Raw genomic sequence first — 40,422 nt, 5'->3', positions numbered from 1 at the left:
GTCGCCCCCACGTGAGTGGCAAAGTGTGCTCGCGCACGCTTCGCCACTCACGTGTCAGGCCGGGGTGATCCTGCGCATCACTACACTGCGAGGGTCAACGTCGAACTCGTCGGACAGGGGCTGGAAAGCACGTGGGGCAGCATCGCGGCGAATCGCGCGCCAGGGGTATCAGCAGGGGGCCTTTGATCGTGCTCGGTCTCGTCGTCGTGCTCGTGCTGGGCGTGGTGGGCTGGTTCCAGTTGCGTGACCGGATCAACGATCAGGGAGTAGCTGCCGCGGGCGCCTGCGTCGAAGGCGAATCCGGACTCGCGGTCGCGGCGGATCCCGATATCGCACCCCAGCTGCAGACTCTTGCCGACCATTTCATGGAGACGGCGCCGGTGATACGCGACCAGTGTGTGTCGGTGACGGTCACTGCCGTCGCGTCCGACACCGTGCGCGACGCCTTGTCCGCGGGGCCGGACGGCCCGTGGGACGCAGCCGCACTCGGTCCTCGGCCCGCTCTGTGGATTCCGTCGAGCTCGCATTCCGTCAAGCAGGTGTCGGCAACCGGCGTCATCAGCGGCGAAGCGCGTCCCGTGGCGACCAGCCCGGTGGTGCTCGCGGTCCGGACGGCGTTCGCGAATGCGCCGGGCACGCCGGCGATCGACTGGAAGGACTTGCCGTCGCTGCAGACCGGCCGCAATTCCCTCGCGGCTCTCGGTCTGCCGGGCTGGGGCAGTCTGGGCATGGCGCTCCCCGTCGGCCCCGGCGCCGAGAGTACGGAGATGGCAGTCGAGGCGGTCGCGGCCGCGGTGACGGGAAGCAGCACGGGTCCGGTGACGGAGGAGCAGGCTCGTTCCGCTCCGGTCACGTCGGCACTCACCGGTCTGGCGCTCGGCTACGAGGCGGCGTCGTCGGGGCCGAAGCCCGCGACGACGCGGGAGGCACTCACCGCGCTGGCCGAGCAGGGCGATCCTGCGACCTCCGACATCCACGCGGTCGCGGCTACCGAACAGCAGGTCTACCAGGCCCTGCGCGACGCACCCGGAGCCGACATCACCACATCGATGCCGAAAGGCCCGACACCCGTGGCGGATCATCCGGCGGCTGTCCTGGCCGGCCCGTCCGTCGACGAGACGCAGAGCCGCGCCGCCGCGCAGTTCGCGGAGTTCGTCCGTCGACCCGAACAGGCGCAGGTCCTGGCCGACGCCGGATTCCGGGTCGAGGGACTGGCCCGCCCCGACGACACCACGCTGGCCTTTCCCGGTTTCGAATCCACCCTGGTTCCCGCGGATGCGGCGGCTGCGGCCGAGCTGATGCACGTGATCCGGAATCCGATCACGCCCCGCACCTCCACCGTCCTGCTCGATGTTTCCAGCTCGATGGGTGAGCGCGAGGGAACGGCGACGCGCCTGGCGAACACGACGGCAGCGCTCGCAGCCCACGTCGACCGTGCTCCGGACTCGTCGAACCTCGGACTGTGGGAGTACAGCACGACGCTCGACGGGTCACGGCCGTACACGACCGTGGTCGCGACCGGTCCGCTCTCGGCGGGCGGTTTCACCGAGGGCACCCGCAGGCAAGCCCTCGACGCCCGGCTCGCCAAGGCAACACCCGCCACCGGAACCTCGACGTACACCTCGCTCGAAGCTGCCTACAAGAGTGCGGTCGACGGATACACGCCGGGCCTCACCAATTCGGTGCTGCTCGTCACCGACGGCGCCAACGACGACTCCGTCGCGCGCGCGGATCTGCTGGCGGCCATCGCCGCGGCGTCGAGCACGTCGAAGCCGGTGCGCATCGACGTGGTGACGATCGGCGAGAATTCCGACCTCAACACGTTGCAGGCGTTGGCCGATCGCACCGGCGGGTCGCTGGAGAAGGTCGCGTCCTCGGACGGAGCGGCCTTGCCGACCGCGATCAGCAAGCTGCTGTCGTGACGAGGCTCCTGGTCTTCGCGGTCTTCCTCGCACTCGTCAGCTGGTGGCTCCACCGGCGACTCGTCCGAGCCACCGGGCTGGGCCGTCCCTGGTCGGTGGTCGTCGACGTGACCCTCGTGGTCCTGTGGGTTCTCGCGGTCGTCGGCGTCGGCAGCGGCGAAGCCTTCGACCCGGGATGGGCGCGTCCCCCGGGGTGGGTGGGCTGGGTGTGGCTCGGCGCGATGTTCTATCTGGTGCTGGGACTTCTCCTGGTCGCACTGGTGTCACTGCTGACGCGGCTGTTCGCCCGCCTGCGCGGTACCGGGAACGACGAACAGGTCGATCTGTCGCGGCGGCGCGGCCTGCGCATCGCCACCGCCGTCGTCGTGGTGGGTGCCGTCGGCGCCGCCGGTTACGGGGTGTCGGAGGCCGCGCGGCCGCGGATCGTGCGGGTTCGGGTGCCGCTGAAACGTCTCCCCGCCGAGTTCGACGGTGTGCGTGTGGCGCTCGTGTCCGACCTCCACGTCGGCCCGGCGCGAGGAGTGGATTTCACCCGGCGTGTCGTCGACCTGGTGAACGCGGAGCAGCCGGATCTCGTCGCGATCGCGGGCGATCTGGTCGACGGGACCGTCGCGAAGGTATCGCCCGATCTGCAACCACTCGGCGACCTCGAGGCCCCGCTCGGGGTGTTCGGTGTCAGCGGCAATCACGAGTTCTACGCCGACGACGGTGGCCGATGGCTGGACGTGTGGGACCGACTGGGCATCCGGACGCTACGCAACGAGCGCGCGACGATCACCCGAGGCGGCGTCGCCATCGACATCGCGGGCATCCACGACTACTCCTCGCCGGCCCCGTACGAACCCGATCTTCCTGCCGCGCTCGCCGGACGCGATCCGTCGACGTTCGTCGTGCTGCTCGCGCACGAACCGCGGCAGGCACTGGAAGCGTCAGACCTCGGTGTCGACCTGCAACTGTCGGGGCACACGCACGGCGGGCAGATGTGGCCGCTGCGGTATCTGGTGCCGCTGCAGCAGCCGTCGGTGATGGGGCTGGACCGCATCGGGAACACCGTCCTATACACCACTCGCGGTGTGGGCACGTGGGGTCCGCCCGTGCGCGTGGCCGCCCCGCCGGAGATCACGGTCCTCGAGCTGGTGCGCGAGGACTGAGCGAGCGATGCCCGCCCCGCGTGAGCGGGACGGGCATCGTCGGTGTCAGGCGCCTTCGAACGCGGAGATCGGCGGGCAGGAGCACACGAGGTTGCGGTCGCCGTGCGCGCCGTCGATGCGCCGGACCGCCGGCCACACCTTCGGCCGTGCCTTGCCGCGGGGGAACACCGCCGTCTCACGGGTGTAGGGGTGGTTCCATTCCGCTACCAGGCAACCGGCCGTGTGCGGGGCACCGCGCAACGGGTTGTCGTCCACCGGCCACTCCCCCGCACCCACGCGGTCGATCTCGGCGCGGATCGCGATCATCGCCTCGCAGAAGGCGTCGATCTCTTCGAGGTTCTCGCTCTCGGTGGGCTCCACCATCAGGGTGCCCGCCACCGGGAAGCTCATCGTCGGTGCGTGGAAACCGTAGTCGGCGAGGCGCTTTGCTACGTCGTCCACGGTCACACCGGTGTCCTTGGTGATCGGCCGGAGGTCGAGGATGCACTCGTGGGCCACCATTCCGCCCTCGCCGGTGTAGAGGACGGGGAAGTACTCGTCCAGGCGGCGCGCGATGTAATTGGCCGAGGCGATGGCGGTCAGGCTTGCGCGACGCAGCCCGACGGCACCCATCATCCGGATGTACGCCCAGGTGATCGGCAGGATCGACGCACTGCCGTAAGGGGCCGCCGAGATCGGTCCGGCGGTGCCGAGTTCGGGTGCGAGCGGATGTCCGGGCAGGAACGGCGTGAGGTGGGACCGCACACCGATCGGACCGACACCGGGGCCACCGCCGCCGTGCGGGATGCAGAACGTCTTGTGCAGGTTGAGGTGGCTCACGTCGCCGCCGAACCGGCCGGGGCGGGCCAGGCCGACCAGGGCGTTGAGGTTGGCGCCGTCGACGTACACCTGTCCGCCGGCGTCGTGGACGGCGGCGCAGATGTCGGCGATCTCGTGCTCGTACACACCGTGTGTGGACGGGTAGGTGATCATGATCGCCGCGAGGCGCTCGGCATGGTCGGCGATCTTCGCCCGCAGGTCGTCCAGGTCCACGTCACCGTTCGGGCGGCACGCGACGACCTCGACGCGCATCCCGGCCATGACCGCGGATGCGGCGTTGGTGCCGTGGGCGCTCGACGGGATGAGGCAGGTGTCGCGGTGGTCGTCTCCGCGGCTGAGGTGGTAGTTGCGGATCGCGAGCAGCCCTGCGTACTCGCCCTGGCTACCGGCATTCGGCTGCAGGCTGACCGCGTCGTAGCCGGTGACGGCGACGAGCCAGTTCTCGAGGTCCTTGATGATGCGGAGGATTCCCGGGGTGTCCCCTGTCGGCGCGAACGGGTGCAGTCCGGCGAACGCGGGCCAGGTGATCGCTTCCATCTCGGCGGTGGCATTGAGCTTCATCGTGCAGGAACCGAGCGGGATCATGCTGCGGTCGAGTGCGATGTCCTTGTCGGACAACGCCCGCAGGTAGCGCAGCATCGCCGTCTCGGTGCGGTACCGGGTGAACGCTTCGTGCTGCAGGTAGTCGGATCCGCGGAGCTGCGAGTCGGGGACGGACGTGCCCGCTTCCTCGGTCACGGCGCCTTCGCCGCCGAACGCCGCGAGCACGTGGGCGACGTCGTCGTCGGTGGTGGCTTCGTCGCACGCGATGGCGACGTGATCGGCGTCGACGAGCCGCAGGTTGATGCCGGCGTCCTTCGCCTTCGCCACCACGTCCGCTGCCCGGCCGTCGACTCGCACGAGAATCGTGTCGAAGAAGTGCTCGTGGACGACGACCGCCCCGGTCTTGCGGAGCGCGGCAGCCAGGGAGTGCGCCGTGTTCGCGACGCGCAGGGCGATCGCCTTCAGGCCCTCGGCGCCGTGGTAGCTGGCGTACATGGCCGCCAGAATCGCCAGCAGCACCTGTGCGGTGCAGATGTTCGACGTCGCCTTCTCGCGGCGAATGTGCTGCTCCCGGGTCTGCAGCGCCAGCCGGTACGCCTTGTCACCGTCGGCATCGACGGAGACGCCCACCAGACGGCCGGGGAGTTGACGTGCGTGCTTGGTGTGCACGGCGAGGTAGCCGGCGTGCGGGCCACCGAAGCCCATGGGGACACCGAACCGCTGGGTGGTGCCGAAGCAGGCGTCGGCCCCGATCTCGCCGGGCGGGGTGAGGAGGGTGAGCGCCAGCAGATCCGCCCCGACCGCGACCAGTGCGCCGCGCTCGTGGGCGGCGGCGATCACGTCGGTGTAGTCGACGATGCGGCCGGACCCGCCGGGCATCTGCGCGAGGACGCCGAAGAAGTCACCGTCCGGCAGGCCGGCGGACAGGTCGGCCACCACGATCTCGATGCCGAGCGGCTCGGCCCGGGTCTCGACGACGGCCAGCGTCTGCGGGAACAGGTCGGCATCGACGACGAACCGCGGGGACTTGCTCTTGCTCGCCCGGCGCAGCAGTGTCATCGCCTCGGCGGCGGCGGTGGCCTCGTCGAGCATCGACGAGTTGGCGACCTCCATGCCGGTCAGGTCGGCGACCATCGTCTGGAAGTTGAGGAGGGCTTCGAGTCGGCCCTGGCTGATCTCGGGCTGGTACGGGGTGTAGGCCGTGTACCAGGCCGGGTTCTCGATGATGTTCCGGATCAGGACCGGCGGGGTGAGGGTGTCGTAGTAGCCGAGACCGATCATGGACGTCGCCACGGTGTTCTGCGCGGCGAGTGCGGACAGTTCCGCGAGCGCTTCGTGCTCGGACACCGGTGCGGGCAGTGAGTCGAGGCCGTCGGCGATGCCGCCCGTGACCCCGTCCAGGATGACGGCGGGGACAGCCTTCGACGCGAGGTCGTCGAGCGAATCGGCTCCGACCAGCTCGAGGATGTGCGCGAGTTCCGCAGCGTTCGGGCCGACATGACGATCGGCGAATGTACGGCTTCCAGCGTCGATCACGACAACTCCCAAGCAGTTCGGAGGATCAGGACACGCCCCGCGTAGCGGAACGTCCCTCCCCCTCTGTCGCCTGCTCGAGTCGAGCGCCTGAGAGATTCGGTACCGTCGTTCACGTGTGAAGACGGCCCTTTCCCCGTGGGCGGGTGGGTGCTCCCACCGCTTTCCAGAGACGTCGGAGCCCGCACGGTCCTGTCTGCCTGAGAGATTGACGGGGAGGTGTTGCTCCTTCGGCGCCCGAACTCCCGCACACACGATGTTTCTGTGTTTGCAGTGCCCGGAACTCTCCCGCACGGCGTCGACGCACCGCCAGTCTATGTCACGGCTGCAGATGGCGGCGCAGGCAGCGCCGCGCTCCGATGGATGCGGGCTAGCCCGTCTTGCGGCTCGCGCGGTTCTTGCGCCGCGACGCCAGTTCGTCCTCGGGGCTCTGCTCGCTCGCGCCGCCGTCGGCGCGCTCGGCCGGGAAATCGGCGATGGTGCCGGTCAGTTCGCGCATTGCACCGCTCACCGCGATACCGAAGACGCCCTGCCCGCCCTGGAGCAGATCGACGACCTCTTCGGGCGACGTGCACTCGTAGACCGTGGTCCCGTCCGAGAAAAGTGTGATCTTGGCCAAGTCCCGCACTCCGCGCTTACGGAGGTGGTCGACGGCCACGCGGATGTTCTGCAAGGATATTCCGGTGTCGAGCAGACGCTTGACGATCTTGAGGACGAGGATGTCTTTGAACGAGTACAGCCGTTGGCTGCCCGAACCTGCTGCGCCACGAATGGACGGCACGACGAGGGATGTGCGAGCCCAGTAATCGAGCTGGCGGTAGGTGATTCCCGCGATCTGGCAGGCGATGGGGACGCGGTATCCGACCAGGTCGTCGGGCACGGAATCGTCCGGGAAGAGGCCCGGTTGGATCTCCTCGGAGCTGAATTCGGACTCGGCAACGTTGTCGCCGGGCGCAAGATTCAGCGCATTCTCCTGCGGCCGATCTCCCACTGACTACTCCCTCTCGCATGTTGCACTGAACCCGACGATCAGTGCGCCTGTGACGCGCGTCGCCAGTGTCCGCGGCACAGCCGCAGCACATCGAGCGGCGCAAGCGCCACCAGTGACATCGAGCAAGTCCGTACCCTGAACCTACTCAGCGTACGCCCGATACAATCTGCAGGGCAGAAAATCACTGCACCGAACGCTATGACTCCGAAGAGACGGGGTCAACGCAACGCGCCGCAAGAACCTCAACCGTTACTCCGCGCCCGAGGCTCTTCCGCAGGTGCAATCTAGCCGTCAGTGGCCTTGAAATCGTCCGGCGACACGGACTCGAGGAATTCTTTGAACTTCTCGACCTCGTCCTCACGCTCGTCGGGCATGACCAGACCGGCCTCCGTGAGCACCGCCTCCTCGGCGAAGATCGGCACCCCGATCCGCAGTGCGATGGCGATTGAGTCGGACGGGCGGGCCGAGACGCGGGTGTTCTGGTCGAACACGAGGTCGGCGTAGAACGTGCCCTCGCGCAGGTCCACGATGCGAACTTCCTTCAGGGTGCGACCGAAGGCTTCGATCAGGTTCTTGATCAGGTCGTGGGTCAACGGACGCGCCGGCTCGACACCCTGCTGTTCGAGTGCGATCGCGGTGGCCTCGGTCTGGCCGATCCAGATGGGCAGGTACCGCTCGCCGTCGGTTTCACGCAACAGCAGAACCGGTTGATTTTGGGGCTGGTCGACACGAACTCCGATCACGTGCATTTCGCTCATCGCGTCTGCCTCCACCCTGCAATGGTCCGTCCGCGGCACACAATGCCGTACCAGGATTCTATTCGATTCGTGTCTGCTCTTCGACCGTACAACCGTTCGAGCGCAGCGTCGTTGGGAAGTTGGAACGGTCGGCGAGCTCACCTCACCGATCGAGCGCACCCCGGACTGCCGACTTCACCAGGCAGGTGTGCAACGTCAGAGACAGGGCGGCCAGTTCGCGCACCATCTCCTCGGCGCGATCACGTGCGCCGGCGTCACGGCCCTTGGCGACGGGTCCGGCGATCTGCGCGACCAACCCGGCCTCGCGGTCGGCTGCCAGTTTGAACGCCCTCAGGTGCCGCACCTCGAGTCCGAATTCGGACATCGCCCTCGCGGTGCGCGCCAGTGTCACCGCGTCCTCGTCGAAGAACCCCGCCGGCCCGGGAACGACCAGGCCTCCGCGGGTCAGTTCGCCGAGGAACTTCTCGTCGATTCCCGCCCGGGAGATCAGGTCGTCGCGACTGATCCGCACCTCGCGGTCGGTGAGGAACTCCTCCGGGGAGACCTCGCCCGGGGCCACGGTGAGCGCACGCGGCCGGCGCGGCGAAGAATCGCCCGCGCCGACCGTGGCCACACCTCTGTCGATGGCCTCGAGCTGCTCCTTGATGACCTTCAGCGGCAGATACTGATCGCGCTGCGCAGTGAGAACGTAGCGCAGTCGTTCACAGTCGGCGATCGAGAATCGCCGATACCCCGAGGGTGTGCGCTGGGGGCTGATGAGACCCTCGGCTTCGAGGAATCGGATCTTCGAGATCGTCACATCAGGAAAATCGGGGCGCAGTCGATCCAGCACGGAGCCGATCGACATCCCTGATTGCGCCTGCTGCTGCCGCACCGCGGTCATTGGCTACCCGCACCAGCTGACGTCTCACCGATCTGCGAGCCACCGGCAGTGGTCCGGGGTCCGGTCAGGAAGACCAGTCGGAACTTGCCGATCTGGACCTCGTCACCGTTCGCCAGCACAGCCGAGTCGACCGGCTCGCGGTTGACGTAGGTGCCGTTGAGGCTGCCGACGTCGACCACCTGGAACTCGTCGTCCTCCTGGCGGAACTCCGCATGACGACGGCTGACGGTCACGTCGTCGAGGAAGATGTCGCTGTCGGGGTGTCGTCCCGCGGACGTCGTCGGCTGGTCGAGCAGGAAGCGCGACCCTGCGTTCGGTCCACGCTTGACGACGAGCAGAGCAGAGCCCGCGGGCAGTCCCTCCACACCCGACACCGGGGCTTCCGGAGCCTGGGTTGCCGAGGAGCTGTCGAGCTCATTGAGAAAGTCCGCGCGGAAGACCGACGTGGTTTCCGCCGGCGTCTCCCCATAGACCGCGTCGTTGCCGTTCTCGCTCACCGTTTCTCCTCCTAGTTCGATCATCCAGCAAGATTCGCTGGACTACGCAATGCCACTCGGTACTACATAATTCGGTTCCCGTGCACATTAACTTCTGTGCAAACTCCCACGATCACATTCAAACTACGGACCTGCGCCCCGACACGGCACATGCGTTCAACATCGACCGTACCCTGCGCACGCCGGTGCGTGTAGTGAGACAGGCCGCCAGCACATTACGAACCGGTATTCCGACAGCGGATTTCTCCGGCAACCCCGTTTTCCGGGCTGTCGGCATCTTCCGAAACTATCCGATTACCGCTTCGCGTGTTGTCGGGAAATTATCCTGCCGTGATGTCTGCATAGCCGGCGGCGTCCAGCATTTCGGCCAGTGCCGCGTCGAGGGCTGCCTCGTCGTCGACGCCGAGGTCCACCAGCCACCCCTGCCCGTAGGGCGCGGAGTTCACGAGTTCCGGGTTGCCGTCCAGATCAGCGTTGGCGGCAACGACTTTCGCCGTCAGCGGGGCGAAGATGTCGGAGACGCTCTTGGTGGATTCCACCTCGCCGAACGATTCGCCCGCCGTCACGGCCGCGTCGACCGCCGGAAGCTGGACGAACACGACGTCGCCGAGCTGGGACTGCGCGAAATCGGTGATGCCGACGCGTACCGTCGTGGGCCCCGTCCGCTCGACCCACTCGTGTTCGGCGGTGTACCGACGATCGGCGGGGATTTCGAGCTCACTCACAGTGGCTTCCTTTCGATGGCAATCCGCGGGCGGATGCGAAGATCAATTTCCGGGCTGAGCGTATTGGCGAGGTTTCGCCTCTCGCAAGGCGGAGATCGTGACCTGCTGCGATTGTTCGATCGTCAGCTGTCCGCCGCTGCGCGCGACCGTGTCGACCACCCCGCCGGGAATGTTCAGGGCCGCCGCCAGAGTCGGCGGATCGCCGATGGCGACCACCCCGTAGGGGGCGTTCACCTTCCGGCCGTCCACCGACACACCGCCGGCCGAACCGGATACCCAGGAGTCGACGCCGATCCGGACGGGCGGACCGTCCGCCCCCTGGATCTGGACGGCTTCGGCACCCGCGGCACGCAATTCCTGCACGAGGTCGAGCAGAACCTCGGAGCCGACCCCCTTGTTGGGGTCGGTGATGCGCATCGTCACCCCGGGGCCGGTGGCGGGTGCGCTGCCGACCTGGATCGACAGCGCCGTCAAGCGGGCCTGCGCCTCGTCGAGCGCCGCCCCGGAGCTGCCGCTCTGTTGCAACGTTGCCAAGGTCTGTTCCAGCGATGCGATCTCCTGCCGCAGGGCCGCCTCCCGTTGGTTCAGCGTGTCCAGGACGACCAGCAGATCCGCCGGGCTCGCCGAGTCGAGAGTGTCGCCGGACCCGGTGTTCTTCACCTGCGTCACGATCGCGATTCCCAGCCCACCGAGCAGAAGCGCGGCGAGCAGCGCGAAGACGACGTGCGATCGCTGCGACGTCGCCGGTTCGTTCCCGTGCAGTTCGTGTCTGCCCTCGTGCCCGCTCACGTCGCGATCACGCCCCGAACAGACGTCGCCGGAGCGCGGCCGCGTTGCCGAAGATGCGGATACCCAGTACGACGACGATCGCGGTGGACAGCTGGGTTCCGACACCGAGTTGGTCACCGAGCCACACGATCAGGGCCGCCACCAGGACGTTGAACACGAACGAGACGACGAACACCTTCGAGTCGAAGATCTCGTCGAGGTACGCGCGCAGTCCGCCGAACACCGCGTCGAGCGCGGCGACGACGGCGATGGGCAGGTAGGGCTGCACGGCGTCGGGCACTTGCGGGCTGAACACCACGCCCAGCACGATGCCCACGATCAGGGCGAGCACCCCGTAGATCGCGGATCCGCCCTTCACTGCTGCCTTCATTCGTGTGACGCCTCCATTCGACTCCGCCGTTGTCATCGTGTTCCCACTTCCCGGGCTGCCCGCACTTCCCGCGCCGGGGCGGCAGGCAAGTGGAGATCGTCGGACTCCGCCACCGCGAAGCCGATGCCGTACAACTGCGCCACGCTGGACATCCTGAGATAGGCGTCGCTCACCACGAATCCGGTCTGCATCGGCCCCTGCGGGCCGATCGCCGAGACCACGTACGGCGAGAACACCGGCTGATTGTCCACGAGCATCGCGCCACCCGCCTGGCGGATCGTCACCGACGGGCCGATCCGCACGTCGCCGACCGCGATGGCCTCGGCGCCGCTCGCCCACAGCGAATTGACCACCGACTGGAGGTCGCGGTCGAGCACCACAGCCTTCCCCCCGACACTGCGCTGGGACGAGTCGGACAGGTTGGGCTTGGCCGCGGGGTCCGTCAACGTCACGGTCAGGCCGGGACCGTGCACAGCCTCGATTCCGGCATCTCCCTCGAGTCCGCGAAGCTGGTCGAGCAGTGCCGCACCCCGGGCGTCGCCGGCCAGCGCGGTGGCGCGCGCGTCGTCGGTCTGTGTCGACAGCGTGTCCCGGGTGGCGGCGAGGGCGCCCGCCCGATCCTCGGCGTCTTGCACCTTGCTCAGGAGTTCGGACCGCACCTGCTCGGTGCCGGGGATGCGTTCGGTGGCCTGCCGGTAGGCGACCGACAGCACAAGCCCCACGAGCAGCGCGCCGATCGCGATCCACACCTGCTGACCGACCCGCGTCTGTCGTGAATGTCCCTGCTCGCGATCCTCGGCCGCACCCTCGTACCCGGGGTCCAGATGATCGTTCATCAGAGACCGCAGCAGGGACGGGACCGGATTCCTGCGAATGCCGGAATCTGTCGGTTTCATCAATGGACCTCGCGTTCCTCGCCGCCCGGTCGTCGCACGGGAACGGTGCGCGCGACGGTCAGCGCGTTCACGGTGTAGAGCAGCCCGGTCCACACGTACAGCACCGTGCCCCAGATCAGGAGCGCAGCGCCGAGCGGCTGCGCCACGGTCGCGATGCTCCAGTCACCGTGCGCCGCGAGGGTCATCGGCAGCGCGAACATCAGCAGGAACGTGGCGCCCTTGCCGAGGTACATCACGTCGGGGGGTGGCAGACCGCGCCGTCGGTAGATCAACAGCGTGAGCGCGAGAACGACGTCGCGGCCGATCAGGACGGCCGCCACCCACCACGGGATGAATCCGCGCAGGACGAACGTCACCAGCGTCGTGACGACGTAGAGGCGATCGACGAAGGGGTCGAGCAGCGCGCCCAGCTTCGACGACTGGTCGAGGATCCGCGCCAGCTTGCCGTCGAGCCAGTCGGTGAAGCCGCTGATCATGAGGATCGCGAGCGCCCACCCGTCGGAGTGGGTGACGAGCAGAAGGTATACGAACAGCGGCACGCCGAGGAGTCGAACCACGCTCAGGAGGTTCGGGACGGTCACGATCCGGTCCGACCGCGCTGTGTCCCGGTCCACCGAATTCACCAAAATCTCCCCAGCGTCGAGTGCGGACCTGTCTTCGGGCGCTCGTCGCACCGCTCTCGCCACTCTTCCACAAGCGGGATCGTGTTCAGTCGATCGTCCGTCCGTCCGGCCGTGTCACTCGCCCGGCACGAGCCCAGGTCCGGGTGGGGCCGGTACGCGCGCGACGGCGTCCGAGGTCAGACTTCCCAGGTACAGCCACCCGTCGTGCTCCCGCACACCTGTGACGGGGGAATAGCTGCCCTTGCCTCCGCGCAGGCTGTGCACGATCTCGCCGCGGTGATCGAGGGCGATCACCCAGCCGGCGTGCTCCGGATTCGGTTGCACCGCCTCTGGCAGGTTCGCCGCGACGATGCGCAGCGTGGGGTAGGGCGCGAGCAGGTCGAGCAACCGCATCCGCGGACTGTAGAGCGCCACCCAGAACAGGCCGTCCCGTGTCTGGGACGTCATATTGTCCGGTATGCCGGGCAGATTCGCGGCCCATACCGACGTCCTGCCCTGCGACGGGCCGGTCAGGTCGACGCGGGAGACCTGATACGAGCCGGTCTCGGCGACGAGGACGAACGATTCGTCCGAGGCCAGTCCCACGCCGTTGGCGAACTGCAGTCCGTCGGCGAGGAGGTCGGTCTCCCCCGTCCGCGGGTCCAGACGCAGCAGTCGGCCGGTCCCGCGGTGCTCGAGAAGGTCGTAGCGGTGGTCGGCGATCGTGAAGTGCGCCGAGGAGTCGGTGAAGTACACGATGCCGTCCCGGCCGACCGCCGAGTTGTTGCACGCCATGAGCGGGCGCCCGGCCGCGGCGCCGGCGAGCACGTCGACGCGTCCCTTTTCGTCGACACGCAGCACACCGCGCTCGGCATCGCAGATCAGGAATCGGCCGTCGTCGAGTATCTCGACCCCGAGGGGCCGCCCGTGAGTGTTCGCGAGTTCGGTGGCGTGTCCGCGGCTGTCGAACCGCCAGATCCGGCCGTCGTTGCCTCCGGTGACCACCCGGCCGTCGTGATCGACTGCAACGTCCTCCGGGCCTTCCCCGGTGGGAAGCGTCCAGCGATGCGCGTCGTCGAGCATCCCGTTGGGCGCGAGCACTCCCGTCTGTGGTGGTGGCGGCGGGGCGTGCCAGACGACGGGGTCGACACCGGTGCGGTCGAGCTTGCGGGCGAGAGACTCGAAGAAGGTCACGAACTGTGAGATTAGTCGTGCCCGCCGGTCGATATGGTCTCGCTAACGCCAGGCGAAGACCGGCTGGTCGAAACCGTCGATCCGGGTGTGCCTGCCGTGCAGCGCGACCTCCCGGAACTGGTACACGACCGCGCCTGTCGGGGCGTGCACGAGGTGACGCCGGAACGGCCATTGGATCACCGGTTTCGACGATTCGGGGATCTCGACGAACCGCGGCTCCGCGTCGATCTCGGGAACGCCCACCGAGAACACTTCCGCCACTTCCTCCCGATTGGGGACGAGCGACGTGATCGGCTGGTCCGACCACACGACGAACGGTGTGATGACGTACCCGGAGCGGGTGACGTAGTCGTCGAGCCTGCCGAGCACCGCGGACGGCTCGACGTCGAGGCCGAGTTCCTCGTGCAGCTCACGCCGGGCGGCGTCCTCCCCGGTCTCCCCCGGATCCACTCCGCCGCCGGGCAACGCGAACTGCCCCGGATGCGCACGCATCTTGCTCGGGCGCATGGTCAGCGGAACTGCCTGACCGTCGGCGCCGTCGTTCATCACGGCGATCACGACCGCCGCGGACCGCCGATTCGTCGGGTCCACGATCCGTGGTTCGAAGCGTGCCAGCGCGTCGGCGAGCCGTTCCCTGCTCAGTGCGTGCCCATTCACCATCACCCGACAGTATCGCCAGTCGCGGCGAAACCCACGCTCCGATCCCCCGCGTTTCCAACCCCGCGCGGCCGTCAGCCGAGCAGCTGCTGCCTGATCTCGTTCTTGAGGACCTTCCCCAGTTTGGAACGGGGCAGATCGGGCCAGACCAGGATGTCCTTCGGGGTCTTCACGCTGCCGATGCGCGCTTTCACGAACGCCGTGAGTGCGTCGGTCTCGATCGGTGTTCCGGCTCGGGACTGGACGACGGCGACGACACGTTCGCCCCATTTCTCGTCAGGGAGCCCGATCACCCCGCAGTCCTGGATTCCGGGGTACGCCATGAGCGCCTGTTCCACTTCGACGGAATAGACGTTGAATCCGCCGGTGATGATCATGTCCTTGGCCCGGTCGACGATGTACAGGAAATTGTCGTCGTCGAGGTACCCGATGTCGCCCGTGTGATGCCAGCCGTGCGCCGACGCCTCCTGCGTAGCAACGGGATTCTTGTAGTACCCCGTCATGACGAGCGAACTGCGCACGACCACTTCGCCTCGCTCACCGGAAGGCAGCAGCGTCCCCTGCCCGTCCATGATCGCGACGGTGACCAGCGGGGAGGGCCTGCCCGCGGAGCTCAGCCGGGCGGTCGCGACCGAGCCGTCCGCACGGAAATGGTCTTTCGGCGCCATCGTCGCGATCATCATCGGCGCCTCGCTCTGCCCGAACAGCTGGGCCATCACCGGCCCGATGCGGGTCAGCGCTTCTTCGAGCCGGGTCGGCGAGATCGGCGCCGCGCCGTACCAGAAGCATTGCAGCGAACTCAGGTCCGTCGTCTCCAGGTCTGCGTGCTCCAGCAGCATGTAGATCAGGGTCGGCGGAAGGAAGGTGTGGGTGACCCGGTCCCGGTCGATGTGCGCGAGGAACTGCCCCAGGTCGGGCGCGGGCATGATGACCACCCGCCCGCCGAGGGTGAGGATCGGGAAACACAGGACACCGGCCGCGTGCGTCAACGGCGCGAGGGCGAGGTAGACCGGTCTGCCGTCGAACGGGTAGCTCATCAGGGTCAGCGCAGACATCGTCTCGATGTTCCGGCCGGTGAGCATCACCCCCTTCGGCTTCCCCGTCGTCCCGCCGGTGCCGACGATCAGCGCGAGGTCGTCGACGGGCTCGGCGTCGAGACGTTCGGTACCCAGCCAGTCGTCGAACGGGTGGGCGTACTCCTCGTCGCCGTCGAGACACACGAGGGTCGTCAGCAGCGGCAACTGCTGCCGGATCCGATCGACCAAGGGCGCGAACGCCTCCTGGAAGATCAGGCAGCGACAGTCGAAGAGGTCGAGCAGGTCCCGATTCTCCGCCGCCTCGTTCCGCGGGTTGATCGGGCACCACACCGCACCCGCCCGGCTGATCCCGAACACGCAGGAGAACGCCGTGGGGTCGTTGCCGGACAGGACGGCCACCTTGTCGCCCGCGGCGATCCCCGACCGTGCCAGCGCGGCCGCGACGCGCCGGCTCAGGTCCTGGACATCGGCGTACGTCAGTGTCCGGTCGCCCATCGTCAGGCACGGCGACGACGGTCCGAGCGAGGCACCCTTGTCGAGGTAGTCGGTCAATCGCATGGTGCGGTCCTCCTCGAAGTCGCGGCCGGGACGGTCAGCTCTGCACGGTGAGAACCGGCTCCATCACGAGACCGAAGCTGCGCAGGATTCCCAGGAGTTCGCGGTGCCCGAACGCCTGGCACGCCGACGCGAGACCGGTTCGCTTCGGGGGTTGCTGCAACAGGGAGTACGCGGCGTACGCCTGCAGGAGCCCCGTCTGCTTGTAGTTGCAGTTTCCGTGGATGACGCAGTGCGCCCGACCCAGCGGGCCCGACGCGTACACGGAGTCGAGCGACGTGTTGACGCGCGGGTTCTCCCTCGGCGGCATGCCCGCCTGCACGGAGCCGGCGATCTCCGCGAGCGCCGCGTCCTGCTCGTCCGCGGGAAGGGTCTTGATCTGCTCCTCGACCATCTTCTGCGTCGCGACGACACCCTCCATCACGGAACGGTCGAACACGCCGCCTGCTGCCTTTACGTTCGCGACCCGCGGATCGTCCTTGAACCACACGGGATGACAGGTGCCGCCCCACGGCAGCGCGAGGGCCATCTGGTGCTGTCCCGGCACCACGACCTCGAATGTGGTACCGGGGCACCACTTCTCGTACCGGTTCTGTTCGAGGTAGTACCAGTCGGCCTTGAGGATCGTGAAGATCGTCTGCGTCGAGGCGTAGGTGGGAAAACCCTTCCACAACACCAGGATGTCGAGAGTGTCCAACCCCGGCGTCTCCAGCGCGATGTTCGCGGCGATCTCACCGGTGGTGTACATCTGCGCGACGCCCGGAGACAGCAGCAGCCCCTTCTCCGCGAACTTGTCGCCGAACTTCGCCTGCACGTCCAGAACCCAGTCCTGCTCACCGGTCGTGTCGGTGTAGTGACAACCCGCGGCGAGAGCCGCCTCGACGACGACGGCGCCGTGCTTGATGAACGGGCCGACCATATTGCTGACAACCCGTGCGCCGCTGAACAGTTCGGTCAGAGCCGGGACGGTGTGCTCCACCTCGACCACCTCGTGGTCGACGGTGTCCAGCCCGGGAATGCGGTCGAGCACTTCCTGGATCCGCTTCTTGTCCCGCCCCGCAGCGATGAACGGAATGTTGAACTCGCGCAGGTATTCACACACGAGCCGCCCGGTGTAACCGGAGACTCCGTAGACGATGACGGGCTTCTTGTCGGTCATGACGTGCCTTTCAGAATGGGAGAAAAGTCCGGGGGGATCGGTTACATGCCCATGCCACCGTCGACCGGCAGGCCGATTCCGGTGACGAAACGAGCGGCGTCGGAGGCCAGGAAGACGACGGTGTCGGCGATGTCCGCGACCTCGCCGAGTCGCCCGAGCGGCGTCAGGCCGATCACGTCGGCGACCGCGGCGTCGGCGCTGGGCCACAGCCCGAGCCTCTCCATGTCGGCCGCCAGCCCGAGTCCCATCTCCGTGGCGACCAGCCCGGGGTACACGCAGTTCACGCGGACGCCGTACCCGAGCTTGCCTGCCTCCTGGGCCGCGACCCGGGTCAGCCGGTCGACAGCCGACTTGGTGGCGGAGTACCCGGCGATGCCCGGGAACGGGATCGTCGCGGCCACCGAGGAGACGTTGACGATCGCCCCGCCCGCCCCCGCCGCGCCTCCGGGACGCATGGCGCGCAGACCGTGTTTCAGACCGAGCGCGACACCGAGAATGTTGACGTCGCACATCCGGCGGATGTCGGCGGGATCGATGTCGACCACGAGTGACGAGATCTCGATGCCCGCGTTGTTGACGAGGAGGTCGAATCCGCCGAGTTGCTCCACGGTGGCAGCGACGGCGCGCTCCCAGTTGCCGTCGTCGGTGACGTCGAGTTTCACGAATCCGGTGGTGACACCGGACTTCCCGACGGAGTCGGCAGTCGCGCGCCCTTCCTCCTCGAGGACGTCGCCGATCACGACCGCCGCACCGGCGTCGGCGAGGGCGGCAGCCATACCGGCACCCAACCCCTTCGCACCACCGGTGACCAGCGCTTTCCGTCCTGCAAGATCACTCACGCTCATTCCGACCTGCCTTCGTACGAGACGATTCGCGGAAACCACGTCACGAGATCGAGTCCGCAATGTGGTGTGGATCACAGAGTATTCGACTTTGGACGACTGTCAAGAATTCTCTTGACGACTGTCAAGTTTTTGTTACACAGTCGTCAAGGAATGCGGGCTAGACTGATGCACACCGTGCTGGATCATGTGAGCCGAACAGGAAGAATGCCGTGACACCCGTCGCCGAGAAGAACGCCGACCGGGTCTCGCGCCGCCAGGTCGACAAGTTCGCCGAGCGCCGGGATCAGCTCGCCGAGGCCGCGTTGCAGACTCTCTCGGAACTCGGCTACGCCCGCACCAGCCTCCGGGAGATCGCCCAGAACTCCGAGTTCTCCCACGGCGTCCTGCACTACTACTTCAGCGACAAGGTCGATCTGATCACGCACTGCGTGCGGCACTACAAGGCCCGGTGCGTCACGCGATACGACGGCGTGGTCGCCACAGCGCAGACTCCCGAGGAGTTGAAGGCGGGATTCGGCCGGGTGCTGGTGGATTCGCTCCGCGACGAGGCCACCATGCATCGCCTCTGGTACGACCTCCGCTCGCAGTCGCTGTTCGAGGAGTCGTTCCGAGCAGACGTCGCCGCGATCGACAAGAGTCTCGAAAACATGATCTGGCGCATCGTGTCCCGGTACGCGGAATTGGCGGGGCGCACGATCACCATCGCCCCGGCCACCATGTACGCGGTCTTCGACGGACTGTTCCAGCAGAGCCTCGCACGGTATCTGTCGGGCGACGACACCGCGGCGGACAGCCTCGCGGACAACGTCGATCAGGTGCTGGCGCTCGTCATTCCGGCACCGTAGGGCCGGTCACTTCTCCGCGGCGGCCTTGATCCGCTGCGCGAAATCGGGTGCGTCCTTCCGGGCCGCCCGAAGGGCGAGAGGTGCGATCAGCTTTCCGATTCCGTGACCCTCCAGCACGTTGAAGATCGTCACCTTGGTGCCTGCACCCGAGGGTTCGAGGTCGTAACCACCCTCTTTCGCGGTGATGGAATTCTTCGAACGCTCCGCCCAGCGAATCTTCCGTGGCACCTCGAATTCGGTGATCTCGAACTCCCGTTTCGTGGTCATCCCGGCGTCCTTGACGGTGCTGACGAAGATGGTGCCGACGCCCGGCGGACCGTCCGTCTTCTTCACGATCTCCTGCACCCGGGGACTGAAGTCCCGGTCGTTGACCCCGGCGGCGAGGTACTCGAACACTTCCTCGATGGGGCGATTGACCACAACAGTGCCTTCGAACCGTCCAGCCATGCCAGCCTCCCGTTTCCGTGACCTGCCGGGTTCCGACAGTACTCGCGACGCAGTCGCGGCGCGGTCACATCGCCACCGGGCCGACGGTCATAGAAGTGACGGCGCGCAACGCGGCGTCTCCCCGCAAGGACCAGGAAGGCTTCGACATGGACATCTCGGTCAGCGACACCTCCCGGGCCGGGCGATCGACCCCGGCACGCCCGTTTCTCTCCACCGCCCGCGGCACACTCACGCTGACGCTGTTGTGCGCCGTGGCATTTCTCGACTTCGTCGACGCATCCATCGTCAACATCGCCCTGCCCGACATGCGCAGCGACCTGGACATCTCGGTTCAGGAACTGCAATGGGTACCGAGCGCGTACCTCCTCACCTACGGCGGATTCATGCTGCTCGGCGGCCGCCTGGCCGACCTGCTCGGTCGCCGTCGCGTGCTCGTCACCGGCACCGTCGTGATCGGGTTGTCGTCGCTGATCGGCGGGTTCGCCGGAAGCGCGGAAGTCCTGATCGGGGCGCGACTCGCGCAGGGTGTCGGTGCGGCACTGATGCTTCCGGCCGCGCTGTCGATTCTGACGACGACGTTCGAGGAGGGCCCCGAGCGGCATACCGCGCTCGGCGTCTGGGCCGGGGTGGGCGGTCTCGCTTCCGCCGTCGGTGTTTTTCTCGGCGGCGTGCTCACCGAGGGGCCGGGCTGGCGATGGGTGCTGTTCGTCAACCCGGTCGCGTGCGCGCTCGTGCTTCCGGCGGTCTTCGCGCTCATTCCCGGCGACCGGCGCCGCGCCCGGTTCGCGAACTTCGACGTCGCGGGCAGTGTGCTCGGCACCGGCGGGATGCTGTTGCTCGTCTACGCCCTGGTGACGGCACCCGACCAGGGCTGGGGCAGCGCCCGCACGATCGCCGGGTTCGCCGGTGCATTCGTGCTGATCGTGGCGTTCGTGATCAACGAGCAGCGCAGCCCGCACCCCCTGCTGCCGCTGTCGATCTTCCGCGTCAAGGGTCTGGCAGCCGCGAATGTCACGGGGCTGATCGCCTTTGCGGGTCTCATCGCGATGTTCTTCTTCCTGACTCTCTACATGCAGAACGTTCTCGGCTACTCCCCCATCCAGACCGGTGCGGCCTACCTCCCGCTCTGCCTGGGCGTCGGTGTCGCCGCCGGGATTTCGTCCCAGGTGCTCACCCGGACCGGAACCCGTCCCGTCGTCGTCGCGGGAGCGCTGGTGGCCTCGGCCGGCCTCTACCTGCTGTCCCGGATCCCCGTCGACGGCTCCTATCTCAGCGATCTGCTGCCCGGACTGATGATCGTGTCGTTCGGTCTCGGCGCCGTCTTCGTCGGCGTCACGACCGCAGCCAACGCCGGTGTGCCTGCCGGCGAGGCAGGGCTCGCGGCAGCGTTGCTGAACGCCTCACAGCAAGTCGGCAGCGCACTCGGTCTCGCGATCTTCGCCGCGATCGCCACGTCACATTCACAGCATCTGCTCGCAGCGAATTCGCCTGTGCCCGAGGCACTCACCCTCGGCTTCCAGCGGGCGCTGCTGACCGGCAGCATCTTCCTCGTCGCCGCGGCCCTGATCGGCCTGCGCACCGGCAACGCACACGGAGACGCCGAGCACCGCACGAACTGACCCCGGTGGGCTCGTCAGTCGAGGTTCTCGACGACGAGCCCGGCGAGGCGCGCGCGGTCGGCGAGGATGTCGATCTCGACGATCTTCCCGCGCCGGATCGTGACGCCCATGACCGACAGCAGCTGCCCGTCGGAGATCGCGACCACTCCGGCGGCACCGTTGACGAGCGCCGGATGCGCGAACCGAGCCAGCCGGGCGAACCCGAGGACCCGGCCCGCGACCGTCTCCGAGCCGCGCACCATCGTGGAGGCTCCCGCCGGCAACGCTCCGGTATCGGCGCGGAGCACGACATCCGGATCGAGCACGGCCACGAGCGCGTCGAAGTCGCCGCTCCTCGCGGCCGCCAGGAACGCGTCGACGACCGCACGCTGGCGGACCGGATCGGTGTCGGGAACGGGGGCTCCCTGCAGACGCCGGCGTGCGCGGCTGGCCAGTTGCCGGGCGGCCGCCGGGGTTCGCTCCACGATCGGAGCGATGTCCTCGAAGGGCACCGCGAACATGTCGTGCAGCACGAATGCCAGTCGCTCCGCAGGAGTGAGCGTGCCGAGGACCACGAGCAGCGCGAGACCGACCGAATCGGCGAGCACCGCCTCATGTTCGGGGTCACTGCCGTCCGCCCGGGTCACGATCGGGTCGGGCACTGCCGCATCCAGGGGATCTTCCCGCCGTGACCTGCGGGACTGCAGCATGTTCAGGCACACCCGTGCCACTACCGTCGTCAGCCAGCCGCCCAGGTTCTCGACGGTGCCGGCGTCGGTGCGGCTCAGTCGCAGCCAGGATTCCTGCACGGCGTCCTCGGCCTCGCCGATCGAGCCGAGCATCCGGTAGGCCACCGCCCGCAGGTGTGTGCGATGCGCCTCGAACTGCTGCGCCAGCATGTCGTTGTCGTTCATCGGTCACGTCCTTCCGTCGCGGTCTGTCAACTGTGTGACCGGCGAAACGCGGCCGATGTGACGGCGGATGCCTCGTCCGTGGCCCGTGATGCGCGTAATGCATCCAGTTTCCCTGGTTCCGCTGTCCGATATCGCCGTGGTTAACTGAAATGACGCTCACAGTCTCTGAAGGGCTGGACGGCATGTGGAAAGCACAGCAGGTCGGACGTCTGTTTCTCGTCTCGGTGCTCGCGGCTCTGGCCGTGTGCGGAGTGAGTGCCACCGCGTCGGCGCATTCCCCGGCAGTCACCGGGAAGGTCGTGGCGCCGACACTCTCCCCCGCGAGCGGGCAGGTCGTCGGCATCGCGCATCCTGTCGTCGTCCGGTTCGCGTCACCGGTGTCCGATCGCGCGCTCGCCGAGCGTGGTGTCCAGATCACCCCCTCGAAACCCGTGCCCGGCCAGTTCTCCTGGATCGACGACCGCACCGTGCAGTGGACCCCGGACCACTTCTGGCCGGCCGACACCCGGGTGACCGTCGAGGCGGCGGGCGCGAGGTCGCAGTTCCAGGTGGGTGACGCACTCGTCGCCGTCGCGAACACGACGACCCACCAGTTCACCGTCAGCATCAACGACCAGGTCGTGCAGACCATGCCGGCGTCGATGGGCAAACCCGGATACGAGACACCGCTCGGGACGTTCCCCGTCATCGAGCAGTTCCGCGACATGATCATGGATTCGTCGACGTACGGCGTCCCGATCGATGACGAGGAGGGCTACCGTCTCTACGTCGAGTACGCCACCCGCATCACCTGGGGCGGGATCTTCGTGCACGCCGCACCGTGGTCGGTGAACTCGCAGGGCTTCGAGAACGTCAGCCACGGCTGCATCAATCTCAGCACCGAGAACGCACGGTGGTTCTACGACAACGCCAAGATCGGCGACCCGGTCATCGTCACGGATTGAGTCCCGCATGGTGTCGGAGACCCGGAATGCGCGGGGCCGGAGACACAGAAAAGGCGGTTTCCCGTTTCCGGGAAACCGCCTTCGCTGATCATCTGGTCGGGCTGACAGGATTTGAACCTGCGACCACTTGACCCCCAGTCAAGTGCGCTACCAAGCTGCGCCACAGCCCGTCCACACCCTCGTTCAGGTGCTCGATGAGATTACATCAGGGGCAGTCCGTAACGCTAATCGCCTGGTCAGAGCGCATTCTGTCGGATCAACGATTTCGCCGCTCACGCTTTTCCCGCACCCGCACCGAGATGCGGACGGGGCTGCCGTCGAAATTGAACTCCTCGCGCAGACGCCGCTCCAGGAACCGGCGGTAGCCCGCCTCCAGGAACCCCGTCGTGAACAGCACGAACGTCGGCGGACGTGTTCCGGCCTGCGTGGCGAACATCACGCGAGGCAGCCGGCCACCGCGCATCGGCGGCGGCGTCGCGGCGACGACTTCCTTGAGCCAGGTGTTGAGCCGGCCCGTGGGAATCCGCTTGTCCCAGGACTCCAGTGCGGTGTCCAGGGCGGGGACGAGCTTCTGCACCGCGCGCCCCGTCTGCGCCGAGATGTTGACGCGCTGCGCCCACGGCACCCGCACCAGGTCCCGATCGACTTCCCGGTCGAGCTGGAGGCGCCGGTCCTCGTCGACGAGATCCCACTTGTTGAACGCGATGACGAGGGCCCGGCCGGCGTCGGCCACCATGCTCAGCACGCGCAGGTCCTGCTCCGAGATCGGCTCGGATGCGTCGATCAGCAGAATCGCGACCTCGGCGGCCTCGATGGCGCTCTTCGTCCGCAGCGACGCGTAGAACTCGGCGCCGCTGGCGTGGCTGACCCGCTTGCGCAGACCGGCGGTGTCGACGAAACGCCACGGCCTGCCGCCGAGCTCCACGATCGAGTCGACCGGATCGACGGTGGTGCCCGCGACGTTGTGGACCACCGAACGCTCGTCGCCCGACAGCTTGTTCAGCAGGCTCGACTTCCCGACGTTCGGCTTCCCGACCAGAGCCACGCGTCGCGGCCCGCCGCCGGGGATGCCTTCACGCGGGGTCTCCGGGAGTGCGGCGAGCACCTCGTCGAGGAGATCGCCGGTGCCGCGGCCGTGCGTGGCGCTCACCGAGTGCGGCTGTCCGAGACCGAGCGACCACAGTGCGGCCACCTCGGATTCGGTGCGGCCGTCGTCCACCTTGTTGGCGACCAGCAGAACCGGGGTCTTGGACCGGCGCAGCACCTTGGCCACGGCCTCGTCCGTTGCGGTGGCGCCGACGACGGCGTCGACGACGAGGAGGATCGCGTCCGCGGTCTGCATCGCCAGTTCCGCCTGCCGGGCCACCGATTGCTGCAGACCCTTGGCGTCGGGTTCCCAGCCGCCGGTGTCCTGCACCATGAAGCGGCGGCCGCTCCAGTTCGCCTCGTAGGAGACGCGGTCACGGGTCACACCGGGAATGTCCTCGACCACGGCTTCGCGGCGGCCGATGATCCGGTTGACGAGCGTCGACTTGCCGACGTTCGGGCGCCCGACCACTGCGAGGGTGGGAACCGGGACGTGGGACTCTCCGTCGCCGCCGTCTTCGAGGTCCAGGACCTCCCAGTCGGATTCCTCACTCCAGGTGCCGTCGCCTGCAAACTCGGTGGTGAATTGTTCGGTCACTGCCCTGCTCCAGTTCTTTCGCTTACCACCAGCAGCAACCTGCCGATCACGTCGTCGATTCCGAGTTCGCTGGTGTCGACCAGCACGGAATCGTCGGCCGGCCGCAGCGGCGACACGGCGCGCGTGGAGTCGAGGTGGTCACGACGCTGCACGTCGGCCAGCACGGCCGCGTAGTCGTCGCCTCGTCCTTCCGCGAGATTCTGCGCATTCCTGCGCTGTGCCCGGGCTTCCGCCGAGGCGGTGAGGTAGATCTTCACGTCGGCGTCCGGGATCACGACGGTGCCGATGTCCCGGCCCTCGACGACGATCCGTTCGGCCTCGCCCGCGAGACGACGCTGCGCCGCGACGAGCAGTTCACGCACGGCGGGAACGGCGGAGACCGCCGAGACGGCCTTGGTCACCGCGTCGCCGCGGATCTCCTCCCCCACGTCCTCCCCGTCGAGCAAAACCTGCTCGCCCGACGGGTCGGTGCCGATCGACCACGGCAGACCCGCGGTCGCGTCGGCGATCGCTGCGGGATCGGTGAGGTCCACGCCCTTGCGCAGCGCATGCAGCGTCGCGATCCGGTACATGGCGCCGGTGTCGAGGTATCGGGCATCGAGCCGCTGCGCGAGCATCCGCGAGACGCTCGACTTCCCGGTTCCGGACGGGCCGTCCATCGCGACGACCAGCGACGACGTACTCACAGGCCCACCGCCCCGTAGAGACCGCCGACCTCGCCTCGACCGAGTACGCGGAGCGTGCCGGGACGCTGGTCGCCGAGAGCGACCGCGCCGATGTCCGTCCGGACGAGCCGGATGACGGGGTGTCCCACGGCCTCGAACAGGCGGCGCACGATGTGCTTGCGGCCTTCGTGCAGGGTGACGCGGACGAGCGACTTGCCCTCGTTGATGTCGAGGAGCGTGAACGTGTCGACCTTCGCCGGTCCGTCGTCCAGCTCGACACCCTCCTTGAGCTTCTTTCCGACGCCGCGTTCGAGGGCACCCGACACGGTCGCCAGGTACGTCTTCGACACCTCGAAGGACGGGTGCATCAGCCGGTGCGCCAGGTCACCGTCGTTGGTGAGCAGCAGCAGTCCCTCGGTGTCGGCGTCCAGTCGACCGACGTGGAACAACCGCTGACCTGCGGCGACCCGCTCGGAGACGATGTCGCCGACGCACGGGCGCCCGAGGTCGTCCGACATCGTCGACTGCCAGCCGCGGGGCTTGTTCAGCGCGAGGTGAACCAGGTCCTTCTGCACGACGACGCGGACGCCGTCCACACGCACGACCGCGTTCTCGGGGTCGATGCGCAGTCCCTGTTCGATGACGATGCGGCCGTCGACCTCGACGCGACCCTGCGAGATCAGTTCCTCGGCCGCACGGCGCGACGCGACGCCGGCCTGGGCGAGAACCTTCTGCAGTCGCATGCCGTCGCCCTGCGGCGGGCCGGCGGGCCGATCGGCGGCGTCGGCGTACTGGTGCCGGGCAGGCTTGGCGTTGCTGATCTTGGGCGCCTGGGCCTGGGCGCGCTGCGGCTTGGCCGACTTGGGCTTGCCGCGTTTGTTCTTCGCGGCCGCGGCGTCGGGCCTGCCCGACTTGCCCTTGACGGAGTCCGACCTGGTCGGACGCCGATCGGTCTCGGAGCGGCTCGGTCGCCCTCCGGCTTCCGACCTGTCCGAGCGACCCCCGGTCTCCGACCTGGTGGGGCGCTGCTTCTTGTTGTTGTTGTTGTTGCGATCCGGTGTGCCATCTCGGCGAGCGGGTTTCTTCACTTTTGTACTATCCCTGTCAGTCTTCGGTGTCCAGCCCGGTGTCCAACTCTTCTGTGGAAGCCGTAGCTTTATTCATTCTCGCAAATCGTGGGTCAGATTCCAGACTGTCACTGATGTCATCTATCAGATCCACGTCCGGCAACAGCGGGGCCAAGGCGGGAAGATCGGCGAGAGACGCCAAGCCGAGCCGTTCCAGGAAGAGCTCCGTCGTCGAATACTGCGTGGCGTTGGTATCGGGATCGACGCCGGCTTCGGCGATCAATCCGCGAGCGAGAAGTGTGCGCACCACCCCATCCACGTTGACGCCGCGCACCGCACTGATCCGTGCGCGGGTCAACGGTTGACGGTATGCCACCACGGCCAGAGTTTCCAACGCCGCCCTCGTCAGTTTGGACCGGGCACCGTCGAGCAGGAGTCGTTCCACGTAGGGCGCGTACGCGGTGCGCGTGTAGAGACGCCAACCGTCACCGGCATATCGGAGGTCCATCCCGCTCCCACGGGCGGTGAGCTCGGCGGACATGCGGTTCAGCACGTCCGTGATGCGATTCACAGAAGCGCCGGTCGCGGAGGAGAGCTGTTCGGCACCGGCGGGAGAGTCGACGATCAGCAGCAGCGACTCGAGGACAGCTTCGAGTTCGGTGTCCGACAGCTCGGGTTCTGCGTCGACGGCGCCCTGGTCGTCCGACTCGTCGAACGGGGCCGAACTCATCCGTAATCCTCCTCGGTCACCGGGGCGTGTGTGCCCTCCCCGGTCCAGCTCACCAGCAATTCCCCGAGCGGCTCGGGCTGTTCGAACAACACCGACTGCTCGCGATACAGCTCGAGCAGCGCGAGGAATCTTGCCACGATCAGGGCCGTCACCTCGCACTCCGAGACCAGGTCGCCGAAGGTCGCCCACTCCCCGGCCCCTCGTTCGCGGAGCAGTTCCAGCATCCTCGCCGCCTGTTCCGGCACCGACACCGCGTGCATGTCGTGCAGATGGTCCAGTCCCACGGTGGGCTTCGGGCGGGGTGTGAACACGGTTGCGGCGATCTCCGCGAACCGCTGCGGGTCGACACCGAGCAACACTTCCGGCAGCAACTGGGTGAACTGGTCCTCCAGTGCCGCCGACCGCGGGTACCGGCGCAGCGCGGCCGCCTCGAGCTCACCGAACAGTTGCGCCACCTGCTTGTACGCGCGGTACTGCAGCAGCCGGGCGAACAGCAGGTCGCGCGCCTCGAGGAGCGCGAGATCCTCTGCGTCCTCCACCTGCCCCGCGGGAAGCAGACGGGCCGCTTTCAGATCGAGCAGTGTCGCGGCGACCACCAGGAATTCGGTGGTCTGATCGAGACCCATCTCCGCGCCCAGCGTGCGGGTGTAGGCGATGAAGTCGTCCGTCACCTGGTGAAGCGCGACTTCCGTGACGTCCAGCTGTCGCTGGTTGATCAGGGTGAGGAGCAGGTCGAACGGCCCCTCGAAATTCCGCAGCGTCACCCGGAAGCCGGGCTTGACCACGGGCGCCTGCTGATCCTCGGCCTGCGATACCGGGGTCTGCGAGCCCTCGGTCTGCGGTGGAGCCGAAATGTCTTGCGTATTCACCACTTACCGGCCGGACCGGTGAATGACCTCGCGTGCCAGGGCACGGTACGCCTCGGCGCCGGTCGATTTCGGCGCCCAGGTGGTGATCGGCTCCCCGGCGACCGAGGTCTCGGGGAAGCGGACGGTGCGGTTGATCACGGTGTCGTAGACGAGATCCCCGAACACCTCCACCACACGGGCCATCACCTCACGCGCGTGCAGGGTCCGCGAGTCGAACATCGTCACGACGATGCCGGCGAGTTCGAGCCGCGGGTTGAGCCGGTCGTGAACCTTCTCGACCGTGTCGTTGAGCAGCGCCAGGCCGCGCAGGCTGAAGTACTCGCACTCCATCGGGATGATCACCGAGTCCGCGCAGGCCAGCGCGTTCACCGTGAGCAGACCGAGGGAAGGCTGGCAGTCGATCAGTACGTAGTCGTACCGGTCGAGCACCGGGTGCAGCACACGTCCGAGCGTCTGTTCCCGGCCGACCTCGGTGACGAGCTGGATCTCCGCCGCCGACAGGTCGATGTTGCTCGGCAGGAGGTCGAGGCCCTCGACGCGTGTCCGCATCAGGACATCGTCGATCGCGACACGGGGTTCGACGAGCAGATTGTGGACGGTCAGGTCGAGGTCGTGATGCGCGACGCCGAGCCCCGCGGACAGCGCCCCCTGGGGATCGAGGTCGACGAGCAGGACACGTCGGCCGAATTCGGCCAGCGACGCTCCCAGGTTGATCGTCGACGTCGTCTTGCCGACGCCACCCTTCTGGTTGCACATCGCGATGATCCTGGCCGGGCCGTGCGAGGGCAACGGGGCCGGTTCCGGCACCTCGCGCGTCGGCCGCCCCGTGGGGCCGAGCTCTTCCTCCACGACCACGGCAGCGTCCTCGAACAAGGCTGCGGGTTCGGTCTGCCGCACGTCGAACATGTCGCCCTCCTGTTGCGAGTGCTCTGACTCCGCCGCTGGCGGCTGCGGTGTCACCACGGTCCGATGATCCCCTGTTCTCTCGATGATCGCTGCCGATCCCACATCGTTATACGAACGCTACCGCCTCGTACCGTGAATTTTCCCCTCGACACGCTTTCCGTCACCTTGCCCGGGGGTGCGCTCCGGCCCACACCTCGCGCAGCGCACCCACTGTCACCAGCGTATATATCTGGGTGGTCGTCACCGAGGCATGTCCCAGCAGCTCCTGGACGACCCTGACGTCGGCGCCGCCGTCGAGCAGGTGGGTCGCGAACGAGTGACGGAGTGTGTGCGGCGACACCGCCGACGAGATGCCCGCCGCGTCCGCCGCGGTCTGCAGCACCTTCCACGCGCTCTGGCGGGACAGCCGTCCGCCGCGGACATTGAGGAACAGCGCGGGTGTTCCGCGTGAAGCCAGTGCCGGCCGGCCCCGGATCAGGTAGGCGTCGAGGGATTCGACGGCGGGCCGGCCCACCGGGACCACCCGCTGCTTGCCCCCCTTGCCCCGCAGCAGCACCGACCGGGTCTCGGTGTCGACGTCGTCGACGTCCAGGCCGACGGCTTCGGAGATGCGGGCGCCCGTCGAATACAGCAGCTCGAGCAGCGCGCGGTCGCGGACCGCCCGCGGTCCGTCTGCGGGTCCGCTGCCTCCGACCGCCTCCAGCAGCGCCAGCACCTCGTTGACCGGCAGCGATTTGGGGAGCCGTTTCGCCGGCGACGGCGGCCGCACGTCCCGGGCGACGTCGACGGCGGTCATCGCCTCGGCCGCGGCGAACCGGTGGAATCCGCGCACCGCGATCAGGGCGCGGGCCGCCGAGCTCGCGGCCAGCGGCGGCAGTTCGCGAGCCTGGTCGCCGGCTCGCAGAGCGATCACGAAGTCACTGACATCCTGTTCGCGGATGCGCCCGATGTCGGTGACCTCCCGGTCGGCGAGGAACTGTGTGTACCGCTCGAGGTCGCGGCGGTACGAACCGAGGGTGTTGCGGGCAGCTCCGCGCTCGACGGCCAGGTGGTCGAGGTACGAATCCACCTGCCGCGCAATCACCATGTCATGCCCGCGCGGCCTCGTCCCCGGCGGCGCGCGAGCGTTTTCTCTCGCTGAACCTGTCGGGGCGATCGACCCAGGGCGCGGTCACGTCGCGGAGTTCGCCGAGACCGCCCGGCCGGGACCGGGCAGCGGCGAGGGCCATCACACCGGCTACGGCCGTGGCGTTCACGATTGTCCCGTTCAGCACCATCGACACGACCTCGTCGAGTGGAATCCGCTCGATCTCGAGGTCGGCTTCCTCGTCCTCCGGATCGGGCCGGTCCACGTCGTACAGGTCCTCGGCGAGGAACACGCGCACCGACTCGTCCGTGAACCCGGGCGAGAGAACGACGTCCACGAGAACGGACCAGCGACGGGCTCCGAGTCCGGTCTCCTCCGCCAGCTCGCGCCCGGCGGCGTCGACGGGGTCCTCCCCCGGCTCGTCCAGCAGGCCCGCCGGGATCTCCCACAACCGGCGCCCCACCGGGTGCCGGTACTGGTGGATCAGGACGACCCGGTCCTCGTCGTCGAGCACCACGACGGCGACGGCGCCGTGGTGCTCGACCACCTCACGTTCGGCGGTCCGGCCGTCCGGCATCGCGACGTGATCCACCCGCAGGGCGAGGATCGCGCCGCTGTAGACGGCGCGCGAGTCGAGAGTCTCGAATTCGTGCCGGCCGGTGTCCGTCATGGTCGGTCTCGCCCTATCCCGCGCTGTCGACGGACGCGACCTCGTCGCGGTCGGCGGAGTCGGCGAGTTCGTCATCGGTGGCGACGGCGGCGGCCCGCTCCTCGCCGTGCACGTCGACGGGAAGCCGCTCTTCGAGCTTGTGCTTCAGCGCCGCGTCGACGAACGCCGCGAACAGCGGGTGTGGACGCGTCGGACGGCTCTTCAGTTCGGGGTGCGCCTGCGTCGCGACGAAGAACGGGTGCTGGTCGGCCGGGTATTCGACGAACTCGACGAGGTGACCGTCGGGCGAGGTTCCGCTGAACCGGAGTCCGCTCTTCGCGATCCGGTCGCGGTACGCGTTGTTGACCTCGTAGCGGTGACGGTGGCGCTCCGACACCTCTTCGCTGCCGTACGCGCGGGCGACGACGGACCCCTTCGTCAGGACGGCGGGGTACGCGCCGAGGCGCATCGTGCCGCCGAGGTCCGCCTCGCCGGCGATGACGTCTTCCTGGTCGGCCATCGTGGAGATCACGGGGTGCGTGGTCTCGGGCTCGAACTCGGCGGAGTTGGCGTCGTCGAGACCCACGCTGCGCGCGGCCTCGATCACGACGCACTGCAGGCCGAGACACAGTCCGAGCAGCGGGATCTTCCGGTGGCGCGCGTACCGGATCGCGCCGAGCTTGCCCTCGATACCGCGGATTCCGAAGCCACCGGGAATCAGCACGCCGTCGACGTCGCCCAGGGCGGCCTGCGCGCCCGCCTCCGTCTCACACGCGTCGGACGGCACCCAGGAGATTTCCACCTTCGAGCGGTTCGCGAACCCACCGGCACGCAGCGCCTCGGTGACGGACAGGTAGGCGTCCGGCAGGTCGACGTACTTTCCGACCAGGGCGATCCGCACGGTTTCGCGCGGCTGGTGGACGCGCTCGAGCAGGTTGCCCCACACCGTCCAGTCCACGTCACGGAACGGCAGACCCAGCTGACGCACCACGTACGCGTCGAGGCCCTCGCTGTGCAGCACCTTCGGGATGTCGTAGATCGAGGGCGCGTCGGGGGTCGAGATGCAGCCGTCGACGTCGACGTCGCACATGAGCGCGATCTTGTTCTTCAGCGCCGGGGGAACCTCGCGGTCGCAGCGCAGGATCAGCGCGTCGGGCTGGATACCGATGTTCCGCAGGGCCGCGACCGAGTGCTGGGTGGGCTTCGTCTTGAGCTCACCCGACGGCGCCAGGTACGGCACCAGAGAGACGTGGAGGAAGAAGACGTTGTCCCGACCGACGTCGTGGCGCACCTGACGGGCGGCCTCGAGGAACGGCTGCGACTCGATGTCACCGACGGTGCCACCGATCTCCGTGATGACGACGTCGGGCTGGTGTCCCTGGAGGTCCGGTCCGCTCATGGCGAGGATCCGGCTCTTGATCTCGTCCGTGATGTGCGGGATGACCTGGACGGTGTCGCCGAGGTATTCGCCGCGCCGCTCCTTGGCGATGACCGTCGAATACACCTGGCCGGTGGTCACATTCGCCTGACCGGACAGGTCGCGGTCGAGGAAGCGCTCGTAATGACCGACGTCGAGGTCGGTCTCGGCGCCGTCCTCGGTGACGAAGACCTCACCGTGCTGGAAGGGGTTCATCGTGCCCGGATCGACGTTGAGATACGGATCCAGTTTCTGCATGGTCACGCGCATTCCCCGCGCGGTGAGCAATTGCCCGAGGCTCGAGGCTGTGAGGCCCTTGCCGAGTGAGGAGGCGACGCCGCCGCTCACGAAGATGTGCTTGGTAGCGGTACGCGAATGAGTGCGTGACTGTGGCAAAGGGGCTCCCGTGACGACTGTGCAGGGCTTGGTCTGTTCGAGCAATGCTGGGGCCTGCCGACCCACGGGACTTCACGGTAACACCTTGTCGTACGTCCCGGAAACAACGCGCCGCGATTGCCAGCCCCGATGTGACGCGCGCTACGCCGGGGTGGCCCCCACGGTGACTCCGGTGGTGCCGGGCCCGGTGCCGTACCGGCCGGCGCTGCCGTTCAGTTGCTCCTGCAGTGCGAGCGGAACGGTGATCTTGCCCGCTTCCCGGTCGATGTTGTCGATCGTGGTCAGCGTCGCGGAGAGGGCAGCGTCGGCCCGCGCCACGGCGACCGCACCGTTGCCCTGCGCCGAGGCCGGGCGCCCGGCGAGAACCGCCCCGGCACCGCGCGAATCCAGCGCACCCGCGAACCGGGCCACCACCGCACCGCGGTTGCCGCTGACACCGTCCTCCACGTCGCGATCTCCGGTCAGCACCACCGCGACCTGTGCCGGTTGGACCGCACCGTCGTCGTAGCTGACGAATCCCGCCCCGCGGAGGGTCTCGAGGGCGAGCGCCATCTCCTGCGCGGAACTCTGCGGCTGGCCCGTCTCCTTGCCGAGCATGAGGACCGAGCCCAGCAGGTCGCCGGCGAGACTGCCCTGGTCGACGGCCCCGGTCTTCAACGTGACACCCGCAGGGATCACGTTGTTGACCACTGTCCGCAGCCGGTCACCGCCCGTGGCGTCCACGAACGAATCGGTCAACGACACCCGGCCGGTCACCGACCCACCGGCCTGCGCGATCATGCGGTTGACCCCGTCGAGGTCGGCGGGGTCGGCATCCGGGGTCGTCACGACCATCACGGTGCGTTGCGCGAGAGAGTCGGCCACCACGCGGCCGCCGACCGCGGAATCGAAGCCGTCCGCCGAGTTCAACTGCTCGGTCAGCTGGTTGTTGCGTTCGTTCGCCTTCTCCACGTCGGTCTGCAGGTCGGCCTTGTCGTCGCGCAGCCCCGAGACGAGACCGCTCGACAACAGGCCGGAACCCATCACCACGCCGATTGCCAGAGCCAGGAAGATCGCCGCTATGGAAATGGCATGTTGACGCAGAGAAATCACTTGAAGAACCCCTGGACCCACAACGCGAAGCTGTTCCATGTCGCGACGGCCCAGTCCAGTGCCTCACCACCGATGTTCGACACCACCAGGGCCACGATCACCGCGACCAGTGCGGCCAGTACGAGCAGCGCGATCGCACCGCCCGACACCCGGCTCCGGTACAGGGTCGCCACAGCCTTCGCGTCCACCAGTTTCGGCCCGACCTTCAGGCGAGTCATGAATGCCGACGGGTTGCTGTCGCGGCGGCCGCGGTCGAAGAATTCGTCGAGGGAGACGGTGCTCCCGACCGTGACGATCAGCGACGCACCGTGATGATCGGCCAGCAGCAGCGCCAGGTCGGACGGGGATCCGGAGGCGGGGAACGTCATCGCTCCGATGCCGAGGTCCTGGATCCGTGACAGACCGGGTGCGTGACCGTCCTGGTCGGCGGGAAGAACCACCTCGGCGCCCGACTTGAGCGTCGCGCTCGTGATGTCCTCGGGGTCGCCGACGATGAGATCCGGGCGGTAGCCCGCCGACTTCAGGACGTCGGCGCCTGCCCCGACACCGATGAGGATCGGCGAGTACTCCTTGATGAACGGCTTGAGGTTCTTCAGATCGGAGGCGTGGTCCGGGCCGTCGGACACGATCACGACGTGCCGTTCCTTCATGTCGACGTCGACGTCTGGGACTCCGACGCCGTCGATCAGCAGCGGACTCTCGGTGCGGATGAACTCGATGGTGTTGCCGGAGAACGCCTCGAGGTGGTCGACCAGACCGGTCTTCGCCTCGATCATCCGGTCGGAGATCTCCGCCTCGGTCTGTTCGTCGCCCTTGGCGATGCGCCGTTCCCCGGAGTAGACACCTCCCCCGTTCACCCGGACCTTGCTGCCGTCCTTGATGCTCTTGAAGATCTCGGCGCCGGCCGAATCCACCAGGAGGATCCCGTTGGCGACGATCACCTCCGGACCGAGGTTGGGATAGCGCCCCGAGATCGAGGGCGACGCGTTGATCACTGCGAGAACGCCTGCCTTCACCAGGGCGTCCGCGGTCCCGCGATCGAGGTCGAGCTCGTCGAGAACGACGATGTCACCGGGTCCGACGCGTCGCAGCAACTTGGCCGTGTTGCGATCCACCCTGGCGATGCCGCTGACCCCAGGCAAAGTTTCGGTGTTACGTGACAGCAGTGCCGGCATCTTCATGAGTTCGATGATGGACCGGAAGCAGGACCGACCTGTGGAGGCGCGCCGAACCGTTTACCACATCAGTCACACCATTACCACGGGTGCGGCCGATGGTCCGCCGACGGGTCAGACGGAACGCTCGGCGTTGGCGGTGGCCAACAGTTCCTCCGCGTGGGCCCGACCGGTCTCCGTGTCGTCGAGTCCGGCGAGCATGCGCGCCAGTTCCACCACCCGTTCGTCGTCGGTGAGTGTGTGCACACCACTGCTGACGACCCCGTCCGTGTCGTCGACCTTGTCGACCACCAGGTGGGTGTCCGCGAACGCCGCGACCTGCGGCAGGTGCGTCACGACGATGACCTGGTGTGTCCGGGCGAGCCGGGCCAGTCGCCGGCCGATCTCGACCGCGGCCCGACCGCCGACGCCGGCGTCGACCTCGTCGAACACCATCGTCGCGCCCGAATCGGACCCGGCGAGCACCACCTCGAGGGCCAGCATCACGCGCGAGAGTTCACCACCCGACGCACTCTTGCTGATGGGCAGCGACTGAGCGCCGCTGTGCGCCGACAGCCGGAATTCCACTTCGTCGACGCCGGACGATCCCGCGTGCAGTTCCGTCCCGTCGACGGTGAGCGGGGCGGTGTCCTGCGGTCCGGCGATCCGGGGCCGGACCGACACCTCGAGAGCGGCCCGGCCCATCGCCAGACCTGCGAGTTCGGAACTGACGGCCTTGGCGAGCTTGGCCGCCGCCTTGACGCGGGCCGCGGTCAGTTTCGACGCGGCCTCCGCGGTGGACGTCGCCGACTCCTCGACCTGCTTCGTCAACGCCGCCAAGGCATCGGAGGACACGTCGATCTTCTCGAGCCTCGCACGGGCGTTGTCTGCCCATTCCAGTACGCCGTCGACGTCGGCGGCGTACTTGCGGGTGAGGTTCTTCAGTTCCGCCTGCCGCGACAGCAAGGAGTCCAGCGCCCCCGGATCCGCGGGAAGCCCGGCGAGATACGTGGTCAGGTCGGCGGAGACGTCGGTGACCACCGCGATCGCGTCGGCGAGACGCGGTCCGAGCCCGTCGAGTTCGGGGTCGGTGGCCGATTCGATCCGGGCCCGCGCCTCGGACAACAGATCCAGCGCGGGTGCGCCCACACCGTCGCCGTCCATGTCGTCGCCGCCGGCGAGCGCGGCGTGCGCTTCCTCGGCCGCCGAGCGCAGCGAGTCGAGTTCACTGAGCCTGCGCACCTCCGACACGATCGACTCGTCCTCGCCCGGGGTGGGCGCGATGCCGTCGATCTCGTTGAGGGCGAACGTCAGTTGGTCGGCTTCCTGCGCGAGTTCCCGGGTACGCCCGGTGCGTTCGATCAGTTCGGACCGTGCGGTCACCCATTCGTCGCGGTGCTTGCGGTACCGCGCCAGCAGCGGGCCGACCGTCTTGTCCGCGAACCTGTCCAGGGCGGCGCACTGCTGGTCGGGCCGGAGGAGCCGCAGCTGATCGTTCTGACCGTGAACGGTGAGCAGTGGATCGGTGAACTCGGACAGCACGCCCGCCGGAACGCTGCGCCCACCCAGGTGGGCGCGGGACCGTCCGTCGCTGCCGACGGTCCGCACCGCGATGATGGTGCCGTCCTCGTCCCGCTCGGCGCCGGTCGATTCGAGCAGCCGGGACACGGCACGTTCGACGTGCTCCGAGCCGTCGTCCGTCATGAACCGGCCCTCGACCACGGCACGGGGCGCGCCGAGACGCACCCGGCCCGCGTCCGCTCGCGCACCGCTGAGCAGGTGCAGGCTCGTCACCACCATCGTCTTGCCCGCACCGGTCTCACCGGTGAGCACGGTCAAACCTTCATGGAATTGCGCCGACGCCTCGGAGATCACACCGAGGTTGTCGATCCTGATCTCTGCCAGCACGTCTAGGGCTTCCTTCCTCGCCACCCGGTGACGGGCAGCTCGAACTTTCGCACCATCCGGTCCGCGAACGGCGCCGAATCCAGTCGTATCCAACGAACGGGTTCCTTGCCACGCACCACTTCGACGCGGGCGCCCGCGGGCAGCTCGAGGGTCCGGCGACCGTCGCAGAACACCAGGCCGTCGTGGCTGCCTGCCACCGTCTCGACCGCGATCAGCGAATTCGGGCTCGTCACGAGGGGGCGCGCGAACAGCGCGTGCGCATTGCTCGGGACCACCAGCAGGGCCTCCAGTTCCGGCCACACCACGGGACCGCCTGCCGAGAACGCGTATGCCGTCGACCCGGTCGGGGTGGAGATGAGGACGCCGTCGCAGCCGAAGGCCGACACGGGGCGGCCGTCCACCTCGAGCACTACCTCGAGGACACCGAGCCGGGACCGGTTCTCGATGCTCGCCTCGTTGAGCGCCCAGCCGCGTTCGATGATCTCGTCGTCCACACGGACCAGCACGTCCAGCGTCATACGGTGTTCGATGCGGTATTCACGACGCACCACCTGGGCGAGCGCCTCGTCGAGGTGCTCGGCCTCCGTTTCCGCGAGGAACCCGATGCGGCCCAGGTTGATACCCAGTACCGGAATGGACGCGGCCTGGGCGAGTTCCGCTGCCCGGAGGAACGTCCCGTCTCCGCCGAGGACGAGCACCATCTCGCAACCGAGGGCGGCGTCGGGGCCGGCCTGCACGATGGTGACTTCCAGCCCGGGAACCAGGAATTCGTCGGCCGCCATGCCGTCCATCGGTTCGATGCGGGTGCTGTCGACCTCGTCGACGAGGACGCGCAGTCCGATCCCGGCCCGCTCGAAGATCTTGCCGACGCGCCGCGCGGTCTCCGTGATCTCGGCGCGGCCCGGGTGCGCGACGAGCAGGATCTCCCGCTCGCGTTGCTGGGCGCCGCTGCTTCCCCCGCTCACTGTGGTCCCTCCTGCACCGCGGTGCGGATCAACTCTTCAACCGACTCGACCGGTACATCATCCGTCCCGGGTGTGACATCCGCGCGGAGCCACAGGAAGTACTCGACGTTCCCCGACGGTCCCGGCAGCGGACTGGCCACTGCACCGACGGTACGCAGTCCCAGCGATGCTGCCGTCTTCGCGACATCCAGTACCGCGGCGACGCGCAGCTCCGGGTCACGCACCACACCACCGGAGCCCACTTGGTCCTTGCCGACCTCGAACTGCGGCTTCACCATCGGAATCAGATCTGCGCCGTCGGCCACGCAGGCGACGAACGCCGGGAGGACGAGCTTCAGGGAGATGAACGAGAGGTCCGCGACCACCAGATCGACCGGGCCGCCGATCTGCTCGGCGTCGATGGATCGCACGTTGGTCCGGTCGACGACGTGGACGCGGTCGTCGGACTGCAGCCGCCACACCAGCTGGCCGTATCCGACGTCCACCGCCACGACCTCTCGCGCGCCGTGGTGAAGCAGCACGTCGGTGAAGCCGCCGGTGGACGCGCCGGCGTCCAGGCAGCGCTTGGCCTCGACCTCGAGTCCGCGGGGGCCGAACGCCTCGAGCGCACCGAGGAGTTTGTGCGCCCCGCGCGATGCCCAGGACACTTCGTTGTCGAGCTCGACCACCCGCAGCGGAGTTCCCGCTTCGATTGCGGTGGCCGGTTTGGTCGCTGCCGCTCCCGAGATCAGTACTCGGCCGGAGGCGATGAGTTCTTGCGCGTGCTCTCGGGACCGGGCCAGTCCCCTCCGAACGAGTTCGGCATCCACCCGTGCTCGACGGGCCACGTCAGATCTTGTCCACGGTGGCCAGCGCCTCCACCAGCACGTCGTGCGCCTTCTCGAGAAGATGGGCTTTGCGTGGGATGACCCCGACGCCGTGCTCGTCGTCAGGATCAGGTTCGACGGCTCCGAGCCGCGACAACAATCCGTCGACCTCCGTGTGGATCTTCTCGGGGTCGACACTCTGAGGAGGCCCAGGTAGATGGGCTCCCGGGCGCGGTATTGGCGTGCTCATCGGGCACAACGCTAGTCCATCGCGTTCCGATACGCATACAGCGAATCGCGTGACGGACAACGCGGGTCTGCCGGGTTTCAGGCACCCCAGCCGGAGACGACCGCACTCACCGCGGGCGTCGTCGACGTGATCCGCGAGAAGTCGGGGAACTTCCAGGCGCCGGCGGTCACGGCCCGCAGCAGCGCAGCCGAATCCACCGGCGCGGCGGAATCGCTTGTCGGTTCGATCACCAGGTCGCTGCCGTCGAACTCGACGGACCACCGGTTGTCCTCACCGATGAGGGATTCCTCGGCGGGCCGGTTGAGCGCGTCCAGTTCGGACGCCAGGTAGGTGGGCCGTTGCTCCGGAGCGGCGCGCAGCACGTCGACCGCGGTGCTCACGCCGGTGAGCACCAGCAGGGAATCGAGGCCGACGTTGTTGGCGCCTTCGATGTCGGTGTCCAGCCTGTCGCCCACGACGAGCGGGCGCACACACTTGCTGCGGCGCATCGCGTCTTCCATCAGCGGCGCGGCCGGTTTACCCGCCACGAGTGGTTCGCGGGACGTCGCCGTGCGGAGCGCTGCGACCATCGATCCGTTGCCGAGGACGAGTCCGCGTTCGGTGGGGAGGGTCGAGTCCAGGTTCGCCGCCACCCAGACCGCGCCTGCCCGGATCGCGAGGGTCGCCTCGGCGAGTATCGCCCATCCCGTCGTCGGCGAATGTCCTTGGACGACAGCCGCGGGCGCGTCCTCGAACGACCGCACCGGACGCAGTCCGACGTTCCGGACTTCGTCGGCGAGCGCTTCGGTGCCCACGATGAGCACCGGCGAATCGGGGGCGACGTTCTCCGCGAGCAGCCTGGCCGCGGTCTGTGAACTCGTCACCACCGTCGACTCGTCGGCATCGAAACCGAGTTCCGTCAGGTGTTCCGCGACCTCACCCGGCCGGCGACTGGCGTTGTTGGTCACGTAATAGCAGGACTGCTGCCCGGCCGCCAAAGCCTCTCGCGCACCGGGGATTTCCTGCGGCCCTTGGTACAGGGTGCCGTCGAGGTCGAGCAGCAGTGCGTCGTAACCGTCGCGCAGAGCCGTCACTGATCGTCTCCGGTCAGCTCGGCCACACGCTCCTCCGCGTCGGTGTCACCCTCGAGATCCGCCGCGGCGGAATTGAGGAACCACTTGAGTCCGTCTTCGATGCGACCGGCGGCCACCAAGGCATCGGCGTACGCGTAGAACAGGCGAGCGGCACCGGGACCGGTCCGGGAGGCGTCGAGATCGGGGGTCTGCAGCGTGACCACGGCCTGGTCGAACTGACCGAGGTCCATGCGCGCTCCGGCGACCACCATGCGCAGTTCGGCTGCCTCGTCACCGGACAGCGCAGCAGCTTCCTCGCTCCGCCCGAGTTCGATTGCCCGTTCCGGGCGGCCCAGACCGCGTTCGCAGTCAGCCATCACCGCGAGCAGTCCGGGACCACCGGCCATGCGACGAGCGGCGCGCAACTCCGACAGCGCCTCCGCCCATTCGCCGGCGTGGTACGCGGTGATACCCGCGGCCTCACGGACGATGGCGATTCGGCCCGCACGCTGGCGCGCGGCGCGAGCATGCGCGAGCGCAAGTCGCGGATCGTCGTCGACGAGCTTGCCGGCCATCACCAGGTGACGCGCAACCGTGTTCGCATTCGTCTTGTCCAGGCTCAGCAGGTCGCGGCGTACCGCGGGATCGAGCTCGCCGGCCTCGACGTTCTCGGGCAGATCCGGTTCGTCCGGACGGGCCTGCTGCCGCTGCGGACGGTCACCTTCACGTCCGCGAGGCGCGAAGCCGCCCTCGCCACCACGACGGGGTCCGCCACCGCGACGATCGCCACCGGCACCGCCACGGTTGTCGCGCGAATCGCGACGGGGACCACCGGTCGAGCCACCACGACCCGAACCGCCGGCGCCGCCACGATCGCCGCTGGACGCACCGCCACGATTGCTGTTGGAGGCGCTGCCACGATCGCTGTTGGAGGCGCCGCCTCCGCGGAAGGACCGACGTCCGTCGTCACTCTCCGACACAGTCATTCCTTTCACACAAACCACGAAAGGGGACCCAGTATATTGGGTCCCCTTTCGGTAACGGATGTTCG

General features: G+C 68.0%; 38 protein-coding genes, 1 tRNA gene, 1 pseudogene and 1 riboswitch. Of the genes and pseudogenes, 5 read left to right on the top strand and 35 right to left on the bottom strand.

Annotated features, from left to right (window positions below; translation table 11 throughout):
* Positions 1-131 precede the first annotated feature (131 nt).
* Both AZG88_RS28685 and AZG88_RS28680 read left to right on the top strand, forming a co-directional pair.
* Positions 132-1,922 (top strand): substrate-binding domain-containing protein, encoded by a 1,791-nt coding sequence (locus tag AZG88_RS28685; RefSeq protein ID WP_061699835.1) that lies wholly within the window; start codon positions 132-134, stop codon positions 1,920-1,922.
* A complete protein-coding gene (locus AZG88_RS28680) occupies positions 1,919-3,073 on the top strand; it encodes a metallophosphoesterase (protein WP_061699834.1) in 1,155 nt (384 codons plus the stop codon). The genes AZG88_RS28685 and AZG88_RS28680 overlap by 4 nt, the downstream gene beginning before the upstream one ends.
* A 45-nt stretch (positions 3,074-3,118) precedes the next feature.
* On the opposite strand, the gene gcvP is transcribed toward AZG88_RS28680, so the two are convergent.
* The 15 genes from gcvP to AZG88_RS28605 all read right to left on the bottom strand — a co-directional run bounded on the left by gcvP (position 3,119) and on the right by AZG88_RS28605 (position 17,926).
* Complete coding sequence (gene gcvP / locus AZG88_RS28675) at positions 3,119-5,971, bottom strand: aminomethyl-transferring glycine dehydrogenase (RefSeq protein WP_061699833.1); 2,853 nt, start codon at positions 5,969-5,971, stop codon at positions 3,119-3,121.
* Positions 5,972-6,145: 174 nt separating this feature from the next.
* Positions 6,146-6,269, bottom strand: a riboswitch (glycine riboswitch).
* Between the two features lie 69 nt (positions 6,270-6,338).
* Positions 6,339-6,959, bottom strand: coding sequence for a MerR family transcriptional regulator (locus tag AZG88_RS28670; protein WP_005243116.1), 621 nt, complete (start codon positions 6,957-6,959; stop codon positions 6,339-6,341).
* Positions 6,960-7,243: 284 nt separating this feature from the next.
* Positions 7,244-7,717, bottom strand: coding sequence for a bifunctional nuclease family protein (locus AZG88_RS28665; protein WP_005243119.1), 474 nt, complete (start codon positions 7,715-7,717; stop codon positions 7,244-7,246).
* 142 nt (positions 7,718-7,859) lie between these two features.
* Entirely contained in the window at positions 7,860-8,600 is a 741-nt protein-coding gene (gene ftsR, locus AZG88_RS28660) for a transcriptional regulator FtsR (RefSeq protein WP_005243120.1), read from the bottom strand.
* Positions 8,597-9,121: an oxoglutarate dehydrogenase inhibitor Odhl gene (odhI, locus tag AZG88_RS28655; RefSeq protein WP_206032940.1), complete on the bottom strand. Its 525-nt coding sequence runs from the start codon at positions 9,119-9,121 to the stop codon at positions 8,597-8,599. Before odhI ends, ftsR begins: the two co-directional genes overlap by 4 nt.
* A 296-nt stretch (positions 9,122-9,417) precedes the next feature.
* The gene (gcvH, locus tag AZG88_RS28650; protein ID WP_060968994.1) at positions 9,418-9,822 is read right to left on the bottom strand and encodes a glycine cleavage system protein GcvH; all 405 of its coding nucleotides are present in this window, start codon (positions 9,820-9,822) and stop codon (positions 9,418-9,420) included.
* A gap of 42 nt (positions 9,823-9,864) precedes the next feature.
* A complete protein-coding gene (locus AZG88_RS28645) occupies positions 9,865-10,611 on the bottom strand; it encodes a DUF881 domain-containing protein (RefSeq protein WP_005243126.1) in 747 nt (248 codons plus the stop codon).
* Between the two features lie 7 nt (positions 10,612-10,618).
* A complete protein-coding gene (locus AZG88_RS28640) occupies positions 10,619-10,981 on the bottom strand; it encodes a small basic family protein (RefSeq protein WP_037179674.1) in 363 nt (120 codons plus the stop codon).
* 32 nt (positions 10,982-11,013) lie between these two features.
* Entirely contained in the window at positions 11,014-11,877 is an 864-nt protein-coding gene (locus tag AZG88_RS28635) for a DUF881 domain-containing protein (RefSeq protein WP_005243130.1), read from the bottom strand.
* Positions 11,877-12,500 carry a CDP-alcohol phosphatidyltransferase family protein gene (locus AZG88_RS28630; protein ID WP_025432827.1) on the bottom strand — a complete coding sequence of 208 codons (624 nt, stop codon included), beginning with the start codon at positions 12,498-12,500 and terminating at the stop codon, positions 11,877-11,879. The genes AZG88_RS28635 and AZG88_RS28630 overlap by 1 nt, the downstream gene beginning before the upstream one ends.
* A gap of 114 nt (positions 12,501-12,614) precedes the next feature.
* The gene (locus AZG88_RS28625; protein ID WP_005243134.1) at positions 12,615-13,673 is read right to left on the bottom strand and encodes an SMP-30/gluconolactonase/LRE family protein; all 1,059 of its coding nucleotides are present in this window, start codon (positions 13,671-13,673) and stop codon (positions 12,615-12,617) included.
* Between the two features lie 42 nt (positions 13,674-13,715).
* Positions 13,716-14,333 (bottom strand): NUDIX hydrolase, encoded by a 618-nt coding sequence (locus AZG88_RS28620; RefSeq protein ID WP_025432828.1) that lies wholly within the window; start codon positions 14,331-14,333, stop codon positions 13,716-13,718.
* A gap of 71 nt (positions 14,334-14,404) precedes the next feature.
* Positions 14,405-15,925 carry an acyl-CoA synthetase gene (locus AZG88_RS28615; RefSeq protein ID WP_061699832.1) on the bottom strand — a complete coding sequence of 507 codons (1,521 nt, stop codon included), beginning with the start codon at positions 15,923-15,925 and terminating at the stop codon, positions 14,405-14,407.
* A 34-nt stretch (positions 15,926-15,959) separates the two neighbouring features.
* Positions 15,960-17,081 (bottom strand): DUF5938 domain-containing protein, encoded by a 1,122-nt coding sequence (locus AZG88_RS28610; protein WP_061699831.1) that lies wholly within the window; start codon positions 17,079-17,081, stop codon positions 15,960-15,962.
* Positions 17,082-17,122: 41 nt separating this feature from the next.
* Positions 17,123-17,926: an SDR family NAD(P)-dependent oxidoreductase gene (locus tag AZG88_RS28605; RefSeq protein WP_005243144.1), complete on the bottom strand. Its 804-nt coding sequence runs from the start codon at positions 17,924-17,926 to the stop codon at positions 17,123-17,125.
* 209 nt (positions 17,927-18,135) lie between these two features.
* On the opposite strand from AZG88_RS28605, the gene AZG88_RS28600 reads away from it, so the two are divergent.
* Positions 18,136-18,771: a TetR/AcrR family transcriptional regulator gene (locus AZG88_RS28600; protein WP_005243146.1), complete on the top strand. Its 636-nt coding sequence runs from the start codon at positions 18,136-18,138 to the stop codon at positions 18,769-18,771.
* Between the two features lie 6 nt (positions 18,772-18,777).
* On the opposite strand, the gene AZG88_RS28595 is transcribed toward AZG88_RS28600, so the two are convergent.
* Positions 18,778-19,218 carry an SRPBCC family protein gene (locus AZG88_RS28595; RefSeq protein WP_005243149.1) on the bottom strand — a complete coding sequence of 147 codons (441 nt, stop codon included), beginning with the start codon at positions 19,216-19,218 and terminating at the stop codon, positions 18,778-18,780.
* Positions 19,219-19,364: 146 nt separating this feature from the next.
* On the opposite strand from AZG88_RS28595, the pseudogene AZG88_RS28590 reads away from it, so the two are divergent.
* Positions 19,365-20,633 (top strand): annotated as a pseudogene (locus AZG88_RS28590) (MFS transporter); the annotation flags it as partial.
* Positions 20,634-20,851: 218 nt separating this feature from the next.
* Here the strand turns inward: AZG88_RS28590 and AZG88_RS28585 are convergent.
* On the bottom strand, positions 20,852-21,730 hold the full coding sequence (locus AZG88_RS28585) for a sigma-70 family RNA polymerase sigma factor (protein WP_060968998.1): 879 nt from the start codon (positions 21,728-21,730) through the stop codon (positions 20,852-20,854).
* A gap of 149 nt (positions 21,731-21,879) precedes the next feature.
* On the opposite strand from AZG88_RS28585, the gene AZG88_RS28580 reads away from it, so the two are divergent.
* Complete coding sequence (locus AZG88_RS28580; RefSeq protein ID WP_005243155.1) at positions 21,880-22,674, top strand: L,D-transpeptidase; 795 nt, start codon at positions 21,880-21,882, stop codon at positions 22,672-22,674.
* Between the two features lie 93 nt (positions 22,675-22,767).
* On the opposite strand, the gene AZG88_RS28575 is transcribed toward AZG88_RS28580, so the two are convergent.
* The 18 genes from AZG88_RS28575 to AZG88_RS50715 all read right to left on the bottom strand — a co-directional run bounded on the left by AZG88_RS28575 (position 22,768) and on the right by AZG88_RS50715 (position 40,357).
* A tRNA-Pro gene (locus tag AZG88_RS28575) sits at positions 22,768-22,844 on the bottom strand.
* Positions 22,845-22,930: 86 nt separating this feature from the next.
* Complete coding sequence (gene der, locus AZG88_RS28570) at positions 22,931-24,358, bottom strand: ribosome biogenesis GTPase Der (RefSeq protein ID WP_005243157.1); 1,428 nt, start codon at positions 24,356-24,358, stop codon at positions 22,931-22,933.
* Positions 24,355-25,044: a (d)CMP kinase gene (cmk, locus tag AZG88_RS28565; protein ID WP_005562874.1), complete on the bottom strand. Its 690-nt coding sequence runs from the start codon at positions 25,042-25,044 to the stop codon at positions 24,355-24,357. The genes der and cmk overlap by 4 nt, the downstream gene beginning before the upstream one ends.
* A complete protein-coding gene (locus tag AZG88_RS28560; RefSeq protein WP_082764321.1) occupies positions 25,041-26,111 on the bottom strand; it encodes a pseudouridine synthase in 1,071 nt (356 codons plus the stop codon). The genes cmk and AZG88_RS28560 overlap by 4 nt, the downstream gene beginning before the upstream one ends.
* Before the next feature lie 16 nt (positions 26,112-26,127).
* Complete coding sequence (gene scpB / locus AZG88_RS28555) at positions 26,128-26,820, bottom strand: SMC-Scp complex subunit ScpB (RefSeq protein ID WP_005243162.1); 693 nt, start codon at positions 26,818-26,820, stop codon at positions 26,128-26,130.
* Positions 26,817-27,692, bottom strand: a complete 876-nt coding sequence (locus AZG88_RS28550; RefSeq protein ID WP_061040480.1) for a segregation and condensation protein A — start codon at positions 27,690-27,692, stop codon at positions 26,817-26,819. The genes scpB and AZG88_RS28550 overlap by 4 nt, the downstream gene beginning before the upstream one ends.
* A complete protein-coding gene (locus AZG88_RS28545) occupies positions 27,693-28,697 on the bottom strand; it encodes a ParA family protein (protein WP_005243170.1) in 1,005 nt (334 codons plus the stop codon).
* A gap of 58 nt (positions 28,698-28,755) precedes the next feature.
* Positions 28,756-29,682: a site-specific tyrosine recombinase XerD gene (gene xerD / locus AZG88_RS28540; protein WP_061040481.1), complete on the bottom strand. Its 927-nt coding sequence runs from the start codon at positions 29,680-29,682 to the stop codon at positions 28,756-28,758.
* 1 nt (position 29,683) lies between these two features.
* Positions 29,684-30,352, bottom strand: coding sequence for an NUDIX domain-containing protein (locus AZG88_RS28535; protein WP_005243172.1), 669 nt, complete (start codon positions 30,350-30,352; stop codon positions 29,684-29,686).
* A 13-nt stretch (positions 30,353-30,365) separates the two neighbouring features.
* Positions 30,366-32,144, bottom strand: a complete 1,779-nt coding sequence (locus AZG88_RS28530) for a CTP synthase (RefSeq protein WP_025432832.1) — start codon at positions 32,142-32,144, stop codon at positions 30,366-30,368.
* 141 nt (positions 32,145-32,285) lie between these two features.
* Positions 32,286-33,236: a copper transporter gene (locus AZG88_RS28525; RefSeq protein WP_025432833.1), complete on the bottom strand. Its 951-nt coding sequence runs from the start codon at positions 33,234-33,236 to the stop codon at positions 32,286-32,288.
* Positions 33,233-34,417: a putative cytokinetic ring protein SteA gene (gene steA / locus AZG88_RS28520; protein ID WP_005243185.1), complete on the bottom strand. Its 1,185-nt coding sequence runs from the start codon at positions 34,415-34,417 to the stop codon at positions 33,233-33,235. Before steA ends, AZG88_RS28525 begins: the two co-directional genes overlap by 4 nt.
* A 108-nt stretch (positions 34,418-34,525) precedes the next feature.
* The gene (gene recN, locus AZG88_RS28515; protein ID WP_005243187.1) at positions 34,526-36,298 is read right to left on the bottom strand and encodes a DNA repair protein RecN; all 1,773 of its coding nucleotides are present in this window, start codon (positions 36,296-36,298) and stop codon (positions 34,526-34,528) included.
* Between the two features lie 2 nt (positions 36,299-36,300).
* Positions 36,301-37,263: an NAD kinase gene (locus AZG88_RS28510; protein WP_005243189.1), complete on the bottom strand. Its 963-nt coding sequence runs from the start codon at positions 37,261-37,263 to the stop codon at positions 36,301-36,303.
* Positions 37,260-38,090, bottom strand: a complete 831-nt coding sequence (locus tag AZG88_RS28505) for a TlyA family RNA methyltransferase (protein ID WP_061040483.1) — start codon at positions 38,088-38,090, stop codon at positions 37,260-37,262. The genes AZG88_RS28510 and AZG88_RS28505 overlap by 4 nt, the downstream gene beginning before the upstream one ends.
* A 1-nt stretch (position 38,091) precedes the next feature.
* Positions 38,092-38,319 (bottom strand): hypothetical protein, encoded by a 228-nt coding sequence (locus AZG88_RS52075; protein WP_043943807.1) that lies wholly within the window; start codon positions 38,317-38,319, stop codon positions 38,092-38,094.
* A gap of 77 nt (positions 38,320-38,396) precedes the next feature.
* Entirely contained in the window at positions 38,397-39,392 is a 996-nt protein-coding gene (locus AZG88_RS28495; protein ID WP_005243203.1) for an HAD-IIA family hydrolase, read from the bottom strand.
* Positions 39,389-40,357, bottom strand: a complete 969-nt coding sequence (locus AZG88_RS50715; RefSeq protein WP_082764322.1) for a tetratricopeptide repeat protein — start codon at positions 40,355-40,357, stop codon at positions 39,389-39,391. The genes AZG88_RS28495 and AZG88_RS50715 overlap by 4 nt, the downstream gene beginning before the upstream one ends.
* Positions 40,358-40,422 lie beyond the last annotated feature (65 nt).

This window comes from Rhodococcus sp. LB1, from assembly GCF_001583455.1.
In the GTDB taxonomy this organism is placed as follows: domain Bacteria; phylum Actinomycetota; class Actinomycetes; order Mycobacteriales; family Mycobacteriaceae; genus Rhodococcus_F; species Rhodococcus_F opacus.
Note: the sequence above shows the minus strand (reverse complement) of the source record. Positions and strands in the feature narration are given on the sequence as shown.

What these genes read in the sequence shown, in the direction of transcription:
- ftsR (WP_005243120.1), bottom strand. Translation starts at nt 8,600, where the DNA reads ATGACCGCGGTGCGGCAGCAGCAGGCGCAATCAGGGATGTCGATCGGC.
- AZG88_RS28580 (WP_005243155.1), top strand. Translation starts at nt 21,880, where the DNA reads ATGACGCTCACAGTCTCTGAAGGGCTGGACGGCATGTGGAAAGCACAG.
- AZG88_RS28535 (WP_005243172.1), bottom strand. Translation starts at nt 30,352, where the DNA reads ATGACGGACACCGGCCGGCACGAATTCGAGACTCTCGACTCGCGCGCC.
- AZG88_RS50715 (WP_082764322.1), bottom strand. Translation starts at nt 40,357, where the DNA reads ATGACTGTGTCGGAGAGTGACGACGGACGTCGGTCCTTCCGCGGAGGC.
- xerD (WP_061040481.1), bottom strand. Translation starts at nt 29,682, where the DNA reads ATGGTGATTGCGCGGCAGGTGGATTCGTACCTCGACCACCTGGCCGTC.
- AZG88_RS28585 (WP_060968998.1), bottom strand. Translation starts at nt 21,730, where the DNA reads ATGAACGACAACGACATGCTGGCGCAGCAGTTCGAGGCGCATCGCACA.
- AZG88_RS28640 (WP_037179674.1), bottom strand. Translation starts at nt 10,981, where the DNA reads ATGAAGGCAGCAGTGAAGGGCGGATCCGCGATCTACGGGGTGCTCGCC.
- AZG88_RS28665 (WP_005243119.1), bottom strand. Translation starts at nt 7,717, where the DNA reads ATGAGCGAAATGCACGTGATCGGAGTTCGTGTCGACCAGCCCCAAAAT.
- odhI (WP_206032940.1), bottom strand. Translation starts at nt 9,121, where the DNA reads ATGATCGAACTAGGAGGAGAAACGGTGAGCGAGAACGGCAACGACGCG.
- AZG88_RS28635 (WP_005243130.1), bottom strand. Translation starts at nt 11,877, where the DNA reads ATGAAACCGACAGATTCCGGCATTCGCAGGAATCCGGTCCCGTCCCTG.
- steA (WP_005243185.1), bottom strand. Translation starts at nt 34,417, where the DNA reads ATGAAGATGCCGGCACTGCTGTCACGTAACACCGAAACTTTGCCTGGG.
- AZG88_RS28595 (WP_005243149.1), bottom strand. Translation starts at nt 19,218, where the DNA reads ATGGCTGGACGGTTCGAAGGCACTGTTGTGGTCAATCGCCCCATCGAG.
- scpB (WP_005243162.1), bottom strand. Translation starts at nt 26,820, where the DNA reads ATGAGTTCGGCCCCGTTCGACGAGTCGGACGACCAGGGCGCCGTCGAC.
- AZG88_RS28610 (WP_061699831.1), bottom strand. Translation starts at nt 17,081, where the DNA reads ATGACCGACAAGAAGCCCGTCATCGTCTACGGAGTCTCCGGTTACACC.
- AZG88_RS28620 (WP_025432828.1), bottom strand. Translation starts at nt 14,333, where the DNA reads ATGGTGAATGGGCACGCACTGAGCAGGGAACGGCTCGCCGACGCGCTG.
- AZG88_RS28605 (WP_005243144.1), bottom strand. Translation starts at nt 17,926, where the DNA reads ATGAGCGTGAGTGATCTTGCAGGACGGAAAGCGCTGGTCACCGGTGGT.
- AZG88_RS52075 (WP_043943807.1), bottom strand. Translation starts at nt 38,319, where the DNA reads ATGAGCACGCCAATACCGCGCCCGGGAGCCCATCTACCTGGGCCTCCT.
- AZG88_RS28615 (WP_061699832.1), bottom strand. Translation starts at nt 15,925, where the DNA reads ATGCGATTGACCGACTACCTCGACAAGGGTGCCTCGCTCGGACCGTCG.